The organism is Streptomyces sp. NPDC088923 (genome assembly GCF_044749745.1).
Classification (GTDB): domain Bacteria; phylum Actinomycetota; class Actinomycetes; order Streptomycetales; family Streptomycetaceae; genus Streptomyces.
This window is the reverse complement of record NZ_JBIVIO010000007.1, coordinates 1-57,671: the sequence shown is the minus strand read 5'-3', so window position 1 is coordinate 57,671 and position 57,671 is coordinate 1. Positions and strand designations below refer to the sequence as shown.

Here is a 57,671-nt window from a genome sequence, read left to right as displayed (position 1 = left end):
TCGTGCGGCGCGTACAGGACGACGCGCCGCCCTTCGCCGTCAGTGCTTCAGGTTCTTCTCCGCGTCCTGGAGCGCCTTGTCCCACGCTTCGGCGGGCTTGGCCTTGCGCTGCTCGACGAGCTGGATGGCGCTGTTGAAGGGGAGCCGCACCTGCTGGTCCTTGGTGCCGCGGAAGCTCGGCTTGAGGCTCTTGGCGGAGGCGGCGAAGATCTTGCCGGTGGGCGCGTCGTTGAAGTACTTCTGCTTGGTGTCCTGGACGGCGGGGTCGTCGAGAGGCGCGACGAGCGAGGGGAGCGAGCCGGTCGGGCCCTGGAAGATCTTCTTCTCCGAGGTGGCCGAGGTGAGGAAGGCGGCGAGCTTCGCGGCCTCCTTCACGTGCTTGCCCTGCTTGGGCACGGTGAGGAAGGAGCCGCCCCAGTTGCCGCCGTCACCGGGCACCTTGGCGATGTCCCACCTGCCCTCGCCCTCCGGGCCGGCCGCGGTCTGGATGAGACCGGTGAGCCAGGCGGGACACGTCATGGTCGCCATGCGGCCCTGCTTGATCCCGGCGTTCCACTGCTGGCTGAAGGGCACGAGGTTCGCGGACTGGCCGTCGGCCGCCGCCTTGGCGGTGCTCGTGAACGCCTCCTTCACCTGCGGGTTGCTGTCGCCGATGTACTTGTCGTCCTTGTCGAAGAACCCGTACTCGGTCTGGTTCATCATGGCGCTGAAGACATTGCCCGCCGAGTCGAACCACGCCTTGTCCTTCACCTTCTCGCGGAAGGTGTTCCCGGTGGCGAAGTAGTCGTCCCACGTGGGCCACAGCTTGGCGACCTCCTCGCGGTCCGTGGGCAGCCCGGCCTGCTTGAAGAGGTCCGTGCGGTAGCAGATCGCGAGGCCGCCGACGTCGGTCCCGTACCCCATGACGAACTTCCCGCCGTCCGCCGTGCCCTGCGACCACTTGTACGGCAGGTACTCGCTCTCGCGCTTCTCCCCGCCGTACTCCGCGAGATTGACGAACTTGTCCTTCACGGTGCGGAACTTGGGCATGTAACCCTCCTCGATCGCCACCACGTCGGCCGCGCCGCTGCCCGAGGAGAGCTGCGTCGAGAGGCTGTTGTGGTGCTGGTCGAGCTGGGAGACGCGCTCCTTGATGTGGATGCCGGGGTGCGTCTTCTCGTACTCCTTGAAGAGCGGCTTGTACCCGAAGTCGCTGAACGTCGCGACGGTGAGCGTGGTGCCGCCGCCGGAGCCGCCCGAGTCGGAGGAGCAGCCGGCGAGACCGAGAAGGACGCCGAGTGCCGCGGTGGCGGCGAGTGAACTGCGGACGTACGAGGAGCCCATACGGACCTCCGAGGTGCGGATGCGGAAGAGACAGGGGTGGCCCTCACGGCCCGGGGCGTGGGGGAGCGCCCGGCTCTCGCTCCGGAGCGGGGCTCCGGACGCTGTGTGGCACGCACAAGGTGCCGCCCGGCGAAATTGACTGTCAATAGTTTCGTTGAAGTTTCGTTAATCCGCAGCGTCCCCGTTATCGGCCACCCGCGCAGGCCGAAGGGCTGGTGAGCGCTGATTCCGGCCGGACAGGCGGCCGCCGAGGCTGCGGAAAGTTTCGGGACCGGCCGTACGACCAGCCTGGATCAACGAAAACTTACGGGAAGGATTGACGGATGCCTGACGGGCTCTCACCATTCCGTTTGCCCACCCGCACCTCCTCATCAGGAGCATCCGTATGCGTTCCTTCCGAAGACGAGCCGGCGTCCTGTGCGCCGGGATCGCCGTCGGCGCGCTCGCCGCGCTCGGCCTCACCGCCCCGGCCCAGGCCGCGACCTCAGGGACTTCCGCCGCCACCGTCTCGGGCCGCAACCTGCCCGCCGACGGCAAGGTCCTCTCCGTCATGGGCCAGGACAGCGACACGCTCTCCGCCTACAAGCGCGACGTCCTCGACAAGTCCTCGCTCAACGCCCCGAAGCCCGGCGGCGTCACCCTGTACACCAACCTCGTCCTCGGCGGCAGTCCCGAGCCGCTTGCCGGGATGAACGGCCCGGTCAACTGGGGTTCGGGCACGGTCGACTTCAACAGCACGCTCGCGCAGTACCCCGGTGCGGCCCTCGCGGTCGGCCTCTACCTCTCGGACGCGACGAGCGGCTGCAACAACCAGCCGTTGCGCGCCATCATCGGCACCAACGACAGCGACGTGACCTCCGGGAACCCGAGTCTGACGGCGCAGTACCGGGCGAAGGTCGACGACATGGTCACCAAGCTCAAGGGCTACGACCGGCAGGTCTTCCTGCGCATCGGCTACGAGTTCGACGGGCCGTGGAACTGCTACAGCGCCGACTACTACAAGAAGGCCTTCCAGTACATCAAGGGCCGCATCGACGCCCTCGGCGCCACCAAGGTCGCCACCGTGTGGCAGACCGCCGCCTGGCCGCTCAACACCAACACCGACCACCCCGAGTGGAACTACGTCGTCACCGACCCCGCCCACTACGACACCTGGTACCCCGGTGACGCGTACGTGGACTGGGTCGGCCTCTCGGCCTTCTACACCTCGGGCTCGCTCGCGACCCAGTGGGGTTGCTCCGCGTACGACACCTCGCCCACCGGGCTCCAGAACCGGGTGCTCGACTTCGCCCGCGGTCACGGCAAGCCCGTGATGATCGCGGAGTCATCGCCGCAGGGGTACGACAACGGCGCGGCGACCAAGAGCTGCATCATGAAGAAGGGCCCGGTCGCGGCGAATTCCGACGCGCGCTGGAACGAGTGGTACAAGCCCTACTTCTCCTTCATCGCCGCGAACCGCGACGTCATCCGCGCCGCCGCCTACATCAACACCGACTGGGACAGCCAGACCCAGTGGCAGTGCGCCGACGGCGCGAACGCCGGTGGCACGGGCTGCGGCAACGGCTACTGGGGCGACGCCCGCGTCCAGGCCGACCCCGTGATCCTCGACCGCTTCCTCGCCGAACTGCGCGGAAGCCAGTGGGTCGGCGGGACGGGCACCGGCGGCGGTACGGACCCGGGCGACGGGGGCGGTACGGACCCGGGCAACGGAGGCGGTACCGATCCCGGCGACGGGGGCGGGACGAATCCCGGGAACGGCGCCTTCACGCAAGGGGTGACGGCCGGGGGCCAGCCCGCCATCTGGTTCAAGCCCGGCAGCGACGGCGCCACCTGGGTCACCGTCCACTACCGCAAGAACGGGGCCGCCCAGGAGAACTACTTCCTCACCTGGAACGCCGGGGCGGGGCGCTGGGAACTGCCGGTCAACCTGCGCGCGGGTGACAGCCTCTCCTACTCCTTCGACTACCTCCCCCAGGGGAAGACGGCCCAGGAGTCGACCGCGACGTACACCTACCGCGCCTCCTGACCCCCGGCCCGCTCAGGGCTGACTGAACAGGGGATCGAACGGCGAGGAGCGCAGGCGGCCGGACATGAACGACACGAAGGCGCGGACGAACGCGGCGCCGTCGTACGTGTCCGCGCCGCCCGCGCCGCCCTTGTCCCCCGTACTGCCCGCACCGCCCGTATTGCCCGCACCGCCCGCCGCTGCCGTCTCGCGGCGGAACGCCGTGCGGAAGAGCGTGCGGTACTCCTCGGCGTCGATCACCCCGTTGCCATCGGCGTCGGTCGCCGCGAAGAGGACCTCCGCGACTCGGATGAGCGCCGGTCCGGCGAGGCCGGGGGCGCTGCTCGCGTACTCCCGCGCGCTCACCCGCCCGTCGCCGTCCGTGTCCAGCGCCGCCTGGAGCTCGCGCCACCAGCCCGCGAACGCCTCGTACAGCCGGGTCTCCTCCGGTTCGTCGAGGTCGAGCCGCGTCGCCAATTCCCTGGCCATCGCGGCGAGATCCGGCCAGTCGAGATACCCGTCACCGGTCTGGTCGAGCACGTCGCGGAAGAACTCCTCCGCGCCGCTGTGCACGGGCGCGGCAGGGGAGGCCGGCTCCGGTACCGGCAGGGGCGAGAGGAGGCGGACGAGGGCACCGGCCCGCCGCAGCCGCTCGTGCAGTGCCGCGGCGGTGCGGGACGCGGGATCGTCGCCGCCGGGGGCGGCCGAGAGCACCTCGACGACGCGTTCGGCGCTGATCCAGTCCTCCGGCAGGAAGCGGGTCAGGCCGGCGGCGAGGTACGTGCCCCGCATGAGCGTCGTGACGCCCGGCAGTTCGGGGAGCCCGGCGCGCCGCCGGAACGCCTCGGGCAGCGAGGCCACCGTGACCGCCCCGATCAGCGGCCCCGCGAGCGCCCGGCCCGTGGCCCACACCGTGGGAAGTCCGCTCAGCACCCCGGGGGCGGGGAGGTGGTCGAAGAGCTTGTAGAGGATGATCCGCATCGCCTCGGTGTCCTCCAGTTCGCGCTCCACCATCGCGTCGTAGTACGGCCAGAACTCGCCCGTCGTGGGCGGGAGGTGCACGTCCTCGTCGCCAAGCGCGCGCAGGTAGTCCCGGGTCTCCTCGTACAGCCCCTCGATCTCCTCGTGCGGCAGCGGCTGCCCGCTCAGCCGGTACATCGTGACGGCGCTCTCGAAGAGGGTCGCGAGGACCCAGGCGCGCGCGGCGGGGTCCATCGCGTCGTACGGGCGCTGATCGGGGCCCGTGCCCTTCAGGCGCGCGTGCAGCCGGTTGAGCCGGGCGGCCTCCCTGCTCCGTACCGCCTCGTCGGGGTCGCACATGCGGCGCATGCTGTCGAAGGTGTTGCGCAGGCGGCGCCACGGGTGCGTGACGAAGGTGGAGTTGGCGACGAGCGCGGCGCCGACCTGTGGGTGCGCTGCCTCCAGCACCGTGGCGCGGACGAGGGCGGGGGCCCAGCGCGGGTCGTCGAAGAGCTTGCGGAAGCGGGGTTTGGCCTGGGCGGTCGTCATGGGGCGGTGATTCCGTTCTGCTGGGCCGGTACGCCGCCGAAGCGGCGCTCGCGGTGCCGGTAGTGGTGCAGGCACTCCAGGAAGTGCGGGGCGCGGAAGTCGGGCCACAGCACGGTGGGGAAGACCCATTCCGCGTAGGCGACCTGCCACAGCATGAAGTTGGAGATGCGCTGCTCGCCCGAGGTGCGGATCACGAGGTCCACGTCGGGCGTGTCGGGGAAGGGCAGGTGGGCGGCGAAGCTGCGCTCGGTGACCTCCTCGGCGGGGACCCCGGCGCGGATCAGGGAGCGGGTGGCCGCGACGATGTCGCCGCGCCCGCCGTGGTCGAAGGCGACGGTCAGGGTCATCCGGCGGTTGCGCGCCGTCAGGGTCGTGAGGTCGGCGAAGTCCCGTGTCAGCGGCGCGGGGAGGCGGGGATCGTCGGCACCGAGGAAGCGGCAGCGGATGCCGCGCGCGTGCAGCAGCGGGGCGTGCTTGCGCACGGCGTGCCGTACGAGGTCCATGAGAAAGCCGACCTCGCCGCTCGGGCGGCTCCAGTTCTCGGTCGAGAAGGCGTACAGGCTCAGCCACTCGACCCCGGCCGAGCGCGCCGCCTCGATGACGTCGATCACCGTCGTCTCGGCGGCGCGGTGCCCGGCGGTCCTGGGCAGGGACCGCCGCTCCGCCCAGCGCCCGTTGCCGTCCATCACGCACGCGACATGGCGCGGCCCCCGTCCCGCCCGCGTGGCGGCGCCCTCGTACCCGGCCGTCATGATCCCCCCTTCCGGACCGCCGAGAGCCCCGCCCGGGGGACCGGAACGGTGTACCGGCACCCGGAGGCTCATCGGATGATCGCAAGCAGCGTGCCAGCCGGAACGGACCCCGCGGGTGGTTCCGGCGCGGCGTTCACCCGTAGAACGGGCGCCCGAACGGCGCGGGACGGCGCATCGCGCCCGTCATGCGGGGGAGGCGGGGCGGATACCGGCCGCACCGCTCCGCGCTCGGCGTCGCGAGCACCCGAAGCGCCCCAGCGCGCCCGCTTCGACACGATGCTCCGGAACGTGTACCTGCCCGTCGTCATCAAGGGCTCCAACTCCAACGGGAACTGGGAGCTGACGATCCTGGAGGCGGCGATCGGCATCTCCGTCTACCTCGACGACAAGACCTCGTACGACACCGCCATGGCGAAGTTCCGCACGCGGACCGCCGCCTACGTCTACCTCTCCTCGGACGGCGACCTGCCGAAGACCGTCCCGAGCCAGCACCTCGACACGCGCCAGAAGATCATCGACTACTGGCAGGGCCAGTCGACCTTCGTCACCGGCCTCACGCAGGAGACCTGCCGCGACTTCACCCACACCGGGTACGGGATCTCCTCGATCTCGCACGTCGCCGAGACCAGCCGCATCCAGGGCGCGGACCTCTACGGCACCGACGTCGGCGAACGGCTGCGGCAGGCGCTCGGCTTCCAGGCGAAGTACGAGCTGGGCGAGGCCCCGCCGAGCTGGCTGTGCGGCGGCAGTGTCAACCGCGGTCTGGGCCCGGTCACGGAGATGGGCTACAACGCCCTGCACAACCGCCTCGGCATCGCCATGACCAACACCCAGCGGCTCACCGAGCGGCAGCGCCCGGCGGGAAGCAACAACCTCTTCGTCGCCTGGGAGACCCTGACCCACGGGGACAACCCCAACTGAGGACGACCCGGCCCCCGGACCGCACAGGGTCCGGGGGCCGGGTCACGCACGTGAGGACTCCGCTCAGCCCAGCAGCTCGACCTCCGCCACGCGCGGCGCCGTCGCGTCCGTACCGCCGCCCTCCGGCACGATCCGGTAGTGCGGGTACGTCCCCGGCCGCGCGACCGAGAACACGCGCGTCTGCTGGTCGTACGCGAAGGACTCGCCACCGCGCTTGTCCAGGTCCCGCCACGAGGTCCCGTCCGCCGAACCCTGGAGCACCCAGCCGCTCGGCGCCTTGGCCCGGTCGGCCGACGTGAGCGTGTACTGCACCGCCTTCACGGCCTTCCCGACGGGCAACTCGTCCTGCGTGAGCGGCCCTTCGGTCGCCGAGGTGTTGTCCGTGAGCGGGCCCTGACCGTCGAGGAGCGCGTCGGAGCGCGGCTTCGCGACCTCGTCGCCCCGCGTCAGCGAGCTGGGCCCCGCGTTCTTCCCGCTGCCCCACGAGGAGGGCTTCGGGCCCATGACGAACTCCAGCGTGCCGCCCTTCGACACGGCGTCGCTGGGCAGCGCCGTCGAGTCCCACTTCTTGCCGTTGAGGCGCACGCTCTGCACGTAGATGTTCTTCGCGCTGTTGCCGCGGGCCGTGACGGTGAACTTCTTGCCGTTCTCCAGGCGCAGCGTCGCCTTCGTGAAGAGCGGCGAGCCGATCGCGTACTCCTGACCGCCCATCACGAGCGGGTAGAAGCCGAGCGCGGAGAAGAGGTACCACGCCGACTGCTCGCCGTTGTCCTCGTCGCCGTGGTAGCCCTGCCCGATCGAGCTGCCGGAGTAGAGCCGCGAGAGGACCTCGCGGACCTTCTCCTGCGTCTTGTACGGCTGCCCGGCCGCGTCGTACATGTACGCGGCGTGGTGCGCGACCTGGTTGCTGTGCCCGTACTGGCCCATGCGGACATCGCGCGCCTCGGTCATCTCGTGGATGACACCGCCGTACGAACCCGTGAACTCGGCCGTCGCCGTCTCGGGGGTCGAGAAGTACGTGTCCAGCTTCTTCGCGAGCCCGTCACGCCCGCCGTAGAGGTTCGCGAGGCCGTGCGAGTCCTGCGGCGCGGTGAACGCGTACCCCCAGCCGTTCGTCTCGGTGTAGTCGTACCCCCACACACGCGGGTCGTACTTGTCCGCCGGCAGACGCCAGGACCCGTCCTCCTTGCGGCCCTGGAAGAAACCGGCGTCCTTGTCGAACATCTTCACGTAGTCCTGCGCCCGGTTGAGGAAGTACTCCGACTCCTCCTTGTAGCGCTTCTCACCGGTCTTCTTGTACAGCGCCTCGCCCATGCGGCCGATGCCGTAGTCGTTGACGTAACCCTCCATCGCCCACGACATGCCCTCGCCCGTGTCGGTCGAGGTGTAGCCGAGGAACGGCGAGGTCTTCATGCCCTTGCGGCCCACGCCCGAGGACGGCGGCACGACGGTCGCGTTCTTGAGCGCCGCCTCGTACGCAGCCTTCGCGTCGAAGTCCACGCCCTTCGTATAGGCGTCGGCGAAGGCCACGTCCGACGACGTCCCGGTCATGAGGTCCGCGTAACCCGGCGAGGACCAGCGCGAGATCCAGCCGCCGTCCTTGTACTGCTGCACGAAACCGTCGACGAGTTCCCCCGCCTTCTTCGGCGTCAGGAGCGAGTAGGCGGGCCAGGTGGTGCGGTACGTGTCCCAGAAGCCGTTGTTGACGTACACCTTGCCGTCCACGATCTTGGCGCCGGTGTGCGTCGCCGTGTCCGGGTCCGGCATCTTCGAGAACGGGCTCGCGTACTGGTACTTCGGCTTCGCCGCGGTCCCGGTGTTCTCGAAGCCCGAGTTGGGATACAGGTAGAGCCGGTACAGGCTGGAGTACAGGGTCGTGAGCTGGTCCTGGCTCGCCCCCTCGACGGTCACGGTGCGCATGATCTTCTCCCACTGCGCCCGTGCGGAGTCGCGCACCGCGTGGTAGCTCTTGCCCGCCGGGATCTCCCGGTCCAGGTTGGCCTTCGCCTGGTCGACACCGATCAGCGAGGTCGCCAGGCGCAGCGTGACGGTGCGGTCGTGCCCGGCGTCGAAGCGCAGGTAGCCCTTGACGCCCGAGGAGTCCCCGCCGGTGACCTTCTTGTCGAAGACGCCGTACACGAAGAGCCGCGTGGCCCCCGTCGAGAGCCCGCTCTTGACGTCGGAGTAGCCCGTGACGGTGCCGTGCTCCTTGTCGAGCGTGAGGCCGCCCTGCTCCGAGACGTTGTCGAAGATCACGGAGGCGTCGTCGCCGGGGTAGGTGAAGCGGAGCGCCGCCGCGTGGTCGGTCGGGGTGACCTGGGCGCGCAAACCGTTCTCGTACTTCACCGCGTATTCGTACGGCTTCGCGGACTCGTTCTCGTGCCGGAAGGGCAGCGCGCGCTCGGTGCGCCCGGTCGGCGGGGTGCCGGCGGCGAGCGAGGGCATGACCTGGAACGTCTGCCGGTCGCCCATCCACGGGCTCGGCTCGTGGCTCGCCGAGATCGCCTGCATGGTCGGCAGGTTATCGGAGTTGTTGGAGCGCGCGTAGTCGTACAGCCAGCTCGTGGAGCCCGCGTTCGTGACCGGGGTCCAGAAGTTGAAGCCGTGCGGGACGGCGGTCGCGGGGATGTTGTTGCCGCGCGAGAAGTCACCGCTGGAGTTGGTGCCGCGCGTCGTCAGCGCGTAGTCGGAGAGGTAGGGCTTCGGCCGCGGCGCGGGCTGCTCCTTGACGCTGATGTCGTCGACCCAGCCCCGGAAGGCGTCCGGCCCCTTGTCCGCGTCGTACCCGAGGAGCACGCGGTCGATGGTCTTGCCCGCCGCGACGCTCCCGATCCGCGCGCTGCGGTCGTTCCACTGGTTGACGTACAGCGCCTTCGACGCGCCCTGGCCCTGCGGGCTGAGCCGGAAACCGAGCTGGTCGACGGCGTTCAGGTCGCTCAGGTACGTACCGTCCGTGAAGGCCAGGTCGACCGCGACGTACGTCGCCGGGTAGTCGAGGTCCGTCGCGGGGAGCGAGGGGAAGATCTTGTACGAGAGCGCCGTGTCCTTGCGGACCTTCACGTTCACGTCGAAGACCTTGTTGTACGCGTACCCGCGCCCCTTCGACCGGTGCGTGCCCGAGTAGCGCAGCGCGTGCGTCCCCGTGAAGCCCGCGCCCGCCTTCGCGGTCGGCGAGCCGCTCGGGCCGTGGTCGACGAGCGTGCTCATGTCCTTCGGCGGCTCGGGATCGCTCCCGCCTGTGGACAACTGCACCTCGGCGAGCTGGGTCGCGTCCGAGGCGCCGTTGTTCGCGGTGACCTCCAGGCGGTAGTGCGCGTACGCGGCGGGCGCGCCGCCGATCTCGTACGTCTTCGACTGCGCACGCTCGGTGAACTTCTCGCCCGCGCGCGTGTCGAGCGTCTTCCACTCCTTGCCGTCCGCGGAGCCCTGGAGGGTCCAGTCGCGGGGGTCGCGCTCGTCGTGGTCGTTGGCCGAGACGAGCGCGTAACGCGTGACGAGCTGCGCGGCGTCGAGGTCGAACTCGGCCCAGCCCTTGTTCTCGAAGGTCAGCCACTTAGTGCCCGGCAGGCCGTCCGCGAGATTCGCCGCGACCTCCCCGCCCGCGGTGTTCTCCGCGCTCGCCCGTACGGCCGTCACGTGATCCGTGACGTTGCCGGGGATGCCGGAGCTGTAGGCGCCGTCGACGCCCGAGCGGCGTGGCGCGCCCGAGGCGTCGGTATCGGCGGTGCTGAGCCAGTCGGGCGCGCTCTGGCCTTCCTCGAAGGAGGAGGCGAAAGCGGTCTGCGGGCGGTGCGCGGCCTCGTGCGGCGCGGCGACGGCGCCCTGCGCCGTCCCCACCAGCAGCAGAGCGGCCGCTCCGAGGACAAGGCCCCCGGACCTGCGGCGCGAGGGCGGTCTGCCCCCTCGGAACGTCCTGGACACGGACCCGTGCGGCATCGGATCGTCCTCCCCGGCTCCGGGACACGGCCCGGAACCCTCCTGTGACAACGTTGTCAGGCCCCTGTGCGGGGTCCGGCCCACCAGTAGGTCCCGGAGGGGGGTGCGGAATCAAGAGGCTGGACGGGCGGAAGTGAAGCTTGGCGTGAAACCGACGGCGGAGGGGGCCGCGTGGCGGCCGGCGCCCCGTGGCGGATGCGGGCCCGGGGATGGGGGCGCACGCTGGGGAGAGGTCCCGCGAGGGAGGCGTGCGTTCGTGTGCACGGGCCCCGAGCGGGCACCCGACCGAACGACAACCGCACGCGAGCGGCCCCGGCGGCGGACCGCGGGGCGGAGGACGCGCCGGAGGCAAGGCCTCCCGCCCGTCCCTTCCCGTACCGCCGCAGTTGGCCGGAATCAGGTGATCACGCGATGAAGGCACTCGTCTACGAAGGCCCCCACCAGGTGGCGGTCGAAGACGTACCCGACGCCCGGATCGAACGCCCCACCGACGTCCTCGTCCGCGTCACGTCCACCAATATCTGCGGCTCCGACCTCCACATGTACGAGGGCCGCACGACGATGGAACAGGGCCGCATCCTCGGCCACGAGAACCTCGGCGTCGTCGTGGAGACCGGCGAGGGGGTCTACGGCGTCCACGTCGGCGACCGCGTCTGTCTGCCCTTCAACATCGGCTGTGGGTTCTGCGAGAACTGCGAGCGCGGTTACACCGGCTTCTGCCTCTCGGTCGACTCCGACACACCGGGCGGCGCCTACGGCTTCGCGGCGATGGGCTCCTACGCGGGCGGCCAGGCGGAGTACCTGCGGGTCCCGTGGGGCGACTTCAACTGCCTCGTCCTGCCGGAGGACGCCGCCGAGAAGGAGAACGACTACGTGATGCTGGCGGACATCTTCCCGACCGGCTACCACGCGACCGAACTCGCGGGCGTCTCACCAGGTGAGTCCGTCGTCGTCTACGGCGCGGGGCCCGTCGGCGTCATGGCCGCCTACTCGGCCGTGCTGCGCGGCGCGAGCCAGGTCCTCGTCGTCGACCGGCACCCCGACCGGCTGCGGCTCGCCGAGGCCGCCGGAGCGATCCCGGTCGACGACAGCAAGGGCGAGCACGTCGAGGAGATCCTGGAGCGCACGGGCGGCGGAGCCGACCGGGGCTGCGAGTGCGTCGGCTACCAGGCACACGACCCGCAGGGCCACGAGAAGCCCGAGTCCACCATGAACGACCTCGTCGCCTCGGTACGCGCCACGGGCGGTATCGGTGTCGTCGGCGTCTTCCTGCCCCAGGACGAGGGGGCCCCGACAGAGCTGACCCGCGAGGGCAAACTGCCCTTCGACTTCGGCCAGTTCTGGTTCAAGGGCCAGAGCGTCCGTACGGGCCAGGCCAACGTCAAGGCGTACAACAGGCAACTCGCCCAGCTCATCCACCACGACCGCGCCCACCCCTCCTTCCTCGTCTCGCACGAACTCCCCCTCGCGGAGGCCCCGGAGGCGTACCGCAACTTCGACGACCGCGAGCCGGGCTGGACGAAGGTGATCCTGAAGCCCTGAACGGGGTACCGGAGACCCACGGACCGAGACATCCACGGATCGGGACATCCACGGACTGGGAGAGGTGAGGACCATGCCGGCAGGCTCCAACCGCAAGCGCGAGCGCCAGTACGAGCACATCAAGGACAGCGAGAAGCAGCACGGCGCCTCCGAGGGACGGGCCGAGGAGATCGCCGCGCGGACCGTGAACAAGGAGCGGGCGCGCTCCGGCGAGTCCCGTACCGCGAGCAAGGTCTCCACGCGTGACCCCAAGTCGGCCTACGAGCGGGGTGGGGAGCGCTCGCACAGCGGCGCCGAGGGGCCCACGCGCGATCAGCTCTACGAGGAGGCCAAGAAGAAGAACGTCCAGGGCCGTTCCTCGATGAACAAGCAGGAACTGCGCAAGGCCGTCGGCCGCTGAGCCGGCCCGAGGAGAGGAGCGTCATGGCGGAGAACACACCCGACCTCAGCGGGCACAAGGTGCTCGCCGTCGTCACGAACTACGGCGTCGAACAGGACGAACTCGTCGTACCCGTGCAGCACTTGCGGGACGCGGGAGCCGAGGTGACCGTCGCGGCGGCGAAGGACGAGCCGGTCCGGACCCTCGTGGGGGACAAGGACCCCGGCAAGACCGTCCAACCGTCCGCGAAGCTCGCCGACATCGACCCGGGGCAGTACGCGCTGCTCCTCGTCCCCGGTGGCACCCTCAACGCGGACAGCCTGCGCCTGGACGAGGACGCCCTGCGCATCGCCCGTGACTTCACGTCCGGCGGCCGTCCCGTCGCCGCGATCTGTCACGGCCCGTGGCTCCTCGTCGAGACCGGCGCGGTCAAGGGCAAGACCCTCACCTCGTACGCCTCGCTGAGGACCGACATCACGAACGCGGGCGCGGCGCAGTGGGTCGACAAGGAGGTCGTCCGCTGCGACGCGGAGGGTTTCACACTGATCACCTCCCGCGACCCGGGCGACCTCGACGCCTTCCTGCGCGAGATCGACGCGGCGCTGGCGGCGGCCTGAAGCCGACGGGCGGCCGGACGGCCGGGAGCGCGAGCACCCACGGGTGCTCACGCTCCCGGCCGTCCCTCGCGAGGCGCCCCGCCTACCCCAGCCACTCCGTCAGCACGCCCTCGCGGTCGGCACCGAGCCCCGGGGAGGGGGCCGCTTCCGTCGTCGGCGCCTCCGTGCCGAAGCGGACCGGCTGGCGCAGGTACGGGGTCGGGCCGAGGACGGGGTGGGTGAAGCTGCCGAGGACGCCGCGCTCGCGGATCTGCTCGCTCTCCAGGGCCTCCTCCAGGTCCCACAGGGGCGCGCAGGGGACTCCGGCGGCGCGGGCTTCCGCGAGCGCCGCCTCCGTCGTCCGTGCCCGGGACCACCGCTCGGTGATCTCCTGGAGGGCCGGGAGGTGGTCGGTACGCGACGTGTCGTCCCGGAAGCGCGGGTCGGCGGGGAGACCGGGGCACCCGACGAGTGTCGCGAAGCGGGCGAAGACGCCGTCGCTCGCGACCGCGAGGGCGATGCTCCCGTCCGCCGTCGGGTACGTGTCGAACGGCGAGGAGACCGGGTGCCGGTTGCCGACCCGTCCCGGGAGCGCCCCGGTCGCGGTGAGCAGGCTCAGCGAGGTGACCTGGAGGGCGACGAGCGCGTCGAACATCGCGACGTCCACGTACCGGCCCCGCCCCGTGCGCTCGCGCGCGAAGAGCGCCGAGCCGATCGCCCACGAGGCGAAGATCCCCGCCACGAGGTCGCCGAGGGACTCGCCCACGCGCGTCGGACCGCCCTCCCGCGTGCCCGTCCCCGCCATGAGCCCCGACATCGCCTGCACGACGAGGTCGTACGCGGGTGCCTCGCGCAGCGGCCCGCTCTGCCCGAAGCCGGAGATGCTCGCGTAGACGAGCCGCGGGTTGCGGGCCCGCAGCGTCTCCTGGTCCACGCCGAGCCGCGCCGCGACCCCGGGCCTGAAGTTCTCCACCACCACGTCGGCCCGCTCGGCAAGCCGCAGCAGGAGCGCGTGGTCCGCGCGGTCCTTGAGGTCGAGGGCGAGACTGCGCTTGCCCCGGTTGAGCTGCGCGAAGTAGACGCTCTCGCCCTCCCTGAACGGGCCGAGGTGCCGCGCGTCCTCGCCGTGCGGTGGCTCGATCTTCACGACGTCGGCGCCGAGGTCGGCGAGCAGCGCCGTGCAGTACGGACCCGCGAGCACCCGGCTCAGGTCGAGGACACGCAGGCCCTGGTAGGGGAGGTCGTCACGGGGCGGCGTCATCGGGAGCCTTTCGTACGGGGGACTGCGGTCGCGTCGGGACGCTAGGCCCGGCACCGCGATGCCCGCGAGGTGCGTGTGCACGAGGAAGTCGGCGGGTGTTGTGCGTGCGCACCTTGGCCGCCTGCTGCGCGTCGGCGCCCAATGGAGCGGTCGGGGCCCCGGACCCGGCCCGTACCGCCCGTACCACCGAGGAGCACCGCACCATGGCGCACACCGCAGCCCAGGACCCCGCCCCCGAGGCACCGACCTACGAACTCTCCGAGCTGCACCAGGAGTTCCGGGCCGCGGCCCGCGACCTGGCGAGCAAGGAACTCGCCCCGCGCTCCGCCGAGGTCGACGAGCGGGGCGGTTTCCCGCACGACACGTACGCGATCCTGACCGCCGCCGGACTGCACGCTCCCGGCATCCCCGAGGAGTACGGCGGCGACGGCGTGGACGCCCTCGCCGCCGCGCTCGCCGTCGAGGAGGTGGCCCGCGCCTGCGCCTCCTCGTCGACGATCCTCACCTCCAACAAGCTCGGCGTCACGCCGTTGCTCCTGCACGGCACCGAGGAGCAGAAACGCCGCTACCTGCCCGAGGTCGCCGCGGGCGAGGCGCTCATGGCGTACGCGATCAGCGAGCGCGAGGCGGGCAGCGACGTCGGCGCGATGCGCTGCCGCGCCACCGAGGACGGCGACGGGTGGGTCCTCGACGGCGTGAAGACCTGGATCACCTCGGCGGGCGTCGCGCGCTACCTCATCGTCTTCGCCGTCACCGACCCGGGCGCCGGTTCGCGCTCCGTCTCGGCCTTCGTCGTGCACGCCGACGACCCCGGCATCACCTACGGCGGGCCCGAGCGCAAGATGGGCCTCAAGGGCTCGGTGACCCGCGAGGTCTACTTCGACCACACCCGCCTTCCCGCCGGCCGGCTCCTCGGCGAGCGTGGCCGGGGCATGCGCGTCGCGCTCGGCACGCTCGACCACACGCGCGTCTCGATCGGCGCCCAGGCCCTCGGCATCGCGCAGGGGGCGCTCGACTGCGCCGTCGAGTACGTCAAGGAGCGGCGGCAGTTCGGTCAGGCGATCGCCGACTTCCAGGGCGTGCGCTTCATGCTCGCGGACATGGCCGTGCGGGTCGAGTCCGCCCGCCAGCTGGTGTACGCGGCGGCGGCCCGCTCCGCGAGCCGGGCCCCCGACCTCACCTACTTCGGCGCGGCGGCGAAGTGCCTCGCCTCCGATACCGCCATGGCCGTCACGACCGACGCGGTGCAACTGCTCGGCGGCTACGGCTACACGCGAGACTTCCCCGCCGAGCGCATGATGCGGGACGCGAAGATCACCCAGATCTACGAGGGCACGAACCAGATCCAGCGGGTCGTCATCGCACGACAGCTGCTCGGCAAGTAGCCGGGTGGTACGGGGGCCGGGCCGCGAGGGGCCGGGTGTGATGGGGTCTGCCCGCGAGGGGCCGGGGCGGGGAGGTCCCCGCGTTCAGCCGGTGGCCTCGCCGCCCGTCTCGCGCGCGTGCAGCGCGAGCCACAGCTCCATGCGGTCGTCGAGCCGGTCGAGGGAGCGCCCGGTGAGCCCCTCGATGCGGCGCAGGCGGTGGCGCAGGCTGTTGCGGTGCAGGGTCAGCGCCTCGGCCGTGGGCGCGGGGCGGGCGTCGTGGGCGAGGTAGGTGCGCAGGGTGAGCAGGAGCTCGCCGCCGTGCTCGGCGTCGTACCGGAGCAGCGGCGCGAGCACCGTGTCGCTCAGCTCGCGCAGCGGCAGGTCCAGGTTGCCGAGAAGCAGCCCGGTCAGGCTCAGCGGGGCCGCGGTGCGCACCCCGGCCCCGGTGCTCCCCGCCTGGCGGGCCTCGAACCAGCCGAGCCTGAGCCCGGCGACTCCGGGACGCCGCGCGCCGACCCCGACCCGGACCCCGGGACCGGTCGCGCGCAGCCGCTCCAGGACGGTGTGCGCGGTGGCGTCGGCGTCGACGCCCTCGGGCACGAAGACCGCGACGCTGTCCTCGACGAGTGCGGTGGGCAGCACGTCGCCGCCCCGGTCCAGGAGCGGGCCGAGCGTCCACGGCAGCGCGCGCAGCCGTGCGGGCCCGGCGGGGACGCGGGCGAGCACCACGGCGTGCGGGGCCGCGGGGTCGATGCCGTGCGCGGCGAGGCGCCGCCGGGCCTCGGCGTCCGGCACCGCGCGGTGCACGACGTCCTCGACGACCTGGCCGAGCAGCTCGCGGCGCCCGGTGAGCACGGCCTGCTGCCTGGCCACTTCCAGACCGAGGACGGAGGCGGCGAAGGAGAGCAGATCCTGCCTGGCCGTGGCCCGCTCCGTCGCGAGCCGCGCCACGGGGGCGCCGTCGACTGTGATGGGTGTCCCGGGCGTGCCGGGTGTGCCGGGTGTACCGGGCGTGCCGGGTGTCCCGAGGGCCGGGCCCTCGGGCGTCGACGGGTGCCGCGCGAGGAGGCGGCCGTCCGGCGCGGTGACCGAGACGGTACCCGCGTCGAGGTGGCCGTGCAGTCGCCGCAGCAGCCCCGGCAGTCCGCGCCCGGAGAGCAGCTCGCGCAGCAGCGTGTCCTGCACGTCGGCGGTACGGCGCACCTGCGCGTACCGCTCGGCGAAGACCCGGTCCGCGACCCAGCGGCTGATCTGCACGAACGGCACCTCGACGGGGGAGCCGAAGAGTGCGAGCCCGGCGTGCTCGGCCCGCTCCACCACGTCCTTCGGCACCTCCTGGTGCACGAGCCCGGTGCCGAAACCGAGACCGGCGACGGGGAGCGCCGCGAGCCGGCGCAGCAGGTCGTCCCACTCGCGCGGCGAGCGCTCCAGCATCCCGGTGGTCAGCATCAGCTCACCGGCCCGCAGGAACGGCAGCGGATCGGGCAGCTCGGTGGTCGCCACCCAGCTGATCGCGCGCGGGCCCTCGTGGCAGTGCGAGGTGAGCGGGCGCAGGTGCAGGGCAGGGTCCGCCAAGAGGTCGGTGAGCAGGGCTGACACGTCTTACATAGTGACGGAAAAGAGCCGGAGTATTGACATCCATTCAACAATCCATAGCCTGAATGGAAATATTTATCCCGTGTCGCGCATCTACTCAGCGTCACGCCCTCGCGCCGACCGTCACAGGAGCCCGCTCATGTCAGCTCCCCGTTCCACCGGCACCACCCCGCCGTCCGCCCCCGAACCCGGAGGCGGCCTCGTCGAACGCCGTTCCATCGAGGCCGTCCCCGACGCCGAGCGGCACGGCCGCCCCTTCAGCCAGTTCACGCTGTGGTTCGGCGCCAACCTCCAGATCACCGCCGTCGTCACGGGCGCGCTCGCAGTCGTCCTCGGCGCCGACGCCTTCTGGTCGCTCATCGGCCTGCTGCTCGGCAACCTCCTCGGCGGCGCCGTCATGGCCCTGCACTCCGCGCAGGGACCGCGCCTCGGACTGCCGCAGATGATCTCCAGCCGCGCGCAGTTCGGCGTCTACGGGGCGATCGTGCCGCTCGTGTGCGTCGTCGTGATGTACGTCGGCTTCTTCGCCAGCGGCACCGTCCTCGCGGGGCAGGCCGTGGGCCACCTCACCCACCTCGGCGACGTCACGGGCATCGTCGTCTTCGCGCTCGCCACCGCGCTCACCGCCGTCATCGGCTACCGCGTGATCCACCGCCTCGGCCGGATCGCGAGCGTGGTCGGCGCCCTCGCCTTCATCTACCTCGGCATCCGCCTTCTCCAGCGCGCCTCGCTCGGCGACCTCCTCGGGGACCACTCCTTCCACCTCCCCGCCTTCCTCCTCGCGATCTCGCTCTCCGCCTCCTGGCAGCTCGCCTTCGGCCCCTACGTCGCCGACTACTCCCGCTACCTGCCGCGCGACACCTCGCCGCGCGCCACCTTCTGGTGCACGCTCGGCGGCACGGTGCTCGGCTCGCAGTGGTCGATGGCCTTCGGCGCGCTCGCCGCGGCGGCCTCGGCGGGCGCCATCGCGGGCGACGAGGTCGGCTACGTGGTCGGGCTCGGCGGCACGGGGATCATCGCCTCCGTCCTCTACTTCGTGATCGCGCTCGGCAAGCTCACCATCAACGTGCTGAACACGTACGGCGGATTCATGTCCGTCCTCACCGGCGTGACCGGCTTCCGCGCCCAGCGCACCCTCAGCCAGCGGGGCCGCGCCGGGTACGTCCTCGCGATCATGCTCGCCGGGACGATCGTCGCGCTCCTCGGACGCGGCAACTTCCTGGACTCGTTCTCGACGTTCCTGCTCTTCCTGCTGATCTTCTTCACGCCGTGGAGCGCGATCAACCTCGTCGACTACTACGTCATCGCCAGGGAGCGGTACGACCTCCCGGCGCTCTCCGACCCGAACGGCCGCTACGGCGGCTGGCGCTGGCGCGCGATCATCACCTACGTCGTCGGCATCCTCATCCAGCTCCCCTTCATCTCGACCGAGTTCTACACGGGCCCGCTCGTCGGCCCGCTCGGCGGCGCCGACATCTCCTGGATCATCGGCCTGGTCATCCCGGCGGTCCTCTACGGGGCCCTGGCCCGCGGCGACCGCGCGGCCCGCGTCCCCGAGAAGATGATCTGGGGCGAGGTGGACAGCCCGTCGGAAGCGCCGCGTGCCGCGACGGCGGGGGACGCGGCGGCGCTGGCGGGGGAGGCGAGGGGCTGAGCCGACTCCGTACGGGAGGAGGGGACATGTGCGCACCATGAAGCCGTACCGGCCACGCGGTCGCGGCGGCTCGCATCCCGGCCCTTCGTGTGTGCCTAGGCTCGGGTCCGACCCGCACAGCCGACAGGGACGGAGACCGCAGGTGGCGACCGAAGAGCGGCAGGACAACGGTGACGGCGGCGGGGCGGGCGTGCCCCGGGTGCTCGTGGTGCGCAACAACGACGGGGACGGGGCGGGGAACTGGGAGCAGTGGCTCGCTGAAGGCGGGGTGCGGCTCGATGCCGTACGGGCCTGGGAGGGCGAGCCGCTGCCGGAACGGGTCGCCCACGACGGGCTGCTCGTCCTCGGCGGCGCCTACCTCCCCGACGACGACGCCCGCGCCCCCTGGCTCGCGGGGACCCGCGAACTCGCCCGGCAGGCGCTCGACGCGGGCGTCCCCTACTTCGGGATCTGCCTCGGCGGGCAACTCCTGGCCCACGTCGCCGGGGGAGAGGTGCGCGGGGAGCACGGGACGCCCGAGTTCGGCAGCGTCCGGCTCACCTTGCGCCCCGAGGCGGCCGACGACCCGCTCTTCCACGGGCTGCCCCCGCACCCGCCCGCGATCGAGAACCACGTCGACGCCATCACGGCGCTGCCGCCGGGCGCGCGGTGGCTCGCGAGCAGCGCCGACTGCCCGTACCAGGGCTTCCGCGTCGGCGCCGCGGCCTGGGGCGTCCAGTTCCACCCCGAGGCGCGCGCCGCGCGCATCACGCGCTGGAACCCGGAGCGCCTCGCCCGCCACGGCGCGCCCGACCCCGCGCACCTCCACGCCCACGCCCTGCGCGAGGCCCCCGAGGCCGAGGCCGCCTGGCGCACCCTCGCCCACCGCTTCGCCGCGCTGGTGACCGAGCGGAGGGGAGCGGGGGTGGCGTGAACGGTGCCGGGCGAGCGGCGCGCAAGGCCCCGCCCGCCCGTTCCGGTCACCTCGCCCCGTACTCCCGCGCCAACGCTCCCTTGAACGCCGGGCGCTCCGCGAGGCCGCGCGCCCAGGCGGTGAGCACCTCGCGCCCGGAGTGCGTGGCGAGCGCCTGGTGCGGCGCGCCGCCTGTCCGGGGCAGCGCGCCGAGCGCCACGAGCGCCGACCACGCGTCGACGTCCGCCGCCGTCAGCCGCTCCCCGAGGACGTACGGCGCGCGCCGCAGCCGCGCCGCGACGACGTCGAGCGGCGCCGTGCCCGGCGCGGCGCCCGTGAAGTCCCACGCCGCTTCGAGCCGGTCGGTCTCGGTGCCGAGCGCGGCGGGGCGCAGCGCGCACGCCCCGCACTCGGCCGACTCGCCGGGGCCGAAGCGGCCGTGCAGGTCGCGCAGGATGTCGGGCGTGTGGTTGCTGACGACGCGCCCGGTCCAGCGGTCGCACAGGGCGGGCACGGTGAGCGCTCCCGCGTAGTGCCGGCGCGTGGCCTCGTAGGAGCGGCGCAGGCTCTCGTACGCGGGCGAGCCGGGGCCTTCGAGCGGGACGAGGGCGAGGGTCTCGGCGAGACCGAGCAGCCGCACCGTCACCGCGACGCGCAGCGCGTCGGCGCGCCGGGGCGTCAGGTACAGCGCGTACCGGTGCGGGGCCGGGTAGAAGCCGTGCCCGCCCGCGACGCCGATGCGCTCCCGCACGACAGGTTCGACCGCTTCGCGCACACGCGGCAGACCACTGCCGGGCCGCGCGGTCGCGGGGGTACAGAGAGGAAGGTCGGGCGAGGAGGGGGCAAGGGTTTTGGACATGGTTCTCCCAGAAGAAGAGAGGGGAGCAGGGCGCGGCACAGGGGACGCACGGAGCGCCGGGATCGCGAAGGACCGAGGGGCGTCAGCGGACCGGTCGGCCTGTCGCCCCGCACACGCGCAGCAGGTCGATGTGGAGCCTGCGGGTGAGGGTGCGGCGCCGGGGGCACACCGGTGAAGGAGAACGGTCGGTACCGTGCGGGGCGAGAGCTCCGGACATGACACCCACCCCTCCCCAGCCACCCCACCGGGGCCGCGCTTGTCCCGCCGCCATGGCGGGACCAGGTCGTCACCCGGGGCACCCCATCGCGGTCGAAGGGTTGCCTGTCAGCGGGCCGGGGCCGATGAACCGCGCGCGGGACGAGCCGCGCGGGCGCTGACGATCGTGACCGTCTCCCCCAGTGTCGGGGCACCGCGACGGACCGTCAAGACGGTGTCCATCCGGAGGCGACCGACGCCCCTCAGCCACCGAACTCCCGCGCCAGCAGCCCGTACACGAACTCGTCGCCCCATCGCCCCTCCCACAGGTCGTTCTCCACCAAGTGGGCCTCGCGGCGCATGCCGAGGCGTTCGCAGACGCGGAAGGACGCGGTGTTCTCGGCGTCCACGCGGGCGTAGAGGCGGTGGGCGCCGAGGGTGAAGGCGAGGTGGGCGAGGGCGCGGGCCGCCTCGGTCGCGTAGCCGCGGCCCACCGCCCCCGGGTGCAGGGACCACCCGATCTCCGCCTGGCGGGCGCGCGGATCGCGCAGGTTCACGCTCACCTCGCCGGCGAGCGCGGGCACGCCGGGCGCGGGCGGCGTGGGGCACACCGCGAGGAGGACCCGGTCGCCCTCCTTCTCCCACGCGGGCGGCACGGCGATCACCGCCTCGCACTCGGCGCGCGTGCGGGGCGGGCGGTACAGGTAGCGGGCGACCTCGGGCAGGCGCTGGTACGCGTGCATCGCGTCGGTGTCCTTTGGCGTGAAGGGGCGCAGCGTCAGGCGGGGGGTGCGCAGGGGGAGAGCGGCGAGGAGGTCCACGGTGCGGCTCCGGGGTCGGGAAAGGGGCGAACCCGCCGATCCTTGGGCGCGGGGACCGCCCGGGGCAACCGGTATTCCGCCGTGCCGGGCCCGGAAAAATCATGCAAGCACGCTTGCTTGTTTTCTCCCGCGCTGTGATGCTGCACCGTGCGACGCCCCCACGCCGCACCAACCCCGGTGAGGAGTAACCGCGTTGACCCCCTCCGCCCCACTCGCCCCGCTCCGTGTCGGCAACGCCTCCGGCTTCTACGGGGACCGTTTCTCCGCCGTGCGTGAGATGCTCTCGGACGGGCCGCTCGACGTGCTCACCGGGGACTACCTCGCCGAGCTGACGATGCTCATCCTCGGCCGCGACCGGCTCAAGGACCCCGCGGCCGGGTACGTCTGCACCTTCCCGCGCCAGCTCGCCGAGTGCCTCCACCTCGTCGCCGAACGCGGCGTCCGCGTCGTCACCAACGCGGGCGGCCTCAACCCGGCGGGACTGGCCGGGGAACTGCGGCGGCTCGTGCGCCGCGAGGGGCTCGACATACCCGTCGCGTACGTGAGCGGGGACGACCTCCTCGCCCACCCCGAGGCGTCCGGCCGCGAGAGCTGGGGCGAGGGCGTGCTCACCGCCAACGCCTACCTCGGCGGCCACGGCATCACCGCGTGCCTGCGCGCGGGCGCCCAACTCGTCGTGACCGGGCGCGTCACCGACGCGGCCCTGGTCAGCGGTGCCGCCGCCGCGCACTTCGGCTGGGAGCCGACCGACCACGACCGTCTCGCGGGCGCCGTCGTCGCGGGGCACCTCCTGGAGTGCGGCGCCCAGGTCACGGGCGGCAACTACAGCGACTTCACCGCCCACGACGTACGCCGCCCCGGCTTCCCGCTCGCCGAGATCGCCGCCGACGGCAGCGCGGTCCTCACCAAGCACCCCGGCACGGGCGGCGCCGTCACGACGGGCACGGTCACAGCCCAGCTCCTCTACGAGACGGGCCCCGCGCGCTACCTCGGGCCCGACGTCGTCGCCCGCCTCGACACCGTGCGCCTCGTCCAGGAGGGCCCCGACCGGGTCCGTGTGCACGGCGTACGGGGCGAGGCGCCGCCGCCCACGCTGAAGGTGGGGCTCAGCCGTCTCGGCGGCCACCGGGGCGAGGTCGTCCTCGTCCTCACCGGACTCGACATCCCCGCCAAGGCCGCACTCGTGCGCGCCCAGCTCACCGAGGCCCTCGCCGAGCGGCCCCCCGCCCGGGCCGACTGGGAACTCGTCCGCACCGACCACCCCGACGCCGCCACCGAGGAGACCGCGAGCGCCCTGCTCCGCCTCGTCGTACGCGACGCGGACCCCGAGACCGTCGGCCGCCGGATCGGCGCCGCCGCCGTCGAACTCGGCCTCGCCGGATACCCCGGCTTCCACCTCACCGCGCCGCCGGGAAGGCCGTCCCCGTACGGCGTGTTCACCGCGACGACCGTCGCACAGACCGCCGTGCGCCACACCGCCCACCTCGCGGACGGCACCAGCGTCGCCATCCCGCCGCCCCCGCACACCGCGACACCCCCGGCGACCGTGCCCGCCGCCGAACTGCCCCCGCCGCCCGCCCCCGGACCCGTGCGCCGGGTCCCGCTCGGGCACGTCGCCGGGGCGCGCAGCGGGGACAAGGGCGGCGACGCCAACCTCGGCGTCTGGGCGCGCGAGCCCGCCGCGTGGCCCTGGCTCGTCCACCACCTCACCACCGAGCGGCTGCGCACCCTCCTCCCCGAGACCGCGCCCCTCCCCGTCACCCGGCACGTCCTGCCCCATTTGCACGCCGTCAACTTCGTGATCGAGGGCCTCCTCGGCGAGGGCGCCGCGGCGCGCGACCGCTTCGACCCGCAGGCGAAGGCGCTGGGGGAGTGGCTGCGCGCGCGCCACACCGACGTACCGGAGGGCCTGCTCGGCCCCGTCCCCGCACCGGAGCCCCCCGAAGCGCCTGAGGAGACCCGCGCGTGACCGCACTGACCAGCACCGTCGACCCCACCGCACCCGACCACCTCGCGCGCCGCGCCGCGCTCCTCGACAAGCTCGCCGCACTCGGCACCGAGCACGCCAAGGCCCTCGCGGGCGGCGGTGAGAAGTACGTGACGCGCCACCACGGGCGCGGCAAGCTCCTCGCCCGCGAGCGCGTCGAACTCCTCCTCGACCGCGACACGCCGTTCCTCGAACTGTCCCCGCTCGCCGGCTGGGGCAGCGACTGGGCCGTGGGCGCCTCGCTCGTCACCGGGATCGGCACCGTCAGCGGCGTCGAGTGCGTCATCACCGCCAACGACCCGACCGTGCGCGGCGGCGCGAGCAACCCCTGGACGCTCAGGAAGGCGCTGCGCGCCAACGAGATCGCCCGCGCCAACCGGCTGCCCGTCATCAGCCTCGTCGAGTCGGGCGGCGCCGACCTGCCCTCGCAGAAGGAGATCTTCATCCCGGGCGGCGCGCTCTTCCGCGACCTCACGCGCCTGTCCGCGGAGGGCATCCCGACCGTCGCCGTCGTCTTCGGCAACTCGACGGCGGGCGGCGCGTACATCCCCGGCATGTCCGACCACGTCGTCATGGTCAAGGACCACGCGAAGGTCTTCCTCGGCGGCCCGCCGCTCGTCAAGATGGCGACCGGAGAGGAGAGCGACGACGAATCACTCGGCGGCGCGGACATGCACGCCCGCACCTCGGGCCTCGCCGACCACCTCGCCCTCGATGAGCCCGACGCCCTCCGCCTCGCCCGCCGCGTCGTCGCCCGCCTCAACCACCGCAAGGCCCACTCGGCACCGGAACCCGCCGCACCGCCCCGCCACGACGCCGAGGAACTCCTCGGTCTCGTCCCCGAGGACCTGCGTGAGCCCTTCGACCCGCGCGAGGTCGTCGCACGGCTCGTCGACGACTCCGACTACGACGAGTTCAAGCCGCTCTACGGCACCAGCCTCACCACCGGCTGGGCGCGCCTGCACGGCTACCCGATCGGCATCCTCGCCAACACGCGGGGCGTCCTGTTCAGCGAGGAGTCGCAGAAGGCGGCCCAGTTCATCCAGCTCGCCAACCAACGCGACATCCCCCTCCTCTTCCTCCACCACACGACCGGCTTCATGGTCGGCAAGGAGTACGAGCAGGGCGGCATCGTCAAACACGGCAGCATGATGATCAACGCCGTCGCCAACTCCCGCGTCCCGCACCTGTCCGTCCTCATCGGCGCCTCCTACGGGGCCGGGCACTACGGCATGTGCGGGCGCGCGTTCGACCCGCGCTTCCTCTTCGCCTGGCCCAGCGCCAAGTCCGCCGTCATGGGCCCCCAGCAACTCGCCGGGGTCCTCTCGCTCGTCGCCCGCGCCTCGGCCGCCGCGAAGGGCCGCCCGTACAACGAGGACGCGGACGCCTCGCTGCGCGCGATGGTCGAGCGGCAGGTCGAGGCCGAGTCCCTGCCCGTCTTCCTCTCGGGGCGCCTCTACGACGACGGCATCATCGACCCGCGCGACACACGCACCGTTCTCGGCCTGTGCCTCTCGGCCGTCCACACGGCCGAAGTCCGGGGCAACCGAGGGGGGTTCGGTGTCTTCCGCATGTAAGGGGCGGTACGGGACGGCCCGGCGCGGACCGTGTGCCCCCGGCCGCCCGCGCCCGTACGAGAGCACCCGCCACCACCCCGCGAGAGGAGCCACCCCATGACCATCACCCCGCGCCCCGTCACCCGTCTCCTCGTCGCCAACCGCGGTGAGATCGCCCGCCGCGTCCAGCGCACCTGCCGCACGCTCGGCATCACCACCGTCGCCGTCCACTCCGATCCCGACACGCACGCCCCGCACACCACCGAAGCCGACCTCGCCGTCCGCCTCCCCGGCGCCGCCCCCGCCGACACCTATCTGCGCGCCGACCTGATCCTGGACGCCGCCAAGGCCTCCGGGGCCGACGCCGTGCACCCCGGCTACGGCTTCCTCTCCGAGAACGCCGCCTTCGCGCGCGCCGTCACCCGCGCCGGGCTCACCTGGATCGGACCGCCGCCCGAGGCCGTCGAGGCGATGGCCTCCAAGACCCGCGCCAAGGACCTCATGGCCCGCGCGGGCGTCCCCCTCCTCGCGGCCGTCGATCCCGCGCGGGCCGGCGAGAAGGACCTCCCGCTGCTCCTCAAGGCCGCCGCGGGCGGCGGCGGGCGCGGGATGCGGCTCGTACGGGACCTCGCGGACCTGCCCGCCGAACTCACCGCCGCGCGCGCCGAGGCCCGCGCCGCCTTCGGCGACGACGAGGTGTTCGCCGAGCCCTACCTCGACCGGGGCCGCCACGTCGAGGTGCAGATCCTCGCCGACCTCCACGGCACCGTGTGGGTCCTCGGCACCCGCGACTGCTCCCTCCAGCGCCGCCACCAGAAGGTCATCGAGGAAGCGCCCGCGCCCCACCTGCCCCCCGCGCTGCGCGAAAGCCTGCACGGCGCCGCCGAAGCCGCCGCGCGCGCCGTCGCGTACACCGGCGCGGGGACCGTCGAGTTCCTCGTCGACGAGGACCGCGCCCACTTCCTGGAGATGAACACGCGCCTCCAGGTCGAACACCCCGTCACCGAGGCGGTGTACGGCGTCGACCTTGTCGCGCTCCAGATCGCCGTGGCCGAGGGCGAGCCCCTCCCGCCCGCGCCCCCCGCGCCGAGCGGGCACGCCGTCGAGGCCCGCCTCTACGCCGAGGACCCCGCCGACGACTGGCGCCCCCGTACCGGACGCCTGCACCGCTTCCGCACTCCCGCCCACCTGCGCACCGACTCCGGGGTCACGGACGGCGCCACCATCGGCGTCTACTACGACCCGCTCCTCGCCAAACTCGTCGCCCATGCCCCCACCCGCACGGCAGCCCTGCGCGCCCTCGCCGACGGACTCGAACGCACCACGCTCCACGGCCCCGTCACCAACCGCGACCTCCTCGCCCGTACGCTGCGCCACCCCGAAGTCGTCGCGGGCGGCGCCGACACCTCCTTCTACGGGCGCCGCCTCACCGAGCTGACCGCACCCGCCGACGCCCGTACGGAGGAACTGGCCGCACTCGCCGCCGCCGTCGCCCAGGCCCGTACCGCCGCCGAAGCGCGCGGCCGCCCCGTCGGCGGCTGGCGCAACCTCCCCTCGGCGCCCGCGCTGCGCGCCTACCGCGCCGGACCCGCCGGGACGGTCCACGAGGTGCGCTACCGCACCACCCGCCACGGCATCCGCCCCGAGGACCACCCCGGCGTCACCGTCGCACCGGACACCGCCCCCGGCACCGTCCACCTCACGAGCGACGGTGTCCGCCGCACGTACCACGTCGCCGTCTACGGCGAGCAGGACGGCGCCGAGGTGTACGTCGACACCCCCGGCGGCACCTCGCACGCCTTCACCGCCCTGCCCCGTTTCCCCGAACCCGCCGCCACCACCGCGCCCGGCTCCCTCCTCGCCCCGCTCCCCGGCACCGTCGTCCGCCTCGCCGAGGGAATCCGCGAAGGGGCCGAGGTCACCGAGGGCGCACCCCTGTTGTGGCTGGAGGCGATGAAGATGGAGCACCGCGTGAGCGCCCCGCGCGCCGGAGTCCTCGTCCGCCTGCCCGTCGAGCCCGGCCGGCAGGTCGAGGTCGGCGCCCTCCTCGCGGTCATCGAGGACGCGGAACCCCCGCACGACACACCCCGTTCCCCGAAGGAGGACCCCGCACCATGAGCGCTTCCGACATCGTGGAGAGCCAGGAGCACCAGGACCTGCGCGCCGCCGTCGCCGCCTTCGCCCGCTCCTACGGCCGCGACTACCTCACCCGCACGCTCGCCGCCGGGGAACCGCCGCACGAGCTGTGGCGCGAGGCGGGAAAGCTCGGCTACCTCGGCGTGAGCATCCCCGAGGAGTACGGGGGAGGGGGCGGCGGGATCAGCGAACTCGCCCTCGTCCTCGAAGAACTCGGCGCCGCCGGGTCGCCGCTGCTCATGATGGTCGTGTCCCCGGCGATCTGCGCCACCGTCATCGCCCGCTTCGGCACCGAGGCGCAGAAACGCGCCTGGCTGCCCGGACTCGCCGACGGCAGCCGCGTCATGGCCTTCGGCATCACCGAACCCGACGCGGGCTCCAACTCCCACCGCATCACCACCACCGCGCGCCGCGACGGCGAGGACTGGCTCCTCACCGGGCGCAAGGTGTTCATCTCGGGCGTCGACCTCGCCGACGCCGTCCTCGTCGTCGGACGCACCGCCGACGCCCGCAGCGGGCGCCTCAAGCCCTGCCTCTTCATCGTCCCCACCGACGCGCCCGGCTTCACGCGCAGACCCCTCGCGATGGAACTCAAGGCCGCGGAGAAGCAGTTCGAGCTGACCCTCGACGACGTCAGGCTCCCCGCCGCCGCGCTCGTCGGCGACGAGGACGCGGGACTCCTCCAGCTCTTCGCCGGGCTCAACCCCGAGCGCGTCATGACCGCCGCCTTCGCGATCGGCATGGGCCGCTACGCGCTCGGCCGCGCCGTCGCGTACGCCAGGGAACGCACCGTCTGGAAGACGCCCATCGGCGCCCACCAGGCCATCGCCCACCCCCTCGCCCAGGCCCACATCGAACTCGAACTCGCCCGCCTCATGACCCGCCGCGCCGCCGCGCTCTACGACGCGGGCGACGACATCGGCGCGGGCGAGGCCGCCAACATGGCCAAGTACGCCGCCGCCGAAGCCTGCGCGCACGCCGTCGACCAGTCCGTGCACACACTCGGCGGCAACGGCCTCACCGAGGAGTTCCAGCTCGCCTCGCTCCTCACCGCGAGCCGCGTCGCCCGCATCGCGCCCGTGAGCCGCGAGATGATCCTCAACTACGTCTCCCACCAGACCCTCGGCCTGCCCAAGTCCTACTAGAAAAACGGGAGTTGTCGTGACCCTCCGCACCGGCCCCGACGAGCGGGGCGTGCGCACCCTCCTGCTCGACGCCCCCGAGCGCCGCAACGCGCTCTCCGCCCCGCTCGTCGCCGCCCTCACGACGGCTCTCACCGAAGCGGGCGCCGACCCCGGCGTCCGCGCCGTCGTCCTCGGCCACACCGGGACGACGTTCAGCGCCGGTGCCGACCTCAAGGAACCCCCCGAACCCGCCGCGATCCTCGCCCTGCTCCGTACCGTCGTCGCCCTCCCCAAGCCCGTCGTCGCCGCCGTCACCGGGCACGTACGGGCCGGGGGCCTCGGCCTGCTCGGCGCCTGCGACCTCGGCTTCGCCGGGCCCCGCGCCGACTTCGCCTTCACCGAGGCCCGCCTCGGCCTCGCGCCCGCGGTCATCTCCCTCCCCCTCGCCGCCCGCCTCGACCACACCGCCGCCCGCCGCTACTACCTCACCGGGGAGCGCTTCGGGCCCGCCGAGGCCGCCCGCGTCGGGCTCGTCACCGAGGCCGTGGCGGACACCGACGCGGCACTCGCCCCCGTACTCGACGCCCTGCGCGCGTGCTCCCCGCAGGGCCTCGCCGAGAGCAAGCGGCTCGCCACCGCTACAGTGCTCGCGGACTTCGCCGCGCGCGGCGAGGACATGCTCGCCCTCTCGGCCGGGCTCTTCGCCTCCGCCGAAGCACGCGAGGGGATGACGGCCTTCCTCGAACGACGGGAGCCCCCATGGGCACGGTGACACGCGCCGCACGCGGCAGAGCACCCCGCCAGGACCGCAGCCGCGCCACGCGCGAACGGCTCCTCGAAGCCGCCGTCACGTGCGTCGCCGAACACGGCTGGACCCGCTCCACCGTCGCCGTCGTCGCCGAGCGCGCGGGCGTCTCGCGCGGTGCCGCCCAGCACCACTTCCCGACCCGCGAGGACCTCTTCACCGCGGCCGTCGCCTACATGGCCGAGGAACGCTCCGCGGCCCTGCGCGCCCTCTTCCCCGGCCCCCCGCCCGACCGCCACGCCGTCGTCTCCGCCCTCGCCGACCTCTACACGGGCCCGCTCTTCCGCGCCGCGCTCCAACTCTGGGTCGTCGCCTCGCAGGAGGACACCCTGCGCGAGGAGGTCGTGGCCCTCGAAGCCCGCGTGGGCCGCGAGACCCACCGCATCGCCGTCACCCTCCTCGACGCCGACGAGTCCCGCCCCGGCACCCGCGAAACGGTCCAGGGTCTCCTCGACATGTGCCGCGGCCTCGGCCTCGCCGACCTCCTCACGGACGACGGCCCCCGCCGGGAGCGCGTGGTGCGGCAGTGGGCGGCACTTGTCGAGGGAGCCCTGGGGGAGTGAGACTCGTCCCAGCCCCTCCGGCGATTGCGGAGCGGAGCCCCGCGACGGCACTGCCGCACGCAGGCTCCCGCCCCCTCACCCCATCCGCCGCCTCCGTTTCGCCAGCCACGTCTGTGCGATCACCACGACCGCCAGGAACGCCCCGGACACCACCTGCTGGTACGAGGAGTCCAGCGAGCCGATCTGGTTGATGATGTTCTGGATCACCTTCAGCAGCAGCACCCCCACGAGCGAACCGCTCAGGAAGCCGGAGCCGCCGCTCAGGAGCGTCCCGCCGATCACCACGGCCGAGATCGCGTCCAGCTCCATGCCGTTGCCGAGGATCGTCACGCCCGACGCCAGCCACGCCGCGTTCAGGGCGCCCGCGAGACCCGCGCACAGCCCCGACAACGTGTACACGTACGTCTTGGTACGGGCCACGGGCACGCCCATGAGCGCCGCCGCGTCCTCGTTCCCGCCCACCGCGTACACGTACTGCCCGAAACGGCTGCGGCGCAGCGCGACCCCGCCGAGCAGGAACAGCGCCACCGTGATCCACACCGGGACCCCGATGCCGAGCAGCTTGCTCTGCCCCAGGTGCGTGAACCACGTCGACTTGTCGACGAGATACGTGTTCGCGCCCTCGTCCGTCACCGCGAGCAGCAGCCCCCGCGCGCCGAGCATCGACGCCAGCGTCACGATGAACGGCGCGAGCCGCGCCCGCGAGATGAGCAACCCGTTCACCAGGCCGATGAGCCCGCACACCGCGAGCGGCAGCAACAGCGCCACCGCGGTGCCGTACCGCGAACCCCACGCCGCGAGCACCCCGCCGAGCGCGAAGAGCGAGCCGACCGAGAGGTCGATGCCGCCCGTGACGATGACGAAGGTCATGCCGAGCGCCACCACGGCCAGGAACGACGAGGACAGCGCCATGCCCTCCAGGTTGTCCCCGGTCAGGAACGTGTCGAAGCACAGGCTCGCGACGATGACCGCCAGGACGAGCGTGAGCAGCGCCCCGTGCTGCTGCGCGAGCGCGCTCAGCCGCTCCCCGCGACCGGGGCCCCGCTCCTCGGGGTACACCTGCTTCTCCTCGGCCGGGACCTCGGCGATCGTGCCGTTCACCGCTTCCCCCTCTCCCGCGCCGCGTAGACCGCGAGAACGATGACGACCGCCTGCGCGATCTGCGTCCACGAGGGCGGCAGGTCGTGCTTGATGAGCGTGGCCGTCAGCAACTGGATGAGCACCGCGCCCGCGACCGTGCCGCCGATCCGTACCCGGCCCCCCGACAGCGGGGTGCCGCCCACCACGACGGCGGTGATCGCGGAGAGTTCCATGAGGGTGCCGAGCGAGGTCGGGTCGCTCGCCTGGAGCCGCGCCGTCGCGAGAATCCCCGCCACCGCCGCGAGCAGTCCCGACACCACGTACACGATGACCAGCACGCGCCGCACCGGGAGCCCCGCGAGCTTCGCCGCCGCCCGGCTGTCGCCGATCGCGAGCAACTGCCGCCCGAACGTGGTGCGCCGCACCACGAAGGCCACCACCACGGCGAGCACGGCGGCGATGACGACGAGATACGGGATACCCAGCACGGAGCCCGTGCCGAGCGTGTTCATCCCGGAGTTGCGCACGTCCTTGAGTTGGGGGAGCAGCACGAGCGCGAGGCCGCGACCGCCCACCATCAGCGCGAGTGTCGCCACGATCGGCTGCACCCCGACGAAGGCGACGAGCGCCCCGCTCGCGAGCCCCGCGAGCACCCCGCCGAACGCCGCCATGAGCAGCGCCGGTACGAGCCCGTACCCGAGATACAACGACAGCAAGGACGTCGCGAGCGCCATCACCGCGCCCACCGACAGGTCCACGCCCTCGGTGCCGATCGCGAGCGCCATGCCGAGCGCCACGATGACGATCGGCGCGACCTGCACGGCCTGGGTGCGGAAGTTCTCGGTGGACAGGAAGTGGGGGGTGAAGGCGATGTTGACGAGGAGGAGGACGACGACGCCCGCGTAGACCCCGTACTCCTGGAGCAGTTGGCGCAGCCGCTGCCGGTCGGCGAGCGTGGCGCGCAGTGTCAGCTCAGTCATCCCCGTCCCCCTTCCCGGCCGCGTCGCTTCCGCCGCTCCCGCCGAGGAGCGCGTCCGCGGGCGGCACCACCGAGGCGATCTCCGCCTTGCCCGCCTGTTCGTCCGCCGAGGGTGCGGTGGCGATCGCCGCCATGAGGTGGTCCTCGCTCACCTCGTCCCCCGACAGTTCGGCGACCACCGCGCCGTCCTTCAGCACCACCACGCGGTCCGAGCCCTCCACGAGTTCCTCCGGATCGGAGGAGATGAGCACGACACCGAGTCCCTCCCCGGCCAGTTCGTCGACGAGCCGCTGCACCTCCGCCTTCGCGCCGACGTCGATGCCCCGGGTCGGCTCGTCGAGGAGCAGCACCTTCGGCTGCATCGCGAGCCAGCGCGCGAGCAGCACCTTCTGCTGATTGCCGCCGGACAGCTCGCCGACCTTCTGGCCGACACCCGAGGTCTTGATGCGCAGCCGCTTGACGAAGGTGTCCACGATCCTGTCGACGCGCTTCTCGTCCACGAGACCGAAGCGCGAGAGCCCGGGGAGCGCCGCGAGCGCGATGTTCTCGCGCACCGACAGGCCCGGCACGATCCCCTCGGCCTTGCGGTCCTCGGGCAGCAGGCTGATCCCGGCGCGTATCGCGGCGGGCGTCGATCCGGTACGTACCGGGTCACCGTCCACCGCGACCGTGCCCGCGTCGGGGGGCAGCGCGCCGGCCACGGCCCGCACGGTCTCGCTGCGGCCCGAGCCGAGCAGCCCGCCGAGCCCGACGACCTCCCCGGGGCGGACCGCGAACGACACCTTCTCCAGTTGGTGGCGCACCGACAGGTCCTCCACGGCGAGCACCGGCCGTCCCTCGCGCGCGTGATTGCCCGTGAACTTCGTGACGCCCTCCGCGCGCACCTCGCCGAGCTGCCTGCCCAGCATGAGCGACACGAGCCGCAGCCGTTCCAGCTCCGCGAGCGGCCCGGTGTGCACCACCTTGCCGTCGCGCAGCACCGTCACCTGGTCGCACACCTCGTACAGCTCGTCGAGCCGGTGGCTCACGTACACCACCGCGATGCCCCGCTCGCGCAGCATCCGGATGACGCCGAAGAGCGTCTCCACCTCGCGCGGCTCCAGCGACGACGTCGGCTCGTCCATGATGACGACCTTCGCGTTCACCGAGACCGCGCGGGCCAGTGCCACCATCTGCTGCGTACCGACGCTCAGTTCACCGAGCGGACGGCGTACGTCCACCCGCACCCCGAGCCCCGCGAGCGCCTGCGCGGCCTCGCGGTGCATCCGGCCGAAGTCCACGAGGCCGAGGGCGCGGCGCGGCTCGCGGCCCAGGAAGAGATTGCGCGCCACGCTCATGAGCGGGACGAGGTTCACCTCCTGGTAGATCGTGGAGATGCCCGCCTCCTGCGCCTGGAGCGGGGTCGCGAACCGCACCTGTTCGCCCTGGTACGTGACGCTGCCCCCGTCGGCCCGGTAGACCCCGGTGAGCACCTTGATGAGTGTGGACTTGCCGGCCCCGTTCTCCCCGATGAGCGCGTGCACCTCGCCGGCGCGGGCGGTGAAGTCCACGCCGTCGAGGGCACGCGTCCCGGGAAAGACCTTGGTCAGCCCGGAAACGGAGAGCATCAGAAGGCCTTGCCCAGGTCGGCCTCGGCGTTGGTCTTGTCGTAGGCGCTGTCCTTGATGACGATGTCCTGCTGGACCTCCTCGCCCTTCGTGAAGGTGTCGAGGGTCTGGAAGGCGAGCGGGCCGAAGCGCGGGTTGGACTCGATGACGCCGGAGATCCAGCCGTCCACGATCTGCTTGACCGCGTTGCGCGTCCCGTCGACCGTCACGATCTTCACGGCTCCGGGCTTCTTGCCCGCGCTCTTGAGGGCGTTGACGGCGCCGAGGCCCATCTCGTCGTTCTCGGCGTAGATGCCCTTGATCCCGGGCTTGGACTGGATGAGCTGCTCGGTGACCGACTGGCCCTTCTCGCGGGCGAAGTCGCCCGTCTGCTCGAAGACCACCTTGAGGTCCGGGGCCTTCTCGGCGATGCGGTCCTTGAAGCCCTTGGTGCGCTCGGTCGTCACATTGTTCCCCGCCGCGCCGAGCAGGATCGCGACCTCGCCCTTGCCGCCCGTCGCCTCGATCATCTTGTCGGCGGCGCGCTTGCCCTGCTCGACGAAGTCGGAGCCGATGAAGCTCACGTAGTCCTTGCACGGATCGGCGTTGATCTTGCGGTCGATCGTGACGATCGGGATCTTCTTGGCGCTCGCGGCCTGGAGCACCGGCTCCCAGCCGTCCGAGTTGAGCGGCGCGATGACGAGCAGGTCCGCGCCCTTCGCGATGAGGTCCTGCACATCGCTGATCTGCTTCGAGAACTGCGACTGCGCGTTGACGGCGAGGAGTTTGACGCCGCGCTTCTTCGCCTCGGACTTGAGCGAGGCCGTCTCGGCGATGCGGAAGGGGTTGGCCTCCTTCTCGGACTGCGAGAAGCCCACCGTCGCCGAGGCCAGGTCGATCTTCTTCGCACCGTAGGCGTCGAGCGTGCAGCCCTTGCCGCCGGCCGCCGGGGTCTCGACGACCTGCCCCGCGTCCTTGCTCTCCGTCGCGGTCGCGTTCGTGTCCTTCGACCCGCTGTCGTCGTCCTCCGACTTCGCGCAGCCGGTGGCAAGGGCGAGACTCGCGGTCAGGGAGACGGCCACGAGGGCCTTGAGGGTGGTGCGGTGGTACGCGGACGACTTCATGGTGTTCTCCCGTAGCGGCACGGACCCGTGCGAGCACACGGGCACAAGGGAAAGGAACGTGGTCGTACTGCGGTCGGCCCCGCTTCTCCGGGCCAACTCCGCTTGTGCGTCTGGTTTTTACATCGTTGGAAGGTGGCTGTAAACCCCTCCCGGCCAAGGCGGCCGGACGGGGTACCCCCGCGACGGCTCCTCAGCGCCTTCCGAGTGTGCTCTCGCGCTCCAGGAGCCGGAAGGGGGCGAACACGGAGGGCTGTTGCTCGGGCCGCGCGTCCGCGTCCGGGCTCCCGCGCAGCGCCGCGGCCCGCTCCAGCGAGCTGACCAGCGAGGACACCGCGAGCCGCGCGATCGCCCTCTTGTCGGGCGAGACCGTCGTGAGCGTCACGGCGCCGTACCGCGACTCCGGTACGTCGTCGAATCCGACGACCGCCACGTCCCACGGGACCCGCAGGCCCCGCTCGTGGAGCACCCGCATCGCCCCCACCGCTACCAGATCGTTGTAAGCGAACACGGCGTCAGGACGCACCCCCGAGTCCAGCAGCCGCGCCATCCCCTCCGCCCCGTCGCCCCGGTCCCAGCCCCCCGTCGGCGCCGCCAGCCGCTCCCCGCCTTCGAGCCCCGCCGCCCGCAACTCCTCCCGCCAGCCCTGAAGCCGCAGCTGGGCGGGCCTGTTCGGGGAATCGGTGCGCGCCCCGAGGAAGGCGATCCGGGTCCGGCCGAGCCGGATCAGGTGCCGTACCGCGCTGCGGGCCGCCGCGACGTTGTCGATCGCGATGTGCGGATAGGGCAGCGCGTACTCCCGCTCCCCGAGCAGCACGAGCGGTACGTCGTCCGTCCTGGCCGAGAGGTCCTCCGGTTCCAGTTCGAGCGGCGACAGGATCAGCCCGTCGATGACCCGCGCCCGGAAGCCCTGACTGACCAGGACCTCCCGCTCGCGCTCGCCCCGCGTGTGGTCGAGCAGCACCGTCAGCTCGTGCTCGGCCGCCGCGTCGATCACCTCCCCCGCCAGCTCGGCGAAATAGGGATTGCCCAGCTCGGGCACCGCGAGCGCGATGATCCCCGTCCGGCCCTTGCGCAGGTTGCGGGCGGTCAGATTGGGGCGGTACCCCAGTTCGTCGATGGCCCGCTGGACCCGCTCCCGCATGGCCGGCGTGACGTGCTCGTAGTGATTGACCACGTTCGAGACGGTCTTGATCGACACGCCCGCCAGTTGCGCGACGTCCTTGAGGCTCACCCGCACGAAAACCCCTCCGCTTCACTCCGCGTCCGGCGCCCGGACGCGTCTGTCATGACCCTGGACAGTAGGCGAGAGGGCGTGCTCTCATGCCAACTGCCGTTCCTTGCAACGTTGTACAGACTGGAGCGGCGAGCCGCCACCCTTCCTCGACATGACATCGGGGGACCTTGCGCAAAGGCCCCCGTGGCAAAGCCCCACGGCAAGAAGGAGGAGCACGTGCGCAACCGCAGCAGATTCTCCCCGGCAGGGGGCGTGGGACGCCCCCTCGCCCTGTGCGCCGCCGCATTGCTGGGCCTCGCGGGACTCACCGCGACGTCCACCGCGAGCGCGGCGGACCCCGGGAGCACTCGCCCAGCGGCAGGCACCCTCACCCCCCACCCCACCTCCACCCCCCACAAGGCCGGCACCGCGGACGCCGCGGAGCTGCACGGCCTCAGGGGCGACTACTACACCCAGTCCGCCCCCGGCGCCTTCGACTTCGACCAGCTCAAGGCCACCGCCTTCGACCCCTCGCTCGACTTCGGCAGCCTGGAGTCCCGCCTGCAACAGGCCACCGGACAGGCCGACGACGTCAACATCCGCTGGACGGGCCGCCTCGTCCCCGAGACGAGCGGCGAGCACACCTTCCAGATCAAGGGCGACAACGGCTTCCGGCTCTGGATCGGCGACGACCTCGTCATCGACCACTGGGTCGACGACTGGGACAAGGAGCAGGTCTCCCAGCCCGTCACCCTGGAGGCGGGCAAGGCGTACGACATCAAGCTGGAGTACTTCGAGCACGAGGGCGGCTCGAACCTCCACTTCTCCTGGACCCCGCCGGGCGGCACCCAGACCCCCGTCCCGCAGTCCGCCTTCCGCACCCCCGAGAACTGGTCCTACGACGGCGCCACCTCCGCGACCGTCACCAGCACGGGCCGCACCCTCGAACTCGGCTTCCCGCACTCCCTCGCCACCCCGCCGAGCACCGTCGCCCAGCACCTCAGCGCCAATATCGGCGGCGCCGACTGGCCCCTCGGCACCGTCCGCAAGGACCCCGCCGACCCGGCGAAACTCCTCGTCGCGCTCAAGGAACCCGTCGTCGGCGCGGGCGGCTCCGTCGACGTCCGGTACGACGGCGAGGGCGGCCTGCGCACGAAGGACGGCGGCGACGCGATCGGTGCCTTCTGGGCGGGCGGCGCCAACAAGTCCACGTACCAGCTCAGCACCCGCTGGGCCAAGGACGTCGGCCCGAAGAACGCGCTGCCCGAGTACCCGCGCCCCCAGCTCACCCGCGACCGCTGGCAGAACCTCAACGGCACCTGGCAGTTCGCGGCGGCGAAGGAGGGCCAGGCCCCGCCGCTCGGCAAGAACCTCGCCGAGCGCGTCCTCGTCCCCTACCCGATCGAGTCGCAGCTCTCCGGCATCGAGCGCCACGAGGACCGCATGTGGTACCGGCGCACCTTCACCGTGCCGGCGAACTGGAAGGTCGGCCACGACCAGCGGCTCCAGCTCAACTTCGACGCCGTCGACTGGCAGGCCGACATCTGGGTCAACGGCAAGAAGGTGACCAGCCACAAGGGCGGCTACGACCGCTTCTCCGCGGACGTCACCGACGCGCTCAAGCCGGGCCGCACCCAGGAACTGGTCGTCGGCGTCTACGACCCGACCGACGCGAAGGACGGCGAGAACCCGCCGGTCGGCAAGCAGCGCCTCGACCCCAGCGGCATCTGGTACACGCCCAGCTCGGGAATCTGGCAGACCGTCTGGATGGAGCCCGTCGCGGCCGAGCACACCGACTCGCTCAAGCTCACGCCCGACGTCAAGAACCAGCGCCTCGCCGTCGACGTCGACGGCACCCGCGCGGGGCTCCCCGTGACCGCCACCGCCTACGACGGCAAGCGCAAGGTCGCCACCGTCCACGGCCGCACCGGCACGACCCTCCAGCTCCCCGTCAGGAACCCGCACCTGTGGTCACCCGACGACCCCCACCTCTACCGCCTCGAGGTCAGCACGGGGAAGGACCGCGTCGGCAGCTACTTCGGGATGCGGGACATCTCCGTGCAGAACGTGAACGGCACGCCGCGCACCGAGCTCAACGGCAAGCCCGTCTTCATGATGGCCACCCTCGACCAGGGCTTCTGGCCCGACGGCCTCCACACCGCACCCACCGACGAGGCCCTGAAGTACGACCTCGTCCAGCACAAGAACCTTGGCTTCAACTCCGTGCGCAAGCACATCAAGGTCGAACCCGACCGCTGGTTCTACTGGGCCGACAAGCTCGGCCTCCTCGTGTGGCAGGACATGCCGGCCATGGCCGCGGTGCCCGACAACGCGAGCGAGAAGGCCGAGTACGAGCACGAGATGAAGCAGATGATCGACCAGCACGCGAGCAGCCCCTCGGTCATCATGTGGGTCACCTTCAACGAGGGCTGGGGCCAGTACGACCAGGCCCGGGTCGCCGACCAGGCGAAGAAGTGGGACCCCAGCCGCCTCGTCAACAACATGAGCGGGCTCAACTGCTGCGGCGCCGTCGACGGCGGTAACGGCGACATAGCCGACGCGCACGGCTACCCGAGCCCGGCCCTGCCCGCGCCCGACGGCAAACGCGCCCTGGTCAGCGGTGAGTTCGGCGGACTCGGCCTCGCCGTACCGGGCCACGCCTGGCCGGTCCAGCAGAGCTACGTCGGTGTCGAGAAGGAGGCCTACACCGACGAGTACCTCAAGAAGGTCGACGAGGTCCGCGCCCTCGCCTGCAAGGGCAGCAACGGCTCCGTCTACACGCAGATCGCCGACGTCGAGGGCGAGCTGAACGGCATCATGACCTACGACCGCTCGGTCATGAAGGCCGACGTCGGCAAGGTCCGCGCCGCCCAGCGCGCCCTGATCGACGACGCCTCGCGGGACGCGGTACGGGGGTGCCCGGCGAGCTGAGCGCCGCTCCGGCCCGTACGGAGGGCTTCACCCCGTACGGGCCGGAGCACCCGTACCGGCGGGGCGGGCGCCCCCACGTGACGCCCGCCCCTCGGCGGGAGCGGGCGGGCGACCCCCACGGCGCCCGCCCGCTCCGTCCCGGCCCCCCGGCCCGGTGGTCTCAGTCCGGCAGTCCGCCGCGCCGGATCACGTCCGCGTACCAGTGGGCGCTCGCCTTCGGGATGCGCCGCTGCGTGGCGTAGTCCACGTACACCGTGCCGAAGCGCTTCGCGTACCCGTAGGACCACTCGAAGTTGTCGAGCAGCGACCACAGGAAGTACCCGCGCACGTCCGCGCCGTCCGCGACCGCCTGTCGCACCGCCTCCAGGTGGGAGTGCAGGTACGCGATGCGCTCGGGGTCCTCGACGCGACCCTCGGGCGAGACGTAGTCGTCGAACGCCGCGCCGTTCTCGGTCACCATGAGCGGCAGCTCGGGGTGTTCCTCGTGGAGCTGCGTCAGCAGGGCGTGCAGGCCCGAGGAGTCCACCGCCCAGTTCATCGCCGTGCGCGTGCCCGGGGCGAGGTGGAAGGCGACGTCCTCGGAACCGGTCCACGGCGAGTGGTCGCTCGCCCCGTGCCCGTCGTCGCGCGAGTCGCCCGCGCCGTCCGAGGCGGAGACGATCGTCGGCGTGTAGTAGTTGACCCCGAGCACGTCGATCGGCGTCGCGATGGCCTCCAGGTCGCCGGGCCTGACCAGTTCGTCCCAGTCCACGAGCGAGGCCGTGCGCCGGAGCAGGTCCTGCGGGTAACCGCCGTCGAGGATCGGACCGGTGAAGACCCGGTTGCCCACCTCGTCGATCCGCCGTGCCGCGTCCGCGTCCTCGGAGCTCGTCGTGAGGGGGCGCACCTGGTGCAGGTTGAGCGTGATCGAGGTCTGCGCGTTTGCCGGGAGCAGCCCGCGCAGCACCTGAACGCCCTTGCCGTGCGCCAGGTTGAGGTGGTGCGCCGCGCGCAGCGTCGCCGCCGGCTCCGTACGCCCCGGAGCGTGCACCCCGGAGCCGTAGCCGAGGAAGGCCGAGCACCAGGGCTCGTTGAGCGTCGTCCACATGGGCACCCGGTCGCCGAGCGCCCCCGCCACGAGCGCCGCGTAGTCCGCGAAGCGCTCGGCCGTGTCGCGCAGCGGCCACCCGCCCGCGTCCTCCAGCTCCTGCGGCAGATCCCAGTGGTAGAGCGTCGCCACCGGCGTGATCCCGGCCTCCAGGAGCGAGTCCACGAGGCGCCGGTAGAAGTCGAGCCCCTGCTCGACGGCGGGGCCGCGCCCCGTGGGCTGCACGCGCGACCAGGAGACGGAGAAGCGGTAGGCGCCGAGCCCCAGCTCCTTCATCAACGCGACGTCTTCGCGGTACAGGTGGTAGTGGTCCGCGGCGATGTCACCGGTGTCGCCGTTGCGGACCTTGCCGGGGGTGTGACTGAAGGTGTCCCAGATCGAGGGGGTCCGGCCGTGCACCGTCGCGGCCCCCTCCACCTGGTACGAGGCGGTGGCGGCGCCCCACAGGAAGCCGGTGGGGAAGCCGGTGGGGGAGACGGCCGGGCGAGTACCGGACTCGGGTCGTACAGCGGTCATGTGGAAGCGCTCCCATGAAATGGAGGGGAAGGGGAAGAACGGCGTACGGGGCGCCGGGGGTTCACAGGGGACGGCCGCCCCCGGCCGCGACGACGTGGCCGGGGCAGGGCCGGACTCAGCCCTTGACCGCGCCGGCCATGATGCCGCCCACGATCTGCTTGCCGAAGACGATGAACACCACGATCAGCGGCAGGGTGCTGATGAGGGCGCCCGCCATCACGATCGACTGATCGGGCGTGTACGAGGCGCTGAGCTGGCCCAGCGCCACCTGGACGGTGGGATTGGCCTGGCTGAGCGAGAGGAACGGCCAGAAGAAATCGTTCCACGCCTGCACGAAGGTAAGCATCCCGAGGACCATCATCGCGGGCCGCGCCGCCGGCAGCACGATGCTGCGCACGATGCGCAGGTTGTTCGCGCCGTCCACCTTGGCGGCCTCGATCAGCTCGTACGGCAGCGCCTCGATGAGGTACTGGCGCATGAAGAAGACACCGAAGGCGCTCACGAGCGTCGGGAAGATGACCGAGGGCAGCTTGCCGCCCCAGCCGATGTCCGACATGAGCATGAACAGCGGGACGACGCTGAGCTGCGGCGGAATGGTGAGCGTCGCGATCACGGCGGTCATGAGGACCCCGCGGCCGCGGAAGCGCAGCTTGGCGAAGGCGTACCCGGCCAGCGTGCAGAAGAACAGCGTCGCCGCGGTGATGCAGCCCGCGACGATGAGCGTGTTCACGAGCGCCTTGCCGAGGTTGGCCTGCTCCCAGGCCGCCTGGAGGTTGTGCCACAGTCGGCCGCCCGGCAGGAACGGCGGCGGGCTGTCGAGCACCCGCTGCTGATCGTGCGAGGCGGCCACCAGCGTCCAGTACAGCGGGAAGACGGAGAGCACGCCGACGACCGCGAGGGCGAGGTACGTGAAGGGGCCGCCGCGCAGTTGCTCGCCCGCGCCGATGCGGAAGCGGCGCCTGCCGGTCGTCTTCGGCCCGGGGTCCGCGGGGTCCGTGGCGGCGAGCACGGGAGGAGTGGGTGTGGTCGTGGTCATGGGTTCGCTCCCTCTCAGCCCGCGCTCTTGCGCAGGAAGCGGCCGATCAGCCACTGGATCAGCGCGATCAGCAGCAGCAGGGCGAGCATCGACCAGGCCACGGCGGCGGCCGGGCCGAGGTGGCCGAGCTTCCAGCCGTAGTTGTAGAGATAGATGCTCAGCGTCTCGTACTGGTGCTCGCTGCCGCCCGTGGAACCGAGCGTGCCGCCCTCCAGGAGCAGCGGCTCGCCGAAGAGCTGCATCGAGCCGATCGTCGAGATGACGATGGTGAAGAGGATCGTCGGGCGCAGCGAAGGGATCGTCACCTTGCGGAACTGCTGCCAGCGCGAGGCCCCGTCGAGCGAGGCGGCCTCGTAGAGGTCCGTCGGCACCGCCTGCATCGCGGCGAGGTAGATGAGCGCGTTGTAGCCGGTCCAGCGCCAGATGACGATGACCGAGATGGCGATCTTCGACGTCCAGTGGCCGTTGGCCCAGTTGGTGTCGCCCAGGCCGACGAAGTGCAGCAGGTAGTTGAGCAGACCGCCGTCGGGGCGGAAGACGAGCGCGAAGACGAGCGCGGCGGTGGCGACGGACGTCGCGTACGGGGTGAGGATCACCGTCCGCCAGAACGTCGAGGCCCGCAGCCGGTAGTTGAGCAGGTGCGCGAGACCGAGCGCCACGAGGAGCTGCGGCACGGTCGAGATGACACCGATGATGAACGTGTTCGCGACCGCGTCCCAGAACTCGCCGTCGCCGAGGACGCGCTGGAAGTTGTCGAGCCCGATCCAGGTGGACTGGTCGAGCCCGGTCAGCTCGACGCGGTGCAGCGCGATCCAGCCGGTGTAGAGCAGCGGGTAGAGCCCGAAGGCGGCGAAGACGAGGAAGAACGGGGCGATGTAGGCGTACGGCGACGCCTTGTCGTCCAGGCGCCACAACCGGCTGCGCAGCCGGCGGCGGGCCTCGGCGCGTGCCGCGTCCCCCGCCGGGGGCGGGGGAGTGGCGGACGGCCTGGTGGGCGTGGAGGTGGCCACGGTTGTCCTTTCCTTCAAGGACGGACGGACGGGGAAAGGGGGCGCCCGGGGTGGCCCGCTCGCGAGCGGGCCACCCCGGGCGGACCGTCAGCCGATCGACTTGTCGATCGTCTCGGTGGCCGCCTTCCAGGCGTCGTCGGGCTTGGTGCCGCGCTGCTCCATGTTGTTGATCTGCTTCGAGAGCTCGTCCTTGATCGAGGCGTCCTTCGCGCCGAGGACGGCCTCGGGGATGCTCTCCGCCTCGCTCGCGTAGATCTCACCGATCGGCGCGTTGTTGAAGTAGGGGAGCGTCGCGCTCTTCACGTCCGCGAGCTCGTACGCCTTCTTGTTCGAGGGGAAGATGCCGGCGGCCTTGAAGGTCTTCGCCTGCTGCTCGGGGGCCGTCAGCCACTTGACGAGCGCGGTGGCCTCCTTGACGTGCTTGCCCGACTTGGGCACCGAGAGGAAGGAACCGCCCCAGTTGGCGGCCGTCTCACCGGGGGCCTTGGCGATGTCCCACTTGCCCTTGAAGGCGTCACCAGCGTTGACCTGGATCTGGTTGGCCATCCACGCAGGGCACACGACGGTGGCCACGGTGCCCTTGCGCAGGGCCGCCTCCCACGGGTCCTGGAACTGCGCGAGGCCCCCGCTCAGCTTCTTGTCGGCGACCTCGGCGGCCAGCTTCCAGCCCTGCTTGACGCTGGGGCTGTCCTTGTAGACCGGCTTGCCGCTCTTGTCGTAGTACTGCTCGGCGTTGGAGGAGACGACGGCGTTGAACATCGCGCTCGCGGAGTCCGTGAAGAACGTGCCCTCGGGCGCCTTCTTCTTGTACTCCTGGCCGAGCTTGATGTAGTCCTCCCAGCCGCCCGCGACGGCCGTGGCCACGGTCTCGCGGTCGTCGGGCAGCCCCGCCTTCTCGAAGAGGTCGCGGCGGTAGCACAGGGACATCGGGCCGATGTCGGTGCCGGCACCGATCACCGCGCCGTCCTTCGTCGTGGCCTGCTTCTCCTTCCAGGAGACCCAGTCGTCCACGTTGATCGACTTGCTGAGGTCGACGAACTTGGCCGCCTGGGTGTCCGTGACCTCCTTGATGCGCCCGACCTCGACACCGACCACATCGCCGAGACCACTGTTGCTGTTGAGCTGCTGGAGCAGCTTCGGGTAGTAGTCCTGCTCGTCGGCGGTCGTGTCTTCCTTGACCGTGATGTTCGGGTGGAGCTTGTGGTACTCGTCGAAGAGCTTCGCCTCCTTGTACCCGAACTGGCCGTAGTCGGCGACGGTCAGGGTGACCGATCCGTCGGACGCCTTGTCCGAGGAGTCGGAGTCGTCGCTGCAACCGGTCAGTACGAGGGCGCAGGCCGTCAGGGCCGTGGTCGCGAGGACCACGCTCTTCCTGGCGCGGCCCGGGGCCGTGCGGGTAATGCGCATTCCACTACTCCTATGTTCCGGCAACGGTGCCGGGTCGAGAAAGCGGCGTGTGGGAGCGGGGGTGAAGCGGGCCGCCAGGCCGGCCGGGCCGCGCGAGTGCGTGCGTGCGGCCGACTGTGGAGCGCTCCCACGCCCGACGTGGGAGCGTTCCCACGTGATGCCGGAAGGTTGCTGCCTGGGCTGGTGGCCTGTCAAGAGATGAAGTCGGTTCTGTTGCCGGCGTATGTCCTGCGGGAGGCCGACAGGGCCCTCTCGGCGGTGCCGCGCGGGCCGTTGAGGTGCGAAAAGAACAGCTCACGCCGCTCGTTGGACCCGATGGCCTCGCTTTGGTAGCCGTGGGGTCACGAAGAGGCCACGTTCAGGACCTGATGGTTGGGAACGGTGACCTGGGCGGGGGAGGGGTGAGGCGGCGTCAGGGCACCTGTGGGCGGGCCGGGATGTTCGCGGGCGCGAGGGCGGGGAGGGGCCTGCGCGGGCGGACGGGGCTCCGGCCATGGGTGAGCGCGGGGCACGACCACTCCGCGCGGACACGGGGGTGCGCCCCGCCCCTTCGTTTGCCGAAGCGAACGGTGCCGTACGGGGCTCCGGGGCTCAGCCCGCCTCGGGGCGGACGCCCCCGTACAAGCCCCAGTCGTCCAGGCCCGAGTGCACCCGCGCGACGCGCCCGCGCGGGAAGTCGAGGGAGACGGCCTCGCCCGTCCAGAGGCCCACGAGGCGGTGGGCCCCCGCCACCAGGTGTCCGCCAGGCGCCGTACCTCGCGCACGGGTTCGCAGTCGCCAAGCCCCACGTCGTCGACCTCGTCACCGGTGAACCGGGTGATTCGCGCGGCGGCGTGATGGGCGAGCGCGAGCGCCTCGACCCAGCCCTCGATGCTTGCGTGGAGGGGTGCCCAGTGGTTCGCCCCGGCCTGGACGCCGAACTCCCCTCCGGGCCCGATCAGGAAGGAGTAACGGGACGGCCGTGCGCTGCGCCCCCGCCTCGAACCGCTCGCCGGTGTCGTCGGCTTCCGGCCCGTCGGGGTCGAAGTGCCTGGGGCGGCCGCCGTATTCAGGCGCGGGCGGCAGGACGACGCCGCCCCACCTGTCCTGGTACGCCGCGCTCGTGCCACCACCGCCGGTTGTCCTCCACCGGGCGGACGTTGAGCCGGACGCCTCGCGTGGCGACGAACCGCCGCGCCTGTGAGGTGAGTCCGTCCGGCGGGACCGCCGGGCGGCTGGATGAACGGGGCCGAGTAGACGTCAGCGAGCGCTGTGCCCCGTGGTCGCCGGGGGCTGGTGGGCGGGGTGCGCGGGCGGCTCGTCCGCCGAGTCGGGGACCTTCACCATCACGAGCCTGCGGGCGGCACCGAGCCTGCGTCGCAGGCCGCGGTGGGTGTGCCGGGCGAGGACGAGGCCGAGTGCCAGTGAGGCGAGGAGCCATGCGCCGAGGACGACGAGAATCACGCCGAGAAGAGTCACGGCCATCGCCGCCTTTCCGTCGTAGAGGCCCGAGCGGCATCCGTACCCGTCGTGTGACCGCTGAGGGTAGTCGTACACCTGTGCTGTACGGGAAACAGTATGCCCTTGACAGCCGCTCAGGCGGAGAGCCGGTTTGGGGAGGGATTGTGTGCGGGCTCCCGAGGATGCCATGACGGAGCGGCGGGCCGCCCCGCCCCGCCCGCGGCGCCCGCCCGGGCCGGCGCGCCCTCCCGTACGGCCCCGGGTCCCGTCCCCCACCAGCGCCGACCCCCTCCCGTCCGGCTGCTACCGTCGCCCGGGGCGTCCCGGAGGGGGGCGTTCGCCGGGTGCGGAGGGGTGGAGCAGTGGACGGTACGTGGGCCGGTCGGGCGTACATCGGATCTTTCACGGCTGGGGGCGGCCAGGGCATCACGAGTGCCGAGGTGGACGCGGAGACGGGAGCACTCACCGTGCGGAGCGTCACGGAGACAGTGCCCGATCCCTCCTTCCTCGCGCTCGACGCGACTGGTGAACGGCTCTACGCGGTCAGCGAGACGGCCGAGGGAGCAGCCGTCGCGCTCGACCTCACAGCGGGCGCCCCCGCGCCGCTCGGCCCGCCCGTCCCCGTACGCGGTGAAGGCCCCACGCACCTGTGCCTGTACGACGGGCACCTCCTGACCGCGAACTACAACTCGGGCAGCGTCTCGGCGCTCCCCGTCCGCGCCGACGGCGGCCTCGGGCCCGTCTCCGGCGTCCTCACGCACAAGGGCTCGGGCCCGCACCCGCAGCGCCAGCAGGAGCCGCACACCCACCAGGTGCTCCCCGACCCCTCGGGCCGCTGGGCCGTCACCGTGGACCTCGGCACCGACTCGGTGCGCGTACTGAAGATCGTGGACGGAGCGCCCGTCGCGCACCGCGAGTTCGCGCTCCGCCCGGGCTCGGGCCCCCGGCACCTCGCGTTCCACCCGGACGGGGGACACCTGTACCTCCTCAACGAGCTGTCACCCACCCTTACGGTGTGCCGCTGGGACGCGGGTGACGGGACTCTCAAGGCGGTCATGGAGAGCGCGCTCCTGCCGCTCGCGCCGCAGGGCGACGCCTACGGCTCCGGGGTGCGGGTCTCGCCCGACGGGCGCTGGCTGTGGGCCGCCGTGCGCGGCGAGGACGTCGTCTCGGTCTTCGCGCTCGCGGGCGACGAGGCGCGCCTCGTGACCACCGTGCCGTGCGGCGGCACCTGGCCGCGCGACCTCGCCGTGCACCCCAGCGGCCGCTTCCTCTACACGGCCAACGAGCACAGCGGCGACGTCACCTGCTTCGCCGTCGACCCCGACACGGGGGTGCCGCGCGAGACCGGCTCGCTCGCCGTCCCCGCCGCCTCCTGCGTCGTCTTCGCCTGAGGCCGGCCCGAGGCCCGGTCCCCCTCGCGGGATCGGCTCCGCACACACCGCAGGGCCCGCACCGGCGCGTACGACGCCAGGAGCGGGCCCTGATGGATGAGCACGTGCCGCGCGGGGCGGCGACGGGGCGGACGGCGGACAGGTGGCCCCGCGAATCAGCGCTGCGGGAAGCCCTGCGGGCGGGCCTGGGCGATGCCCAGCGCGTCCGTGTACTTGTCGACGACGAGCTTGCCGATCGCCGGGTAGGCGCCGAGCGGCTCGGCCGCCGGGCACTCGGCCTCCTCGGCGGCACCCCGCAACAGCCCTTCGTCCAGCTCGGGGCCGACGAGGTACGGGGCCAGCGCGAGCTGGGTCGCCCCGGCCTCGCGCAGCTCGGCGGCCTTCGCCGCGATCGCGCCCTCCTGGTCGAGCGCCGCCGCCATGACCGGCACGGCGAGCCGCGCGGCGAGCAGCATGCCCGTGATCCCGGCCGCCTGCACGGCCTCCTCGCCGCCCACCGTGGCGAGGATGATGCCGTCCGCCGCGGTCGCCACGGTGAACAGCCGCGCGCGGTCGGCCCGTGCGAGCCCGGCCTCCGACAGACGCACGTGCAGGGCCTCGGCGAGCAGCGGGTGCGGGCCGAGCACGGCGGTCAGCTCGGCGACCGCGCGGCTGTCGTTCACCGCCTGGCGCACGCGGCGCAGGAGCGCGCTGTCGGGCCCGGCGAGCAGCGGCACCACGACGGCGGAGGGACCGTCGTCGGCGGGCACGTCGGCGCCCGCCTCGGCGGCCCGCGCGCGGCGCTCGGCGCGCTGCGCGGAGACGTGCGCGAGCACGGCGCTCAGCTGCGGGTACTCGGCCTGGATCGGGTCGGTCTCCGCGCTGTCGAGGTAGCCGACGTGCGCGTCGAGTCCGGGCAGCTCGGAACGGGCGATGCTGGTGACCTCGTCCGCGAGCTGCCGGACCTCCTTGCCCGGGGTTCCTGGCACGGCCAGGACGAGGGCGGGGGCGTTGTCGGGCGCCACCACCGGTTCGGGTCGGCGGTGCCGTCCCGACTGGCGCGGACGGGGCATGCGTACGGGCAGGCCGGATGCGGGCCCTGAGGGGGTGCTCATGGCGCCGCATGGTACTGGTTTCCACCGGCTCGTCGTTCGGGCAGGGGGAGCGTGCGCGGTATCCGTCCGTATTTTTCCGGTCGGTACGGGAACAGGCCGGTGTCCCGCGCTTTCTCCCCTCGCCCCCGACGCCGCGAAGCGTCCGCGGAAGGTCTCAGTCCGCTGCCCGACGCACCGTCAAGTGCGTCCCGTCCACGGGCAGTCGCAGCCCGTCACCGGCGAGCGCCCGCGCGAGCAGGACGGCACCGTCCAGCGGATCGCCCGCCGCGGGCACCCGCGCCGCCTTCGGCAGGACGCGCGCCAGTTCCGCGTCGAGCGGCCCGAGCAGCGGCGCACCCATCCGGAACAGGCCGCCGGTGAGGGCGACGACTCCGTCCGCCGGGCAGACCGCCGCGGCGGAAGCGGCGATGTGGCCCGCCGCGTCCCGCAGCACCCCGGCGGCGAGCGGGTCCCCGTCCTCGCTCGCGGCGGCGGCGACCTGCGGCGCGAAGGAGGCGAGGACCGCCGCCCGGTCGGCACGCGGGTACAGCAGCGCCGGCAGCCCGGGCAGCGCCCCGAACCGCGCCTCGGCCCGGCGCCTCAGCGCCGCCGAGCCCCCGGGACGCCCGTCCAGTGCGCGCAGCGCCGCGTCGAGCCCGGCCCGTCCGATCCACGCCCCGCTCCCCGCGTCCCCGAGCAGGTGGCCCCAGCCGTCGGCGCGGTGCCAGGCCCGCAGATCGGTGCCGAGCGCGATCATTCCCGTACCGGCGGCGACGACGGCTCCCGCCCGCTGCCCGAGCGCGCCCGCGTAGGCCGTCGCCGCGTCCGAGACCAGACCGAGCACCGGCAGCCCGAGCGCGTCGGAGAGCGCCCCCGGGAGCACGGCCCGCAGGTCGGCGCCGAGTGTCGCCATCCCCGCCGCGCCCACCACGAGCGCGGCCGGCCGCGCCCCCTCGGGCAGTGCTCCGCGCACGGCGGGCACGAGTTGTTCGAGCAGGTGCGCCGCCGAGATCCCCTCCGGGCCCGTCCGCACGGGCACGCGCGAGACGAGCACCCTCGGCTCCCGGTACGGGCCTCCGGCTACCGCGAACCGCACCCCGGAACCGCCCGAGTCCACACCCACCACGAGGGGCTCACGGCCTGCGGTGTCGTACGGCGGCATGAGCGGGTCTCCTCGGACACACGGGACGGGGCGGGCCGCAGCCTAGCCCTCCGCGCGCGGGTGCCCCACGCCGGGGAGCCGCGCGCGGGCCCGGATTGGGACGTACGTCACTGCGCCGATAGAGTGACGCCGTGCCAGCACAACCCTTGAACGAAGTGGTCGAAGCGGGCTGGGCCGAGGCCCTCGCCCCAGTCGCCGGGCGCATCGCCGCCATGGGGGACTTCCTGCGCGGCGAGATCGCCGCCGGGCGCACGTACCTCCCCGCGGGGAAGAACATCCTGCGCGCCTTCCAGCAGCCACTGGACGAGGTCAAGGTGCTGATCGTCGGTCAGGACCCCTACCCGACGCCCGGCATGGCGATCGGTCTGAGCTTCGCCGTCGCCCCCGAGGTGCGGCGCCTGCCGGGCTCGCTCGTCAACATCTACCGCGAACTCCAGGCGGACCTCGGCGTCCCCCAACCCTCCAACGGCGACCTCACGCCCTGGACCCGGCAGGGCGTCCTGCTCCTCAACAGGGCACTCACGACCGCCCCCGGCAGCCCGGCCGCGCACCGGGGCAAGGGCTGGGAGGAGGTCACCGAGCAGGCGATCCGCGCCCTCGTCGCGCGCGGCAAGCCCCTCGTCTCGATCCTGTGGGGCCGCGACGCCCGCAACCTGCGCCCGCACCTCGGCGACTACCCCGCCATCGAATCGGCGCACCCCTCGCCGATGTCCGCCGACCGCGGTTTCTTCGGCTCCCGCCCCTTCAGCCGCGCCAACGACCTGCTCCTCCAGCAGGGCGCCCAGCCGGTGGACTGGCGACTGCCGTAGCCCGCGCCGGGGCCCGCCGGGTCGCGGGCCCGGTCCGGATGCGCGGAAACCGCTTGCGCGGAAACAGTTTGCGCATCTCCCCGTACGGCGTGTGATGTGGCCGTGTGAACGCCTTCACGGAAAACCGGTGGCGCGCCCCCGTCGTACTCCTCGGGCTCATGCTCGCGGCCTTCGCCTTCAACACCGCTGAGAACCTTCCCGTCGGGCTGCTCGGCCGCATCGCCGGTGGTCTCGACGTGCCGCTGTGGGCGGTCGGTCTGCTGGTCTCGTGCTACGGGCTCACCGTCGCGGTGGTCTCGGTCCCGCTCGCCCACCTCACCCGTGCCGTGCCCCGCCGCCACCTCCTCACCGGCGTCCTCGCGGCCCTCGTCTTCTCCGGCCTCGGCGCCGCCCTCGCCCCCGCGTACCTCCCGCTCCTTGCCGCGCGCTTCGTCACCGCGCTCGCGCAGGCGCTCTTCTGGGCCGTGCTCGGGCAGGTCGCCGTCGGCCTGTTCGCGCCACGCCTGCGCGGCCGGGTACTCGGGGTCGTGTCGGTCGCGGGTTCCCTCGCGCTCGTCGTGGGCGTCCCGGCCGGGACCTGGATCGGGCGGCACGGCGACTGGCGGCTCCCCTTCGGCCTGCTCGCCGTCCTCGGCCTCCTCGCCCTCCTGCCGATCGCGGTGCTGCTGCCCACCACGCCACCGGAGAGTGCCCCGGCCTCGTACGCGAGCGAGCCGAGCGCACGCCGCTTCCGCGTGGTCCTCCTCGCCGTCGCGCTCTCCGCCACCGGCGGCTTCGCCGGATTCACCTACGTCGTCGAACTCCTCGGCACCGAGAGCGGGTTCGCGCCGGGCACGGTGAGCCTGCTGCTCGTCTGCCTCGGTCTCGCCTGCCTCGCCGGGGTGGCCGCCACGGGCCCCTTCCTCGACCGCTTCCCCTGGGCCGCGCTCACCACCGCCGTCGTGGTGCAGTCCGCCGGACTCCTCGGCCTCGCCGTCGCGGCCCGCCACCAGGTCCTCGCCGTGTGCTCGCTCGCCGTGCTCGGCCTCGCGCTCGGCCCGGTCTTCCTCGCCGCGCAGAACGCGATGCTCCGCTACGCGCCCCGCCGCACGGACCTCGCGCTCGCCGCCAACTCGGGCGCCTACAACGCGGGCATCGCCGCGGGGGCAGCGCTCGGCGGGCTCGTCCTCGCCCGAGCCGGAGTACGCGCCACGTTCCTGGCGGGCGGCTTCGTGAGTCTTGCCGCCGGGCTCACGCTCCTGCGCGCAGCACGTCCGCGACACCCCTGATCCCGTCCGGCCCCACCCGGCAGCAACCCCCGATGAGCCGCGCCCCGGCCGCGTACCACTCGGCGGCGAGGCCCGGCGCGAAACTCGGGTCGCTGCGCCAGCCCCGCGCGCGGGAGTCCCACCGCTCGCCGCTGTTCGGGTAGGCCACGCCCGGCTTCCCGCTCGCGGCGACCGCGCGCCGTACCGCCTGAGCCACCTCCAGGGGCTCGCAGCAGTTGACCCCCACCGCCACCACCTCCTCGGCCCCCGCCGCGAGCCCGAAGGCCGCCTCCAGCGGCTGCCCCGCCCGCGTCCGTCCGCCCGCCACGCTGTACGAGAGCCACACGGGCACCCCGCAGCCGCGCACCACGGCGAGCAGCGCCCGCGCCTCGTCCACGTCCGGGACGGTCTCCAGCGCGAGGACGTCGGGCCCGGCCGCGAGCAGGGCCTCGACCCGGGGGCCGTGGAAGCGTTCGAGCGCGGCGCGGCCCACCCCGTACCGCCCCCGGTACTCGGAGCCGTCCGCGAGCATCGCGCCGTAGGGGCCCACCGAAGCCGCGACCCACCTGCTTCCCGAGGCGCGGGCCGCCGCCACCGACAGGGCGAGCAGCTCGCGCGTGCGCGCCGCGTCGATGCCGTGCCGCGCGAAGCCCTCGAAGCTCGCCTGGTAGCTCGCCGTCGTCGCGACCTCCGCGCCCGCCGCCGTGTAGGCGCGGTGCGCCTCGGTGAGCGCGGCGGGCTCGTCGCGCAGCAGCCGAGCCGACCACAGCGCGTCCGCGAGGCCGTGCCCCGCCGCCTCCAACTCGTTCGACAAGCCGCCGTCCAGGACGACCGCCCGCTCGCGCAGTGCCCGGACGAACCCCTCGGAGCCGCTCGCCCGCGTATCCGTACCGTCCATCCTTCCAGGCTAGGCCGCGACGACGGGGCCGCCACCGGCCGCTTCATACGAGAGTTTTCGTATTACGAGGAGACTCGTACTATGCTCGGCGGTCCCGCCACTCCACCATGAAAGGGGAATCGCGTGAGCGCGCTCTTCGAGCCCTACGCCCTCCGGTCGCTGACCGCCCGCAACCGGCTCTGGATGGCGTCCATGTGCCAGTACAGCGCCGTCCCGGACGGGCCGGAGCAGGGGGTGCCGAACGACTGGCACTTCCAGCACCTCGCCGCGCGCGCCACCGGCGGCACCGGGCTCATCCTCACCGAGGCGACCGGCGTCAGCCCCGAGGCCCGCATCAGCCCGTACGACCTCGGGCTGTGGAACGACGCGCAGGTCGAGGGCTTCCGCCGCATCACGCGCTTCCTCGACGAGCAGGGCGCCGTCTCCGGCGTCCAGCTCGCGCACGCCGGGCGCAAGGCCTCGACGGAGCGCACCTGGGTCGATCGCGGCGCCCCCATCCCCGCCGGTGCGGAGCACGGCTGGACGCCCGTCGCCCCGAGCGCGCTCGCCTTCACGGACGCCCACACCGTCCCCGAGGAGCTGACCGAGGACGGCATCCGCGAGATCGTCGGCCAGTTCGCGGACGCGGCCCGCCGCGCGCTCGACGCCGGATTCCGTACCGCCGAGATCCACGGCGCGCACGGCTACCTCATCCACCAGTTCCTCTCCCCGTACAGCAACCACCGCACCGACGCCTACGGCGGCTCCTACGAGAACCGCACCCGTTTCGCGCGCGAGGTCGTCGACGCGGTACGCGCCGTGTGGCCCGAGGAACTGCCGCTGCTCTTCCGCATCTCGGCCACCGACTGGTTCGAGGAGGACCCCGAGGACCCGCGCACGGGCTGGACCGCCGACGAGACCGTCGCCTTCGCCCGCACCCTCAAGGAGCACGGCGTCGACCTCCTCGACGTCTCGACGGGCGGCATCTCGCCCACCGCGCCGATCGCGAGCGGCCCCGGCTACCAGGTGCGTTTCGCCGAGCGGGTCAAGAACGAGACGGACCTCGCGGCAGCCGCTGTCGGGCTCATCACCGAGGCGCGGCAGGCCGAGAAGATCCTCGCGGACGGCCAGGCCGACGCGATCCTCCTCGGCCGCGAACTCCTGCGCGACCCGCACTTCGCCGCGCACGCCGCCACGGAACTCGGCGAGCAGCCGTACGTGGCACAGCCCTACCACCGCGCGTACTGAGCCCACCCGCGCACCACTCGCCGTGTGCCGGTGCCGCCCCCGTCGTCAGGGGAGCGGCACCGGCACACGTCGTACGATGGCCGCGCACCGACCGCCCGTACCCCGCCCGCCCCGCCTGGAGCCCGCCGTGACGACCCCCGCCGCAGGCAGCCGCGCCCTGCCGCACCCCGAGCGCGCCGAGATCCGGCTCGAAGCGGTGCTCCACGCGCTCGCCGACCCGCTGCGGCTGCGCATCGTGCGCGAACTCGCCGCGCGGGAACGGGAACTGAACTGCTCGGAGTTCCCCCTGCCGGTCACCAAGTCGACCTCGACGCACCACTTCCGCGTCCTGCGCGAGAGCGGAGTGGTGCGCCAGGTCTACCGGGGTACGGCGAAGCTCAACGGGCTGCGCAGGGAGGACCTAGACGCGCTCTTCCCCGGGCTTCTCGACCGCGTCCTCGACGCCGCCGCCCGCGAGGCCGACCGGCTCGGCGAGCCCGTTCGCTGAGGGCGCCGAGGTCGCTGAAGGTGCTGAGGGCGTCGAGGTCTCGGGGGAGGCGGGCGACGCGGCGGGTTCCTCGCTCGACGCTTCGGCCGGCCCCGGCGACGCCTTCGCGCCCGGCAGGTGGTTGAAGAGCAGGTTCAGGACGAGCGCGGTGAGGCACCCCGCGCTGATGCCGCTGTGCATGACCGTCTGGAACCAGTCCGGGAAGCGGTCGTAGACCGTCGGGACGCCCACCGGGAGCAGCCCCACCGCGAGCGCGACAGCGACCACCGTCAGGTTGTGGTTGCCCTTGAAGTCGACCTCCGCGAGCGTGCGCAGCCCGCTCGCCGCGACCGTCCCGAACATGACCAGCCCCGCCCCGCCGAGCACGGGCGCGGGCACCGCGGCGACCACCGCGCCGAGCTTCGGCAGCAGCCCGAGCAGGACGAGCATCCCGCCGGCCGCCGCGACCACCCAGCGGCTGCGCACCCGCGTCATCCCGACGAGCCCCACGTTCTGGGCGAAGGCCGTGTACGGAAAGGTGTTGAAGACACCGCCGAGCACGGTCGAGATCCCGTCCGCGCGCAGCCCGTCCGCGAGCGTGCCCGGTTCCGCCCTGCGCCCCGTCATCTCGCCGACCGCGATGATGTCTCCCGAGGTCTCCGTCATCGACACGAGCGAGACGATGAGCAGCGACACGATCGCGCCCGCCTCGAAGGTCGGCGCACCGAAGTGGAACGGGGTACTGATCCCCGCCCAGTCCGCGTCACCGACACCGCCGAAGTCCGTGAAGCCGAACGGGATCGCGACCAGGACACCCACGACGATCCCGACGAGCACCGCGATCCGGCTCAGGAACGCCGGGGCGAAGCGCTGCACGCCGATCACGACGAGCAGGACGAAGAGGGCGAGCGCGAGGTTCTTCGGCGCGCCGAAGTCCTTCGCCCCCTCACCACCGGCGACCCACGCCCCCGCGACCGGCATGAGCGAGAGACCGATGACGAGGATGACCGTGCCCGTCACGAGCGGCGGGAAGAATCGCAGCAGCCGCCCGAAGACCGGTGCGAGCAGCACCATCGCGAGCCCCGCGACGATCACGGCCCCGTAGATCGCGGGCAGCCCGCCCGAGCCCGTACCGATGAGCACCATCGGCGCGACGGCGGCGAACGTACAGCCCTGCATGAGCGGCAGCCGGACCCCGAACCGCCACACGCCGACGCACTGGATGAGCGTCGCGACCCCGGATATCAGCAGGTCGGCGGTGATGAGGTAGGCGAGATCGGCGGGCGGCAGCTTCATCGCCCCGCCCACGATCAGCGGGACGGCGACCGCGCCCGCGTACATCGCGAGCACGTGCTGGAGCCCGAAGGCGAAGAGCGAGAGGGGCGGCGGTACTTCGTCCACGGGGTGTACGGCCTTCGCGGGCCGCGCGGTGGCCGGTGGTGCGCTCGGCATGGGCACTCCTGGGGAACGGCGGACCCGCACGGGCCCGCGACGGACGGGGACAGGGCAGAGTCTGGGGGACGGTTCAACTGGCTGGAACCGTAGGGAACTTAAACATTCTGTTGATGACCGCGGGGTTTCCGTGCCGTTTCCCCGCCCCCGGCCGCTCACCACCCGCGGGGCGGGTCCCCGCCGAAGCCCCGCCCGGTCCGCCCCGCTCACCCCTCGCCGACGGCCGGTCCTCCCCGTCCCTCGCGAGCGCCCGCGCTCAGCCCTTCGCCAGCGCCTCCATGCGGTGGATCTCGCTGCTCTGCTGCGCCACCACGTCGTTCGCCATCTCCTCGACCCGCATGTTGTTGCCGCTTCCGAGCACCTCGCCCGCCATGGCGATCGCGCCTTCGTGGTGCTTCGTCATGAGCCGCAGGAAGAGCTGGTCGAAGTCCTTGCCGCGCGCCTTCTTCACCGCCGTGAGCTGCGCCTTCGTCGCCATGCCGGGCATCGTGCCGTGCGCGTGCTCCGGGGTGCGGGTCCCCTTCGGGTCGTACTGGGCCTGCCAGCCCTTCATCGCGTCGATCTCCGGGCCCTGCGTGTCCGCGATCCGTTCGGCCAGTGCCTTCACCCCGGCCGAGGACGCCCGTCCCGGCACGAGCCCGCTCAGTTCGATCGCCTGCGCGTGATGCGCCTTCATCATCGCCACGTAGCGGAAATCGGCCGTGTTGGGCCGGTCGTCCTCCTTCTTGGCCGATTCCGCCTCCTTGGGAGAGAGCGTTTTCGCCGGTTCTCCGGGCTTCCCCGGCGCGATCACCGAACTCGCCGAAGTTCTGGGCTTCTCGACCCCGCCATCCGGCTCCTGACCTCCCCCTCCGCACGCCGCGAGCCCCAGGCACAGGGCGAGCGACAGCACGCCCCGCACGCCCCACCGGACACCAGGGGAACCAGAAGATTCCATGACGATCCTGTTACCCGCTCTTGATATGTGCATGAGGAGCACGATACTTCGATCAGTCCCCGAACCATTCAACTCCGTTCATTCGCCGCCGAGATCAGGCGGAGACGGGCGGAGAAGAGGGAGAAGAGGAAGCAGTGACCCTGTCCAACCACCCCCACACCCGGCGCAGACGCCTCGGCGTCGGAGCCGCGGCGGCGGGACTGCTCGCCGCGCTGCTCGCCGTGAGCCCCGCGGCGGCGACGCCGGGCCCCGGCGACGAGAGCGCCTCCCGTACGGCGGCCAGTTCCGAGGCCGCGGCCTCCGCCAAGAAGGACGTGGCCTCGGGCGAGATACCGGGCCAGGACGAGATAGTCCACTCCCGCAACATCGAGCACCTCAGCAACACCCCCAAAGACGCGCTGGCGAGCACCAACTCCGACCTCGCCTTCCAGGGCAAGTACGCCTTCGCCGGGAACTACGACGGCTTCCGCGTCTTCGACCTGAGCAACCCGAAGAAGCCGCGCACCGTCACCCAGGTCCTGTGCCCCGGCTCGCAGAACGACATCTCCGTCTCGGGCGACCTGCTCTTCCTGTCCACCGACTCCTCGCGCAGCGACGACTCCTGCAACAGCACGACGCAGCCCGCGACCGAGAAGTCCTCCTGGGAGGGCATCAAGGTCTTCGACATCAGCGACGTGCGGCACCCCGAGTACGTCGCCTCCGTCGAGACCTCCTGCGGCTCGCACACCCACACGCTCGTCCCGGAGCGCAAGGACGTGTACGTGTACGTGTCCTCTTACTCGCCGAGCGCCACGTTCCCGGACTGCCAGCCGCCGCACGACGGGATCTCCGTCATCAAGGTGCCGCGCAAGTCGCCGCAGCAGGCGAAGGTCGTCGACTTCCCCGTGCTCTTCCCGGACGGCGGAAACCCGGGCGGCTCCGTGAACCCGGGCGTCTCGGCCACCACCGGCTGCCACGACATCACCACGCTGCCCTCCGAGGACCTCGCGGCCGGGGCCTGCATGGGTGACGGCGTCCTGCTCGACATCAAGAACCCGGCGAAGCCGCGCGTCATCGACCGCGTCCAGGACAACGAGAACTTCGCGTTCTGGCACTCCGCCACCTTCAACCAGAAGGCGAACAAGGTCGTCTTCACCGACGAACTCGGCGGCGGCGGCGCGGCCACCTGCAACGCGCAGGTCGGCCCGGACAAGGGCGCCGACGGCATCTACGACATCGTCGGCAAGGGCGACAAGCGCAAGCTCGTCTTCCGCTCCTACTACAAGATCCCGCGCCACCAGGCCGACACCGAGAACTGCGTCGCGCACAACGGCTCGCTCATCCCGGTCAAGGGCAAGGACCTCATGGTCCAGGCCTGGTACCAGGGCGGCGTCTCCGTCTGGGACTTCACCGACTCCACCAGGCCCCAGGAGATCGCCTACTTCGAGCGCGGCCCGCTCAGCACCGACCAGCTCGCCCTGGGCGGTTCCTGGTCCGCGTACTACTACAACGGCTACATCTACTCGAACGACATCGAGAAGGGCTTCGACGTCCTCAAGATCAGCGACCGCCGCACCGACCCCGCCAAGCGGGTCAAGGTCGACGAGCTGAACGTCCAGACCCAGCCGGACTACTTCGACTGAGCCCCTGGGCACGAGCCCACGAGGCCCCGCGCGCCTGCGAAGCCGTCTTCCGCACGCGCGGGACCGGCGCACCACCACGGCGGGGCCCCCCCCCCCGGGGGGGGGCCCCCCCCCCCCCCGGGGGGGCCCCCCGGGGGGCGCCCCCCCCCCCGGGGGCCCCACTAAAAACCCCCCCCGGGGGCCCCCAGGGCCCCCC

General features: G+C 72.5%; 44 protein-coding genes, 1 pseudogene and 1 riboswitch. Of the genes and pseudogenes, 21 read left to right on the top strand and 24 right to left on the bottom strand.

Annotated features, from left to right (window positions below):
• Positions 1 to 39: 39 nt before the first annotated feature.
• Complete coding sequence (locus tag ACIP4O_RS24025; RefSeq protein WP_401577381.1) at positions 40 to 1,323, bottom strand: ABC transporter substrate-binding protein; 1,284 nt, start codon at positions 1,321 to 1,323, stop codon at positions 40 to 42.
• Between the two features lie 385 nt (positions 1,324 to 1,708).
• Between ACIP4O_RS24025 and ACIP4O_RS24020 the strand changes: the two genes are divergently transcribed.
• A complete protein-coding gene (locus ACIP4O_RS24020) occupies positions 1,709 to 3,349 on the top strand; it encodes an endo-1,3-beta-xylanase (protein WP_401577379.1) in 1,641 nt (546 codons plus the stop codon).
• A gap of 12 nt (positions 3,350 to 3,361) precedes the next feature.
• Here the strand turns inward: ACIP4O_RS24020 and ACIP4O_RS24015 are convergent, their stop codons facing one another.
• Both ACIP4O_RS24015 and uppS read right to left on the bottom strand, forming a co-directional pair.
• Complete coding sequence (locus ACIP4O_RS24015) at positions 3,362 to 4,837, bottom strand: oxygenase MpaB family protein (protein ID WP_401577377.1); 1,476 nt, start codon at positions 4,835 to 4,837, stop codon at positions 3,362 to 3,364.
• Entirely contained in the window at positions 4,834 to 5,589 is a 756-nt protein-coding gene (uppS, locus tag ACIP4O_RS24010) for a polyprenyl diphosphate synthase (protein WP_401577375.1), read from the bottom strand. The genes ACIP4O_RS24015 and uppS overlap by 4 nt, the downstream gene beginning before the upstream one ends.
• Before the next feature lie 255 nt (positions 5,590 to 5,844).
• Between uppS and ACIP4O_RS24005 the strand changes: the two are divergent.
• Positions 5,845 to 6,510 (top strand): annotated as a pseudogene (locus ACIP4O_RS24005) (hypothetical protein); the annotation flags it as partial.
• Between the two features lie 63 nt (positions 6,511 to 6,573).
• On the opposite strand, the gene ACIP4O_RS24000 reads toward ACIP4O_RS24005, so the two are convergent.
• Complete coding sequence (locus ACIP4O_RS24000; protein WP_401577777.1) at positions 6,574 to 10,347, bottom strand: GH92 family glycosyl hydrolase; 3,774 nt, start codon at positions 10,345 to 10,347, stop codon at positions 6,574 to 6,576.
• 510 nt (positions 10,348 to 10,857) lie between these two features.
• On the opposite strand from ACIP4O_RS24000, the gene ACIP4O_RS23995 reads away from it, so the two are divergent.
• The 3 genes from ACIP4O_RS23995 (at position 10,858) to ACIP4O_RS23985 (ending at position 12,984) form a co-directional block, all read left to right on the top strand.
• Positions 10,858 to 11,988: a glutathione-independent formaldehyde dehydrogenase gene (locus tag ACIP4O_RS23995; protein WP_361327465.1), complete on the top strand. Its 1,131-nt coding sequence runs from the start codon at positions 10,858 to 10,860 to the stop codon at positions 11,986 to 11,988.
• Positions 11,989 to 12,061: 73 nt separating this feature from the next.
• The gene (locus ACIP4O_RS23990; protein WP_401577372.1) at positions 12,062 to 12,388 is read left to right on the top strand and encodes a plasmid stabilization protein; all 327 of its coding nucleotides are present in this window, start codon (positions 12,062 to 12,064) and stop codon (positions 12,386 to 12,388) included.
• A 23-nt stretch (positions 12,389 to 12,411) separates the two neighbouring features.
• A complete protein-coding gene (locus tag ACIP4O_RS23985) occupies positions 12,412 to 12,984 on the top strand; it encodes a type 1 glutamine amidotransferase domain-containing protein (RefSeq protein ID WP_361327470.1) in 573 nt (190 codons plus the stop codon).
• Positions 12,985 to 13,066: 82 nt separating this feature from the next.
• On the opposite strand, the gene ACIP4O_RS23980 is transcribed toward ACIP4O_RS23985, so the two are convergent.
• A complete protein-coding gene (locus ACIP4O_RS23980; protein ID WP_401577370.1) occupies positions 13,067 to 14,224 on the bottom strand; it encodes a CaiB/BaiF CoA transferase family protein in 1,158 nt (385 codons plus the stop codon).
• A gap of 203 nt (positions 14,225 to 14,427) precedes the next feature.
• Here ACIP4O_RS23980 and ACIP4O_RS23975 point away from each other — a divergent pair, with 203 nt between their 5' ends.
• Positions 14,428 to 15,609, top strand: a complete 1,182-nt coding sequence (locus ACIP4O_RS23975) for an acyl-CoA dehydrogenase family protein (protein ID WP_401577368.1) — start codon at positions 14,428 to 14,430, stop codon at positions 15,607 to 15,609.
• Positions 15,610 to 15,693: 84 nt separating this feature from the next.
• Here ACIP4O_RS23975 and ACIP4O_RS23970 read toward each other — a convergent pair whose 3' ends face one another.
• Positions 15,694 to 17,190, bottom strand: coding sequence for a PucR family transcriptional regulator (locus tag ACIP4O_RS23970; RefSeq protein WP_401577366.1), 1,497 nt, complete (start codon positions 17,188 to 17,190; stop codon positions 15,694 to 15,696).
• A gap of 136 nt (positions 17,191 to 17,326) precedes the next feature.
• On the opposite strand from ACIP4O_RS23970, the gene ACIP4O_RS23965 reads away from it, so the two are divergent.
• Positions 17,327 to 18,841: a purine-cytosine permease family protein gene (locus ACIP4O_RS23965; RefSeq protein ID WP_401577364.1), complete on the top strand. Its 1,515-nt coding sequence runs from the start codon at positions 17,327 to 17,329 to the stop codon at positions 18,839 to 18,841.
• 142 nt (positions 18,842 to 18,983) lie between these two features.
• Entirely contained in the window at positions 18,984 to 19,754 is a 771-nt protein-coding gene (locus ACIP4O_RS23960) for a type 1 glutamine amidotransferase (protein ID WP_401577362.1), read from the top strand.
• 46 nt (positions 19,755 to 19,800) lie between these two features.
• Here the strand turns inward: ACIP4O_RS23960 and ACIP4O_RS23955 are convergent, their stop codons facing one another.
• Together ACIP4O_RS23955 and ACIP4O_RS23950 are read right to left on the bottom strand one after the other, a co-directional pair.
• Positions 19,801 to 20,508: a cell envelope biogenesis protein OmpA gene (locus ACIP4O_RS23955; RefSeq protein ID WP_401577360.1), complete on the bottom strand. Its 708-nt coding sequence runs from the start codon at positions 20,506 to 20,508 to the stop codon at positions 19,801 to 19,803.
• Positions 20,509 to 20,839: 331 nt separating this feature from the next.
• Positions 20,840 to 20,980: riboswitch (SAM riboswitch) on the bottom strand.
• Between the two features lie 70 nt (positions 20,981 to 21,050).
• A complete protein-coding gene (locus ACIP4O_RS23950) occupies positions 21,051 to 21,608 on the bottom strand; it encodes a GNAT family N-acetyltransferase (RefSeq protein ID WP_401577358.1) in 558 nt (185 codons plus the stop codon).
• A gap of 193 nt (positions 21,609 to 21,801) precedes the next feature.
• Between ACIP4O_RS23950 and ACIP4O_RS23945 the strand changes: the two genes are divergently transcribed.
• The 6 genes from ACIP4O_RS23945 to ACIP4O_RS23920 all read left to right on the top strand — a co-directional run bounded on the left by ACIP4O_RS23945 (position 21,802) and on the right by ACIP4O_RS23920 (position 29,779).
• Entirely contained in the window at positions 21,802 to 23,577 is a 1,776-nt protein-coding gene (locus ACIP4O_RS23945; protein ID WP_401577356.1) for an acyclic terpene utilization AtuA family protein, read from the top strand.
• Positions 23,574 to 25,172 carry an acyl-CoA carboxylase subunit beta gene (locus tag ACIP4O_RS23940; RefSeq protein WP_401577354.1) on the top strand — a complete coding sequence of 533 codons (1,599 nt, stop codon included), beginning with the start codon at positions 23,574 to 23,576 and terminating at the stop codon, positions 25,170 to 25,172. The genes ACIP4O_RS23945 and ACIP4O_RS23940 overlap by 4 nt, the downstream gene beginning before the upstream one ends.
• A 96-nt stretch (positions 25,173 to 25,268) precedes the next feature.
• Positions 25,269 to 27,269: a biotin carboxylase N-terminal domain-containing protein gene (locus ACIP4O_RS23935; protein ID WP_401577352.1), complete on the top strand. Its 2,001-nt coding sequence runs from the start codon at positions 25,269 to 25,271 to the stop codon at positions 27,267 to 27,269.
• A complete protein-coding gene (locus tag ACIP4O_RS23930) occupies positions 27,266 to 28,432 on the top strand; it encodes an acyl-CoA dehydrogenase family protein (protein ID WP_401577350.1) in 1,167 nt (388 codons plus the stop codon). The genes ACIP4O_RS23935 and ACIP4O_RS23930 overlap by 4 nt, the downstream gene beginning before the upstream one ends.
• A 16-nt stretch (positions 28,433 to 28,448) precedes the next feature.
• Positions 28,449 to 29,183, top strand: a complete 735-nt coding sequence (locus ACIP4O_RS23925) for an enoyl-CoA hydratase family protein (protein ID WP_401577348.1) — start codon at positions 28,449 to 28,451, stop codon at positions 29,181 to 29,183.
• Positions 29,171 to 29,779, top strand: a complete 609-nt coding sequence (locus ACIP4O_RS23920) for a TetR/AcrR family transcriptional regulator (RefSeq protein ID WP_401577346.1) — start codon at positions 29,171 to 29,173, stop codon at positions 29,777 to 29,779. Before ACIP4O_RS23925 ends, ACIP4O_RS23920 begins: the two co-directional genes overlap by 13 nt.
• Before the next feature lie 75 nt (positions 29,780 to 29,854).
• On the opposite strand, the gene ACIP4O_RS23915 is transcribed toward ACIP4O_RS23920, so the two are convergent.
• From ACIP4O_RS23915 to ACIP4O_RS23895, 5 genes are all read right to left on the bottom strand, one after another.
• Positions 29,855 to 30,880 (bottom strand): ABC transporter permease, encoded by a 1,026-nt coding sequence (locus ACIP4O_RS23915; protein WP_401577345.1) that lies wholly within the window; start codon positions 30,878 to 30,880, stop codon positions 29,855 to 29,857.
• Positions 30,877 to 31,839, bottom strand: coding sequence for an ABC transporter permease (locus ACIP4O_RS23910; protein ID WP_401577343.1), 963 nt, complete (start codon positions 31,837 to 31,839; stop codon positions 30,877 to 30,879). The genes ACIP4O_RS23915 and ACIP4O_RS23910 overlap by 4 nt, the downstream gene beginning before the upstream one ends.
• Complete coding sequence (locus ACIP4O_RS23905) at positions 31,832 to 33,445, bottom strand: sugar ABC transporter ATP-binding protein (RefSeq protein WP_401577341.1); 1,614 nt, start codon at positions 33,443 to 33,445, stop codon at positions 31,832 to 31,834. Before ACIP4O_RS23905 ends, ACIP4O_RS23910 begins: the two co-directional genes overlap by 8 nt.
• Positions 33,445 to 34,548, bottom strand: a complete 1,104-nt coding sequence (locus ACIP4O_RS23900) for an ABC transporter substrate-binding protein (protein ID WP_164287800.1) — start codon at positions 34,546 to 34,548, stop codon at positions 33,445 to 33,447. The genes ACIP4O_RS23905 and ACIP4O_RS23900 overlap by 1 nt, the downstream gene beginning before the upstream one ends.
• Positions 34,549 to 34,738: 190 nt before the next feature.
• The gene (locus tag ACIP4O_RS23895; protein WP_361335491.1) at positions 34,739 to 35,785 is read right to left on the bottom strand and encodes a LacI family DNA-binding transcriptional regulator; all 1,047 of its coding nucleotides are present in this window, start codon (positions 35,783 to 35,785) and stop codon (positions 34,739 to 34,741) included.
• Between the two features lie 213 nt (positions 35,786 to 35,998).
• Here ACIP4O_RS23895 and ACIP4O_RS23890 point away from each other — a divergent pair, with 213 nt between their 5' ends.
• Entirely contained in the window at positions 35,999 to 38,692 is a 2,694-nt protein-coding gene (locus tag ACIP4O_RS23890) for a PA14 domain-containing protein (RefSeq protein ID WP_401577775.1), read from the top strand.
• A gap of 160 nt (positions 38,693 to 38,852) precedes the next feature.
• On the opposite strand, the gene ACIP4O_RS23885 is transcribed toward ACIP4O_RS23890, so the two are convergent.
• The 6 genes from ACIP4O_RS23885 to ACIP4O_RS23860 all read right to left on the bottom strand — a co-directional run bounded on the left by ACIP4O_RS23885 (position 38,853) and on the right by ACIP4O_RS23860 (position 45,212).
• Positions 38,853 to 40,295, bottom strand: coding sequence for a GH1 family beta-glucosidase (locus ACIP4O_RS23885; RefSeq protein ID WP_401577338.1), 1,443 nt, complete (start codon positions 40,293 to 40,295; stop codon positions 38,853 to 38,855).
• 115 nt (positions 40,296 to 40,410) lie between these two features.
• Entirely contained in the window at positions 40,411 to 41,331 is a 921-nt protein-coding gene (locus ACIP4O_RS23880; protein WP_401577336.1) for a carbohydrate ABC transporter permease, read from the bottom strand.
• 14 nt (positions 41,332 to 41,345) lie between these two features.
• A complete protein-coding gene (locus ACIP4O_RS23875; protein WP_361335500.1) occupies positions 41,346 to 42,341 on the bottom strand; it encodes a sugar ABC transporter permease in 996 nt (331 codons plus the stop codon).
• A gap of 87 nt (positions 42,342 to 42,428) precedes the next feature.
• On the bottom strand, positions 42,429 to 43,748 hold the full coding sequence (locus tag ACIP4O_RS23870; protein WP_361335435.1) for an extracellular solute-binding protein: 1,320 nt from the start codon (positions 43,746 to 43,748) through the stop codon (positions 42,429 to 42,431).
• A gap of 591 nt (positions 43,749 to 44,339) precedes the next feature.
• Positions 44,340 to 44,480: a hypothetical protein gene (locus ACIP4O_RS23865; RefSeq protein ID WP_401577334.1), complete on the bottom strand. Its 141-nt coding sequence runs from the start codon at positions 44,478 to 44,480 to the stop codon at positions 44,340 to 44,342.
• A gap of 507 nt (positions 44,481 to 44,987) precedes the next feature.
• A complete protein-coding gene (locus ACIP4O_RS23860; protein ID WP_401577332.1) occupies positions 44,988 to 45,212 on the bottom strand; it encodes a hypothetical protein in 225 nt (74 codons plus the stop codon).
• A gap of 338 nt (positions 45,213 to 45,550) precedes the next feature.
• Between ACIP4O_RS23860 and ACIP4O_RS23855 the strand changes: the two genes are divergently transcribed.
• Positions 45,551 to 46,582 carry a lactonase family protein gene (locus ACIP4O_RS23855; RefSeq protein WP_401577330.1) on the top strand — a complete coding sequence of 344 codons (1,032 nt, stop codon included), beginning with the start codon at positions 45,551 to 45,553 and terminating at the stop codon, positions 46,580 to 46,582.
• Between the two features lie 155 nt (positions 46,583 to 46,737).
• On the opposite strand, the gene ACIP4O_RS23850 is transcribed toward ACIP4O_RS23855, so the two are convergent.
• Together ACIP4O_RS23850 and ACIP4O_RS23845 are read right to left on the bottom strand one after the other, a co-directional pair.
• On the bottom strand, positions 46,738 to 47,676 hold the full coding sequence (locus ACIP4O_RS23850; protein WP_401577328.1) for a sirohydrochlorin chelatase: 939 nt from the start codon (positions 47,674 to 47,676) through the stop codon (positions 46,738 to 46,740).
• 154 nt (positions 47,677 to 47,830) lie between these two features.
• Positions 47,831 to 48,817, bottom strand: a complete 987-nt coding sequence (locus tag ACIP4O_RS23845) for an N-acetylglucosamine kinase (protein WP_401577326.1) — start codon at positions 48,815 to 48,817, stop codon at positions 47,831 to 47,833.
• 131 nt (positions 48,818 to 48,948) lie between these two features.
• Here ACIP4O_RS23845 and ACIP4O_RS23840 point away from each other — a divergent pair, with 131 nt between their 5' ends.
• Complete coding sequence (locus ACIP4O_RS23840; RefSeq protein WP_361335419.1) at positions 48,949 to 49,626, top strand: uracil-DNA glycosylase; 678 nt, start codon at positions 48,949 to 48,951, stop codon at positions 49,624 to 49,626.
• A 158-nt stretch (positions 49,627 to 49,784) separates the two neighbouring features.
• Positions 49,785 to 50,894, top strand: coding sequence for an MFS transporter (locus ACIP4O_RS23835; RefSeq protein WP_401577773.1), 1,110 nt, complete (start codon positions 49,785 to 49,787; stop codon positions 50,892 to 50,894).
• Here ACIP4O_RS23835 and mmuM read toward each other — a convergent pair.
• Positions 50,857 to 51,771: a homocysteine S-methyltransferase gene (mmuM, locus tag ACIP4O_RS23830; protein ID WP_401577324.1), complete on the bottom strand. Its 915-nt coding sequence runs from the start codon at positions 51,769 to 51,771 to the stop codon at positions 50,857 to 50,859. The two genes, ACIP4O_RS23835 and mmuM, sit on opposite strands and share 38 nt — an antisense overlap.
• A gap of 123 nt (positions 51,772 to 51,894) precedes the next feature.
• On the opposite strand from mmuM, the gene ACIP4O_RS23825 reads away from it, so the two are divergent.
• Positions 51,895 to 52,998, top strand: a complete 1,104-nt coding sequence (locus ACIP4O_RS23825) for an NADH:flavin oxidoreductase/NADH oxidase (protein ID WP_401577322.1) — start codon at positions 51,895 to 51,897, stop codon at positions 52,996 to 52,998.
• 127 nt (positions 52,999 to 53,125) lie between these two features.
• Entirely contained in the window at positions 53,126 to 53,485 is a 360-nt protein-coding gene (locus ACIP4O_RS23820) for an ArsR/SmtB family transcription factor (RefSeq protein WP_401577771.1), read from the top strand.
• On the opposite strand, the gene ACIP4O_RS23815 is transcribed toward ACIP4O_RS23820, so the two are convergent.
• Positions 53,399 to 54,916, bottom strand: a complete 1,518-nt coding sequence (locus tag ACIP4O_RS23815; protein ID WP_401577321.1) for a nucleobase:cation symporter-2 family protein — start codon at positions 54,914 to 54,916, stop codon at positions 53,399 to 53,401. The two genes, ACIP4O_RS23820 and ACIP4O_RS23815, sit on opposite strands and share 87 nt — an antisense overlap.
• A 256-nt stretch (positions 54,917 to 55,172) precedes the next feature.
• A complete protein-coding gene (locus ACIP4O_RS23810) occupies positions 55,173 to 55,817 on the bottom strand; it encodes a DUF305 domain-containing protein (protein ID WP_401577769.1) in 645 nt (214 codons plus the stop codon).
• A 170-nt stretch (positions 55,818 to 55,987) separates the two neighbouring features.
• Here ACIP4O_RS23810 and ACIP4O_RS23805 point away from each other — a divergent pair, with 170 nt between their 5' ends.
• Positions 55,988 to 57,475: an LVIVD repeat-containing protein gene (locus ACIP4O_RS23805; RefSeq protein ID WP_401577319.1), complete on the top strand. Its 1,488-nt coding sequence runs from the start codon at positions 55,988 to 55,990 to the stop codon at positions 57,473 to 57,475.
• The last annotated feature ends 196 nt before the right edge of the window (positions 57,476 to 57,671 follow it).

Coding starts and splice junctions, on each gene's coding strand:
- ACIP4O_RS24025 (WP_401577381.1), bottom strand. CDS start 1,323: ATGGGCTCCTCGTACGTCCGCAGTTCACTCGCCGCCACCGCGGCACTC.
- ACIP4O_RS24020 (WP_401577379.1), top strand. CDS start 1,709: ATGCGTTCCTTCCGAAGACGAGCCGGCGTCCTGTGCGCCGGGATCGCC.
- ACIP4O_RS24015 (WP_401577377.1), bottom strand. CDS start 4,837: ATGACGACCGCCCAGGCCAAACCCCGCTTCCGCAAGCTCTTCGACGAC.
- uppS (WP_401577375.1), bottom strand. CDS start 5,589: ATGACGGCCGGGTACGAGGGCGCCGCCACGCGGGCGGGACGGGGGCCG.
- ACIP4O_RS23995 (WP_361327465.1), top strand. CDS start 10,858: ATGAAGGCACTCGTCTACGAAGGCCCCCACCAGGTGGCGGTCGAAGAC.
- ACIP4O_RS23990 (WP_401577372.1), top strand. CDS start 12,062: ATGCCGGCAGGCTCCAACCGCAAGCGCGAGCGCCAGTACGAGCACATC.
- ACIP4O_RS23985 (WP_361327470.1), top strand. CDS start 12,412: ATGGCGGAGAACACACCCGACCTCAGCGGGCACAAGGTGCTCGCCGTC.
- ACIP4O_RS23980 (WP_401577370.1), bottom strand. CDS start 14,224: ATGACGCCGCCCCGTGACGACCTCCCCTACCAGGGCCTGCGTGTCCTC.
- ACIP4O_RS23975 (WP_401577368.1), top strand. CDS start 14,428: ATGGCGCACACCGCAGCCCAGGACCCCGCCCCCGAGGCACCGACCTAC.
- ACIP4O_RS23965 (WP_401577364.1), top strand. CDS start 17,327: ATGTCAGCTCCCCGTTCCACCGGCACCACCCCGCCGTCCGCCCCCGAA.
- ACIP4O_RS23935 (WP_401577352.1), top strand. CDS start 25,269: ATGACCATCACCCCGCGCCCCGTCACCCGTCTCCTCGTCGCCAACCGC.
- ACIP4O_RS23930 (WP_401577350.1), top strand. CDS start 27,266: ATGAGCGCTTCCGACATCGTGGAGAGCCAGGAGCACCAGGACCTGCGC.
- ACIP4O_RS23920 (WP_401577346.1), top strand. CDS start 29,171: ATGGGCACGGTGACACGCGCCGCACGCGGCAGAGCACCCCGCCAGGAC.
- ACIP4O_RS23910 (WP_401577343.1), bottom strand. CDS start 31,839: ATGACTGAGCTGACACTGCGCGCCACGCTCGCCGACCGGCAGCGGCTG.
- ACIP4O_RS23905 (WP_401577341.1), bottom strand. CDS start 33,445: ATGCTCTCCGTTTCCGGGCTGACCAAGGTCTTTCCCGGGACGCGTGCC.
- ACIP4O_RS23900 (WP_164287800.1), bottom strand. CDS start 34,548: ATGAAGTCGTCCGCGTACCACCGCACCACCCTCAAGGCCCTCGTGGCC.
- ACIP4O_RS23885 (WP_401577338.1), bottom strand. CDS start 40,295: ATGACCGCTGTACGACCCGAGTCCGGTACTCGCCCGGCCGTCTCCCCC.
- ACIP4O_RS23880 (WP_401577336.1), bottom strand. CDS start 41,331: ATGACCACGACCACACCCACTCCTCCCGTGCTCGCCGCCACGGACCCC.
- ACIP4O_RS23870 (WP_361335435.1), bottom strand. CDS start 43,748: ATGCGCATTACCCGCACGGCCCCGGGCCGCGCCAGGAAGAGCGTGGTC.
- ACIP4O_RS23860 (WP_401577332.1), bottom strand. CDS start 45,212: ATGGCCGTGACTCTTCTCGGCGTGATTCTCGTCGTCCTCGGCGCATGG.
- ACIP4O_RS23850 (WP_401577328.1), bottom strand. CDS start 47,676: ATGAGCACCCCCTCAGGGCCCGCATCCGGCCTGCCCGTACGCATGCCC.
- ACIP4O_RS23845 (WP_401577326.1), bottom strand. CDS start 48,817: ATGCCGCCGTACGACACCGCAGGCCGTGAGCCCCTCGTGGTGGGTGTG.
- ACIP4O_RS23835 (WP_401577773.1), top strand. CDS start 49,785: ATGCTCGCGGCCTTCGCCTTCAACACCGCTGAGAACCTTCCCGTCGGG.
- mmuM (WP_401577324.1), bottom strand. CDS start 51,771: ATGGACGGTACGGATACGCGGGCGAGCGGCTCCGAGGGGTTCGTCCGG.
- ACIP4O_RS23815 (WP_401577321.1), bottom strand. CDS start 54,916: ATGCCGAGCGCACCACCGGCCACCGCGCGGCCCGCGAAGGCCGTACAC.